This is a genomic window from Streptomyces sp. NPDC044033 (genome assembly GCF_056434425.1).
In genome coordinates this window covers 19,938-76,428 of the sequence record NZ_JBWKFF010000007.1, presented here as the reverse complement: position 1 = coordinate 76,428, position 56,491 = coordinate 19,938, and the positions used below count along the sequence as shown (strand labels likewise).

Genomic DNA, 56,491 nt, shown 5'->3' with positions numbered 1-56,491 from the left:
CGAACGGGCGGGGCCCCGGCCGACAGCCGGGGCCCCGCCCTGCGTGTGTCCGTACGGCTCAGTGCCTGCCCGGCGCGCCCGCCGTGGCCGGCGGCAGCTCCTGCCGCACGCCCGGGTCGCCCGCGTCCGCCGTGTAGTCCGACGGGGAGGTCTCGTCCACGCCGTCCGGGGCCTTCACGGCCTTGAGGACGAAGGTCAGCACGACCGTGACGAGGGCATTGAGCACGAACGCGGTGAGCCCGATGTAGCCCATCTCGCCGATGCCCGGGATCTCGTCGTTGCTGCCCCCGAAGTGCTTCTGGGTGGGGCTCGCCACGCCGTACGCGGCCACCGTGCCGTAGACCATGCCGACCGCCCACCCGGCGAGCAGCGCCCACCGGTGGAACCAGCGTGTGAACAGGCCGCCCACCAGCGACGGGAAGGTCTGGAGGATCCAGATCCCGCCCAGCAGCTGGAAGTTGATCGCCACCGTCTTGTCCATGGTGAGGACGAACGCGAGCGCGCCGACCTTCACCAGCAGCGAGACCAGCTTGGAGACCTTCGCCTCCTGGGCGGGCGTGGCCTCGGGCTTGATGAAGTCCTTGTAGATGTTCCTCGTGAAGAGGTTGGCCGCCGCGATCGACATGATGGCCGCGGGGACGAGCGCGCCGATGCCGATGGCGGCGAAGGCGACGCCCGCGAACCAGTCCGGGAACATGTCCTCGAACAGCTGCGGAATGGCGAGCTGGCCGTTCTTCACCTTGACGCCGGCGGCGATCGCCATGAAGCCGAGCAGCGCCAGCAGCCCCAGCATCAGCGAGTACAGCGGCAGGATGGTGGTGTTGCGGCGGATCACGTTGCGGCTGCGGCTGGAGAGCGTCGCGGTGATCGAGTGCGGATACATGAACAGCGCGAGCGCCGACCCCAGCGCCAGCGTCCCGTACGCCCACTGCGACTTGTCGCCGCTGGCCAGTTCGCCGCGCGGCTTCCCGGTGGCCGGATTGATCTGCTCGAACGCGTGGCCCGCCTTCGCGAAGATGTCGTCGAAGCCGCCGAGCTTGATCGGGATGTAGATGATCGCCACCAGGATGACGATGTAGATCAGGCCGTCCTTGACGAACGCGATGAGCGCGGGCGCGCGCAGCCCGGACGAGTAGGTGTAGGCGGCCAGTACGGCGAAGGCGATGAGCAGCGGCAGATCCTTGATGAACCAGCCGGTGTTCTCGCCGCCGCCGACGCCCATCACGTCCAGGACGGCCTGGATGCCGACGAGTTGCAGCGCGATGTAGGGCATCGTGGCGAGGATGCCGGTCAGCGCCACGGCCAGCGAGAGCCCCTTGGAGCCGAACCGGCCGCGCACGAAGTCCGAGGTGGTCACGTACCCGTGCTTGTGCGAGACCGACCAGAGCCGGGGCAGGAAGGTGAAGATCAGCGGGTAGACGAGGATCGTGTACGGGACCGCGAAGAACCCGGCCGCGCCCGCCGCGTAGACGGCCGCCGGCACGGCGACGAAGGTGTACGCGGTGTAGAGGTCGCCGCCGAGCAGGAACCAGGTGACCCAGGTGCCGAAGCTGCGGCCGCCGAGGCCCCATTCGTCGAGGCTCGCAGGATTGTCCGCGCGCCGCCAGCGGGCGGCGAGGAAGCCCATGACCGTGACGGCCACGAAGAAGAAGATGAAGACGGCGAGGGCGACGCCGTTCACGCCGTGGTTCATCGCGACGCACCCGCCTTACGGGCCCGCTCGTGGCGGCGCACGATGACGTACGCGATGGAGGTGAGCACGGTCGAGATCAGCACCCAGGCCATCTGGTACCAGTAGAAGAACGGGATGCCGATGAAGGCCGGGGCGGTCTTCGCGTACGAGCCGACCCACAGGATCGCGATGAAGGGGATGACGAGGCAGACGCCCGCCACGACGAGCGGGGCTGTGACGACCGGCCTCCGCTCGGCCTTGGGTGGTTCCGACATGGCACGTGCTCCGTCCCCTTGACCGATCTTCCGCGTAGTGCGCAGGAAATCTAGAGGAGCCCCCCTCCGGACGTCACCCCCCGTCCGCATATCGGTACGGACACGCTTCGCGGACCCGCAGGTCAGGGGGGTACGGGCGTCAACCCACCGGGCCGGTCGCCCCGGTCCGGCAGCCCTGGTCCGGGCAGCCGGTCCGGGCGTCCGGTCCGGGAGCGGGGGTCAGTCCGTCGGCCGCCGCAGCCTCGCCACGAACTTGTACCGGTCCCCCCGGTAGACCGAGCGCACCCACTCCACCGGCTCGTCCCGCGCGTCGAGCGAGTGGCGGGAGAGCAGCAGCATCGGCAGGCCGACGTCCGTGCCGAGCAGGCCGGCCTCGCGCGGGGTGGCCAGGGATGTCTCGATCGTCTCCTCGGCCTCGGCCAGGTGCACGTCGTAGACCTCGGCCAACGCGGTGTAGAGCGAGGTGTACTTCACCAGGCTGCGGCGCAGCGCGGGGAAGCGCTTCGCCGACAGGTGGGTGGTCTCGATCGCCATCGGCTCGCCGCTGGCCAGCCGCAGCCGCTCGATGCGCAGTACCCGCCCGCCCGCGGTGATGTCGAGCAGCCCGGCGAGCCGGTCGTCGGCGGTGACGTAGCCGATGTCCAGGAGCTGGGAGGTGGGTTCGAGCCCCTGGGCCCGCATGTCCTCGGTGTAGGAGGTGAGTTGGAGCGCCTGCGATACCTTGGGTTTGGCCACGAAGGTGCCCTTGCCCTGGATACGCTCCAAGCGGCCTTCGACGACGAGTTCCTGGAGGGCTTGGCGTACCGTCGTGCGGGAGGTGTCGAACTCGGCGGCCAGTGCGCGCTCTGGAGGAACCGGGGTTCCCGGGGGTAGGGTTTCGGTCATCTCCAGCAAGTGCCGTTTGAGGCGGTAGTACTTGGGGACGCGCGCGGTGCGCGTCACACCGGCCGTGCCGGCGGCGCCGCTCTCCGCGGTGCCTCCATCGGTCGTCAAGGTGCGCCTTCCCGACTCCGAACCTGCTGCCGTCACCGGCTCCTCCGTCCATTCGCGTCACATCGTGGCACGGGCAAGGCCCGAGCGGACCTGTGCCGAAGCCTCCGGCCTCAGGTGTCGGTCCGATAACGGACCTGACAGCGACTCTTATACACCCTTGACACCCCAAAAGGTCTAGGCCAAGCTGCGGGCACTGGTCTAAACCATTAAAGACCACAGTCGGTCTGAGGAGAGTGCTGTGAAGCGTGGGCTCATAGCGGCGACAGGTGTCGCGGCCATGTTGGTGAGTGTTGCGGCCTGTGGGTCCGGCGACGGCGACAAGAAGACGGGTGCCGACGGTTTCAAGGGCGAGACCTTGAACGTCTGGTTCATGGATGGCTCGAATCCGGCGAAGTGGACCAAGGACGTCCAGGCCGAGTTCGAGAAGAAGACGGGCGCCAAGCTCAAGGTCACCATCCAGAAGTGGAACGGCATCCAGCAGAAGCTGACCACGGCGCTCTCCGAGTCGAACCCGCCGGACGTGGTCGAGATCGGCAACACCCAGACCCCGATGTACGCGCAGACCGGCGGCCTGGAGGACCTGTCCGACCTCAAGAAGGAGATCGGCGCCGACTGGACCGAGTCCATCAACAAGTCCTCCATCTACGACGGCAAGCAGTACGCCGCGCCGTGGTGGGCCGCCAACCGCGTCGTCGTCTACAACAAGAAGATCTGGGCCGACGCCGGCATCAAGGACACGCCCAAGACGCGCACCGAGTTCCTCAAGGACCTCGACGCGGTCAAGAAGAAGGGCGACGCCGACCCGCTCTACCTGCCGGGCCAGAGCTGGTACGTCCTCGATGGCCTGATCATCGGTCAGGGCGGCGACCCGGTGAAGAAGGACGGCAACAAGCTCGTCAGCAACCTCGCCGACCCGAAGATCGCCAAGGCCATGGACATCTACAAGCAGTACCAGGCCTTCAGCACGGCGCCCAAGGACAAGGACGAGGCCAACCCGCAGCAGGGCCAGATCTTCGGCAAGGGCAAGACCGGCGCGTTCATCGGCATGGGCTGGGAGGCGAACGTCTCCATCGAGACCAACCCTGCCATCAAGAAGGACATCGGCTACTTCACCCTCCCCGGCGAGACCGCGGACAAGCCCGAGGGCGTCTTCCTCGGCGGCTCCAACCTCGCGGTCGCCACGGGCAGCAAGAAGCAGGAGCTCGCCAAGGAGTTCCTGAAGGTCGCGCTGTCCGACAAGAACGAGGGCGCGCTGGCCAAGGAGGCCGGCAACGTCCCGAACAAGCAGTCGCTGATGGAGCAGGTCAAGGGCAACCCGGCCGCCGAGGCGATGATCCCCGCCGTCACGGGCGGCGGCACCACCCCGCTGGTCCCCGAGTGGGCCGCGGTGGAGAACGAGCCGAACCCGATCAAGGCGTACATGACGGCAGTTCTGAGCGGCAAGTCCGCCGACGAGGCCGCCAAGCAGGTCGAGCCCGACATGAACAAGAGGCTCAGCCAGAAGCAGTGAACCGGGCGGGCCCGAGCCCGCTCGTCACCTCCGTACGGACCGGCACACCTCGGTCCGTACGGACTTCCGTCCGTACGGACCCCTCTTCGGCTTTCCGGCTTCTCCGGTTTTTCCGGCCTCCGGCCGACGGCTTCGGCCGGGTCCGTACGGGCCCCTGGTACGACCACGCACGGCGCGCTCGGCGCAGGAAGAAGAACCCCATGTCCATCGAGTCGAAAGAGGTCCCCCCGGACCTCGTCGCCCCTGGGGCCGGGAGCGCCGGGCCACCACCGGGCAAGCGTGCCCGCGGCGCCGGACGGCGCGCGGGGGGCGGCGCGACGCCGTACCTCCTGATTCTCCCCGCGGCGCTCGTCACGGTGGTGCTGCTCGGCTGGCCGCTGATCAACAACGGCCTCATCTCGTTTCAGAACCTCAATCCGCGCCAGCTGATCCAGCACGTCACCGAGTGGACCGGGTTCGACAACTACGCGGACCAGCTGAACAGTTCCGACTTCTGGAGCGTCACGCTCCGGACCGTCCTGTTCACCGTCGTCAACGTCGTCCTGATCATGGTGATCGGCGCCCTGGTCGGGCTGCTCCTCGCCCGCCTCGGCAAGAAGATGCGGCTGCTGCTGATGCTCGGCCTCGCGCTCGCCTGGGCGATGCCGGTCATCGCGGCGACCACCGTCTTCCAGTGGCTCTTCGACGAGCGCTTCGGCGTCGTCAACTACGTCCTGACCCAGTTCGGCTGGGACTCGATGGCCCACTACAACTGGATCGGCGGCCAGTACTCGACGTTCTTCGTCATCATCGTGCTGATCGTCTGGCAGTCGGTGCCCTTCGTCGCCTTCAACCTCTACGCGGCGACGACCACCATCTCCAAGGAGCTGTACGAGGCCGCCTCACTCGACGGGGCGGGCGCCTGGAAGAGCTTCACCTCGGTGACGTTCCCGATGCTCAAGCCCTTCTTCCTGGCCACGACCTTCCTGGAGATCATCTGGGTCTTCAAGGCGTTCGCGCAGGTCTACGCCATCAACCAGGGCGGCCCCGACCACCTCACCGAGACCCTGCCCGTCCACGCGTTCGTGGAAGGCATGGGCAGCCAGCACTTCGGGATGGGCGCCGCGATCTCCATCCTCACCATCCTCATCCTGCTGGCGCTGATGGCGTACTACTTCCGCATCGTCTTGAAGCAAGAGGAGGACGAGCTGTGAGGCGCTCACTTCTGGGCCGTATCTGGCCGGGAGCGACCGCGGTCGTTCTCTTCATCGGGTTCGTCTTCCCCGTCTACTGGATGTTCGCCACTGCCTTCAAGCAGAACAACGACGTCATCAGCGAGGTGCCGGTCTGGTTCCCGATCAACCCGACCTTCGAGCACTTCTCCAAGGCCATGAACGCCGACGGCTTCTGGACGCTGGTCGGCAACTCCTTCACGGTCACCGTGCTCGCGGTCCTCTTCTCGCTGGTGATCGGCGTATCCGCGTCCTTCGCGATCGCCCGGATGCGCTTCAAGGGACGCAAGAGCACCATCCTGATCATGATGATGGCGCAGATGGCCCCCTGGGAGGTCATGGTCATCGCCATCTACCTGGTCGTGCGCGACGCGGACATGCTCAACAGCCTGCTGCCGCTCACCGCCTTCTACACGATCATGGTGCTGCCCTTCACCATCCTGACGCTGCGCGGCTTCATCGCCGCCGTGCCCAAGGAGCTGGAGGAGTCCGCGATGGTCGACGGCTGCACCCGCCGGCAGGCGTTCGTGAAGGTCGTCTTCCCGCTGCTGGCCCCCGGGCTGATGTCCACCTCGCTGTTCGGCTTCATCACCGCCTGGAACGAGTTCCCGCTCGTCCTCATCCTCAGCAAGGACCCGGACGCGCAGACCCTCCCGGTCTGGCTCACCGGATTCCGCACCACCTTCGGCGACGACTGGGGCGCCACCATGGCCGCCTCCTCGCTGTTCGCCGTCCCCATCCTCCTCGTCTTCCTGATCCTTCAGCGCAAGGCAGTCGGCGGCCTCACCTCCGGCGCAGTGAAGGGATAACGCCCGCCCATGACGACCCTGGCACGCGACACCGACACCCTCACCCGGGATGCGCTCACCGTCCTGCAACCCGGCTTCACCGGCACCGAAGCGCCGGAGTGGCTGCTGCGCAGAATCGGCGAGGGGCTCGCCTCCGTCGCCCTGTTCGGCCGCAACGTCGCCACCCCCGAGCAGCTCGCCGCGCTCACCGCGCAGCTCCGCGCCGAGCGCCCGGACATCCTCGTGGCCATCGACGAGGAGGGCGGGGACGTCACCCGGCTTGAGGTCCGCACCGGCTCCTCGTTCCCCGGCAACCTCGCGCTCGGCGCCGTCGACGACCCGGGGCTCACCCGGGCCGTGGCCCGCGAGCTGGGGCGGCGGCTGGCCGAATGCGGGGTCAACCTCAACTGGGCGCCCTCCGCGGACGTCAACTCCAACCCGGGCAACCCGGTCATCGGCGTACGGTCCTTCGGCGCCGACCCCCACCTCGTCGCCCGGCACACCGCGGCCTACGTCGACGGCATGCAGTCCGCCGGCGTCGCCGCCTGCACCAAGCACTTCCCCGGCCACGGCGACACCGCCGTCGACTCGCACCTCGACATGCCGCGGATCGGCGCCGACCTCGGCACCCTCTACGCCCGCGAGCTGACGCCCTTCCGGGCCGCCATCGCGGCCGGCACCAAGTCCGTGATGAGCGCCCACATCCTGCTGCCCGCGCTCGACCCGAGCCTGCCCGCCACCCTCAGCCCGACCACGCTGCACGGCCTGCTGCGCGCCCCCGAGAGCGAGGGCGGCCTCGGCTTCGACGGGCTGATCGTCACCGACGGCATGGAGATGCACGCCATCGCCGGCACCTACGGGATCGAGCACGGCAGCGTGCTCGCCGTCGCCGCGGGCGCCGACGCCATCTGCGTCGGCGGCAACACGGCCGACGCGGACACCGTGCTGCGGCTGCGCGACGCGCTCGTGGCGGCCGTACGCGCGGGCGAGCTGTCCGAGGAGCGGCTCGCCGACGCCGCGGCCCGGGTGCGCGCCCTGGCGCGCTGGACCTCGGAGGCGGGCGCGGCGGAGCAGGAGGGGACCGCGCCCGCCCCCGAGGTGGGCCTCATCGCCGCCCGCCGCGCACTGCGGGTGACCGGCTCGTACGAACCGCTGACCGAGCCCGCCTACGTCGCCGCCTTCACCCCCGTCGCGAACATCGCCGTCGGCGACGAGACGCCCTGGGGGCTCGCCGCCGAGCTCGCGCTGCTCCTCCCCGGCACCGTGACCGGGACGTACGACGGCGAACTCGCCGCCGCGCAGGGGACGCCCGCATTGATCGCAAATGTGCTCGACGCCGCCGCGGAACGTAGGATCGTCGCAGTGGTACGCGACGTCCACCGGCACCCCTGGATGGCCGACGCACTGGAAGCCCTGCTCGCCGCCCGGCCCGAGACGGCCGTCGTCGAGATGGGTGTGCCCCAGGCGCCGCCGGCCGGAGCGCCGCACATCGCGACCCACGGGGCCGCCCGCGTCTGCGGACGGGCCGCCGCGGAGGTCATCACCGGCAAGGGCGCCGGGCGCTGAGCCCCGTGGTTCGTACGCAACACAGCCATTTGGAGGCACCCAGCATGTCCGCCACGACTCCCGGCCGGCACAGCGAGCAGCCGGGCCGGATCATGTCCGGCGAAATCGCCGAACAGCCCGCCGTGCTGCGCCGCATCCTCGACGAGGGCGCGCCGAAGATCCGGGAGATCGCCGAGGCCGTCGCCGCGAAGAAGCCGCGGTTCGTGCTCCTCACCGCGCGCGGCACGTCCGACAACGCGGCGCTGTACGCCAAGTACCTGCTGGAGGTGCGGCTCGGCATGGCGTGCGGCCTCACCTCGATGTCCACCACGACGGCGTACGGCGCCCAGCCGGACCTCACCGACGTGCTGGTCATCACGGTCAGTCAGTCCGGCGGTTCGCCGGACCTGGTGGCCTCCACCAAGGCGGCCCGCGAGGCCGGGGCGATCACCCTGGCGGTGACCAACAACGCCGACTCGGCGCTCGCCGCGGTCTCCGAGTTCCACATCGACGTGCTGGCCGGCGCGGAGAAGGCGCTCCCCGCCACCAAGACGTACACCGCCGAGCTGCTGGCCCTCTACCTCTTCGTCGAGGGGCTGCGCGGCGGCGACGGCTCCGACGCCAAGGCGCTGCCCGAGCTGGCCCAGCAGATCCTGGCGCGCGGCGAGGAGGTCAAGCAGCTCGCCGGCCGCTACCGCTTCGCGGAGCGGATGGTGCTGACCTCGCGCGGCTACGGCTACCCGACCGCCAAGGAGGCCGCGCTGAAGCTGATGGAGACCAGCTACATCCCGGCGCTCTCCTACTCCGGCGCGGACCTGCTGCACGGCCCGCTCGCGATGATCGACGCCATCTCGCCGGTCATCGCCATCGTCACCGAGGGCAAGGGCGGCGAGGCGCTCCAGCCCGTCCTGGAACGGCTCCGCGGCCGTGGCGCGGACCTCGTCGTCATCGGCAGCGAGGCCGAGGTCGCCAAGGCGTCCGCGGGCTTCGCCCTGCCGACGGAGGGCGTGCCCGAGGAGCTCCAGCCGCTCCTGGAGATCCTTCCGCTGCAGCTCCTGGCCTACGAGGTCACCATCGCCCGCGGCCAGGACCCGGACGCCCCGCGCGCCCTGGCGAAGGTCACCGAGACCCGCTGAGCCCGTACGCACGACAGGACCCCTCGCCCGTCCCGGGCGAGGGGTCCTGTGCTGTCGTGGAAGGTCTTCGGGCCGCTGCGGTCCGCGCCGGCCGCCGGAAACACTTCGGGCCGCGGCGCCAGGACGGGACCCTCAACCCGACCGGCACCGCAGCCCGGAGCAGACATCGGCCGACCGGTGGCGCGAGGTGTGCGGGCCCCGCGGCCGGTGAGGCCGACTGAGGTCCGGACGCGGTCAGGGCAGAGAGCGCCACGGTCCTCGATCCGCCCTCCTGTGCGGGGAGAGCGGAGGCTTTACCCGTCCATTGTGGACTAGACCATTCGCCGCTGTCTATGCGCGCGGCGAAGTATTGAGGCCCCGGAAGCAGAAGAATTCGCGGCCCCGGCAGCCGCCCCGACGGGCCGCCCGCACCACCCGAAACGGGCTTTCGGGGGAACGCGGGTACGCTCACAGCCGTGCCTTCCATGAACGACCTGGTCCGCCAGCACACCGCCCTCGGCGACTCCGACCTGGAGTGGCTGCATCTGCTGGTCTCCGAGTGGCAGCTGCTCTCCGACCTCTCCTTCGCCGATCTCGTCCTGTGGGTGCCCACCCTCGACGGCACGCGGTACGTCTCCGTGGCCCAGATGCGGCCCAACACCGGGCCCACCTCGTACCAGGACGACATGGTCGGCCACCTGGTGCCGCGCGGCCGCCGGCCCATGCTGGACGCCGCGCTCGACGAGGGCCGGATCGTCCGCGAGGGCGACCCGGAGTGGCGTGAGGAGGTGCCCGTACGCGTCGAGTCCATCCCGGTCCGGCGCGAGGGCCGGGTACTCGGGGTCATCGCCCGCAACACCAACCTGCTGACCGTACGGACCCCGAGCCGGCTGGAGCTGACCTACCTCCAGAGCGCCTCCGACCTCGCCCAGATGATCGCCGCCGGGGCGTTCCCCTTCCCCGGCCAGCAGGTCGACATGGACGCCTCGCCGCGCGCCGGCGACGGCCTGATCCGGCTCGACGGCGACGGCATCGTGCAGTACGCCAGCCCCAACGCGCTCTCCGCCTACCACCGCCTGGGCCTCGCCGCCGACCTGGTGGGACACCATCTGGGCGAGGCGACCGCCGAGTTGGCACCCGTCCGCGGCCCCGTCGACGAGGGGCTCGCCAAGCTCGCCAGCGGCTGGGCGCCGCGCGAGTTCGAGGTCGAGGGCGACGACGGCGTCATTCAACTGCGCGCCATCCCGCTCAAACCGAAGGGCAACCACATCGGTTCGCTCGTACTGCTGCGCGACGTCACCGAACTGCGCCGTCGCGAACGCGAATTGATCACCAAGGACGCGACCATCCGGGAGATCCACCACCGGGTGAAGAACAACCTCCAGACCGTCGCCGCGCTGCTGCGCCTCCAGGCCCGCCGGATCGGCTCGGGGGAGGGGCGGGAGGCGCTGGAGGAGGCGGTCCGCCGGGTCGGTTCGATCGCGATCGTGCACGAGACGCTCTCGCAGAACCTGGACGAGCGGGTCGAGTTCGACGAGATCGCCGACCGCGTCCTGGCCATGGTCGCCGAGATCGCCCCGGGCAAGGTGACGGGCCGGCGCACGGGGCGGTTCGGCGTCCTGGACGCCGAGGTCGCGACCCCGCTGTCCATGGTGCTCACCGAGGTCCTCCAGAACGCGCTGGAGCACGGCTTCGGGCCGGGGGAGCAGGGCACGGTCGAGGTGCTGGCGGTGCGTACCGCGGTGCGCGAGGAGTCGCGACTGAGGGTCACCGTGCAGGACGACGGGTGCGGGCTGCCGCCGGGCTTCGACGCGCAGCGCGGCGGGAACCTCGGCCTCCAGATCGTACGGACCCTGGTGGAGGGCGAGTTGAACGGAACGTTCGACATGGTGCCCGCGCCCGAGCGCGGCACGCGCGTCATCCTCGACATCCCGGTGCGCGGCGAAAAGCACTGAGCCTCGGACCACAGCACTGAGCCCCGGACCGTGGATACGGTCCGGGGCTCCACAACTCACGTTGCTGTGCGCATCGGGGGTACTGCGCGCTGCGGCTCGGGGGCCGAGGGGCGTCGTCAGGCGGTAGCGTTACGCGCCCGGTTGCGGGCGGCGCGGCGCTTCATTGCGCGGCGCTCGTCCTCGCTGAGGCCACCCCAGACGCCGGAGTCCTGGCCGGACTCAAGCGCCCACTGCAGGCACTGCTCCATGACGGGGCAGCGGCGGCAGACGGCCTTGGCTTCCTCGATCTGCAGCAGCGCAGGACCGGTGTTGCCGATGGGGAAGAACAGCTCCGGGTCTTCCTCACGACAAACGGCGTTGTGACGCCAGTCCATGGCTGCTACCTCTCCTCGTATTGCGGGTTACATCGCTTGTGAATGTGAACGCTTTCACGAATCCCCCCGCGAATGAAGGGCCGACGCCACGTCGAAGAACGGGTGTGGTCCTAGAAAAGAGGAGGGGGTTCGGGCTCTCAAGGGGGCCGGTGATGAGCGGCCGTCCCGATCGCCATGAAGAGAGTCGCAAACCTCGGCGGCGGATACAACCCCTTCCGGAAAGTTTTTTTGGATTCCTCGGTGTCGGCTAGGTCACAGCCGTACTTCCAGGGGGTGGAACCCAGCCTAAACGTTCGAGTGGAAGGACTTTAGCCCCTACCACTCACACAATCACACGCAGTGCCCGGCGTACGCCTGTGAACGTCACGCTCGTACGCAGTCCCAGATGGTCGCCGTCCATCTGGAAGGGCAGCGGAACCTGGGAATGCAAGGTGAAGGCCGTCAAGTCGTGCGCGCCCACCACATGCTTCCCGTGCGGGCCGCGGTCCGGTGTTGACGTCACCAGCTGCGTCATATGACGGGCGGCCGTCGGGGTCGAGAGCCTGGTGAATGCGAGCAGGTCAAGGGCGGTGTCGAAGGACGCCTCGGGGGTCGCGTAAACCGGCCTGTTGCCGAAATAGGTCCATGGCGAGGTGTTGCAGATTATCGACACGACGAGATCCTCGACCGGATCCTCGCCCGGCCGTTCGAGGGTGATCGTGCCGCGCCGGCGGTTCGCCTCGGCCAGAAATTGCCGCAACACCTGTCGTGCGTACAGAGCGTGGGTCGAACGCTTGCCGCGTTCCCGCTGCTGTTCCACCCGGCCGATCACTCCGGCGTCGAATCCCAGCCCCGCGCAGAAAGTGAACCAGCGTTCCGGAACACCCTCGTCCTCCGTGCCCGGGGTCCCCGACGCGAGCCCGAGGCCCACCGTGCGCTCGGTGCCCTCGCGCAGCGCGCTCAGCAGCGCGCCGGTCGCCTCGACGACGTCGTTGGGCAGCCCCAGCGCCCGGGCGAAGACATTGGTGGAACCGCCGGGGACCACGGCGAGCCGCGGCAGGCCCGCCAGATCGGGGCCGCCGCTCAGCAGGCCGTTGACGACCTCGTTCACCGTGCCGTCGCCGCCGAGCGCCACGACCAGGCCGGTATTGCCGTCCTCGGCGGCCCGGCGCGCGAGGTCGCGGGCGTGCCCCCGGTACTCGGTGGTCGCGACCTCCAGCTTCAGGTCGCTGGCGAGCGCGTGCACCAGGACATCGCGGGTGCGGGCACTGGTGGTGGTTGCCGACGGATTGACCACGAGAAGCGCGCGCATGGGCGCCAGACTACCTACCTGTGGGTATGTGTCCCGCTCCTGGCCCATCTCCCACCCTGTCTCCCGGCTCGTCCCCCGCCGTCCCCCGAGCCCCGACCCCGGGCCCGTACGGACTCGGCCCCGCGCACTCCCTGGAAGGCCGCTCACGGGCCCGGCGGGCTACCCTGCTGGGGTGAGTCCCAAGCAGAGCCCCAACGCCGCCTCAGCGGCCGCAGACCCCGCGCCGGCCGGCCCGCGACCGGCCCGGCTGACCGCGGCGGCGGCCCTCGCCGCGCTCGAAGGCGTGGCCCTCGTCGGCCTCGGTGTGTACATGCTGGTCATGGGGCTGGTGGGCGACCCCGACAGCCGGATGCAGGCGGAGACGGGCGGGCTGACCGTGCTCGCACTGGCCGCCCTGCCGCTGATCGCGGCCCGCGGGCTGCTGCTGCGGCGGCGCTGGAGCCGCGGGCCCGCGATGATCACGCAACTGCTGTCGCTGCCCGTCGCCTGGACGCTCATCAGCAACGGGGGCGCGCTGATCGCGGTCGGCGCGGCGCTCGCCGCCGTCGCCGTGGTCGTACTGGCCCTGCTGGTCAACCCGACGGCCACCGAAGCGCTGGGCATCGGCCCCCGCGACGCGTAGCCGGGCCCGCCGCCTCTCCCGAGGCGCCGGGGCCGGGCGGCCGGTCCGGACGGCCGGTCACTCCTCCACGAGCAGCTTGTCGCGGAGCTGTGCGAGCGTCCGGGCCAGCAGCCGGGAGACGTGCATCTGCGAGATGCCGACCTCCTGCGCGATCTGCGACTGCGTCATATTGCCGAAGAAGCGGAGCAGCAGGATCTTCTTCTCGCGCGGCGGGAGATCCTCCAGCAGCGGCTTGAGGGACTCGCGGTACTCGACGCCCTCCAGCGCCTCGTCCTCCGCCCCGAGGGTGTCCGCGACGGCCGGGGACTCGTCGTCGGTGTCGGGCACGTCCAGGGAGAGGGTGCTGTAGGCATTGGCCGACTCCAGCCCCTCCAGCACCTCCTCCTCGGAGATGCTCAGCCGCTCGGCGAGCTCGTGCACCGTGGGCGCGCGGCCGTGCTGCTGGGACAGCTCGGCGGTCGCCGTGGTCAGGGCCAACCGCAGCTCCTGGAGCCGGCGCGGCACCCGCACCGCCCAGCCCTTGTCCCGGAAGTGCCGCTTGATCTCGCCGACGACCGTGGGCGTCGCATACGTGGAGAACTCCACACCGCGGTCCGGGTCGAACCGGTCCACGGACTTGATCAGACCGATCGTGGCGACCTGGGTCAGGTCGTCCAGCGGCTCTCCCCGGTTGCGGAACCGCCGCGCGAGGTGCTCCACCAACGGCAGATGCAGCCGCACGAGGTGGTTGCGCAGCTCGGCCCGCTCGGGCGAGCCCACCGGAAGCTCCCGCAGTTCGAAGAAGAGCGCTCGCGCACCACTGCGATCACGGGGGTCGTGGTGCTGGTGCCACGTCTGATGCCGGTGCTGATCCATGTGGTCCGCCCGCTCTGGTCGGTCGCCGGGCTGCTCCGGCTCCACGTCCGCCGGGTGCGGCCGGGCAGGCTGTTGCGGGATGCCCGGGGTGCGCACTCCCCGCGATGATGCAGTACTCACGGAGCCCCCTCTTTTGTCACGGCTGTCCGGGACCTGCGCCGCGCTTCTTGTGCAGGCTGATGCTGACCGTACGGTCGTCCGCGACCGTCGAGTCGACCTCGCCGGCCAGCGCGGAGAGCACCGTCCAGGCGAAGGTGTCGCGCTCAGGGGCGCGGCCGTCCGTGGTGGGCGCCGATACGGTCACCCGAAGAGCGTCCCCGACCAGGCGGAAGACGCAGCTGAGAACACTGCCGGGAACGGCTTGTTGCAGCAGGATCGCGCACGCCTCGTCCACGGCGATGCGCAGATCCTCGATCTCGTCGAGAGTGAAATCCAAACGGGCTGCGAGGCCGGCTGTCGCCGTCCGCAGTACCGACAGGTAGGCACCCGCAGCGGGCAGCCGGACTTCCACGAAGTCCTGAGTCCCGGGCTCGCCTGCGATCTGGGACACCCTCACCTCCAAGGTGGCACAAGCTTGTTGAGCTGTTACGAGCGCCGGTCCCGCAGTCCTCGTGACGAAGGCTGGGGATCCGGCGCGGCACACGGTTCGCCCGCGACGCTATCGCGATCTGGGTCGCGGTGCCGCAGCCCCACGACTGTCACTCATGGTAAGCCCATGAGTACGGACAGTGGCTAGGGGTCTGCGGCCTCAAATCGAAAGAGAAGTCGTCCTGTTGGCGTTTCCGTCACTCTCCGCTATCGCTGCGAGAGTGTGGAGCGGCTCCCCGGACAACCGTTGTGCGGTCCACCCGTCCATCGGCTCGGCGCCGATGGCCCGGTAGAAGTCGATCGACGGTTCGTTCCAATCCAGCACTGACCACTCGAAACGCTGATACCCACGCTCGACGCATATACGCGCGAGAGCCGCGAGAAGCGCCTTTCCGTGACCTCCACCGCGCGATTCAGGCCGCACATAGAGATCCTCAAGGTGGATACCGTGCGTGCCCGTCCACGTCGAATAGTTACGGAACCACAGCGCGAAGCCGACCGGTTGGACCGGACCTCCGTCCGCTCCGGCGCCGTTTTCGTCGCTCTCCGCAACCAGAGCGAAGACCGCGGGGTGCTCCCCGAAGAGCGCTTCGCACAGCTGCTCCTCACTCGCCCGCGCGTCCTCCAGCGCCCGTTCGTACGCGGCGAGTTCGCGAATCATCGCGTGGATGACGGGTACGTCGGCGGCGGTGGCGGCTCGGATCATGACTGCATGCTAACCGGACGGTCCGACAACGCGGTCGGCGCAGCCCGGGGAGGGGCCCCGGGCCGCGCCGGCGCGCGCCCCGGGCCTCAGACGATCCGCTGGTCGGTGAAGCACCAGCGCCAGTTCTGGCCCGGCTCGAAGCTGCGCATCACCGGGTGCCCGGTCTCCGCGAAGTGCCCCGTGGCATGCCGGAACGGGGAGGAGTCGCAGCAGCCGACGTGCCCGCACACCAGACAGAGCCGCAACTGCACGGGATGGCTGCCGGCCGCCAGGCACTCCGTGCAGGTGGCGCTCAGCGGAGCCGGCTCGGGGCGCGGCAGCTCGGGAACATGGGGGCACTCGCTCATGATGACCAGGTTAGATCGGGTAGGCGGGCGGCGGAGCCGTCCCGGACGACAGGGAGCCGGAGCGGCACATGATGAGGATGGGGGCGTAACCGATGGACGTCATGCCACTGCTGATGCTCGTCGCGGTCAGCGCGGCCGTCGCGGGCGTGGCCCGCCGGGGGCCCGTGCCCGCGCCGCTGCTGCTGGTCGCCGTCGGGCTCGCCGCCTCGTACGTACCCGGGGTGCCGGACTACACCCTCGACCCGGACATCGTGCTCCCGCTGCTGCTGCCGCCGCTCCTGCACACCGCGGCGCTCGACAGCTCGTACCTGGACCTGCGGGCCAATGTGCGGCCGGTCGCGCTGCTCTCGGTCGGCTATGTGCTCTTCGCGGCCCTCGCCGTCGGCTACGTCGCCTACCTCGTGGTGCCGGACCTGCCGCTCACCGCCGCGCTGGTACTGGGCGCGGTGATCGCCCCGCCGGACGCGGTCGCCGCCACGGCCATCGCGCGCCGGCTGCGGCTGCCCTCGCGCATCACGACGGTCCTCCAGGGCGAGTCCCTGGTGAACGACGCGACCGCGATCACCGCCTACAAGGTGGCGCTGGCCGCGGCCGTCGGGGAGGGGGCGACGTGGGGCGAGGGCATCAAGGAGTTCGGGCTCGCGGCGGTCGGCGGCATCGGCGTCGGTCTCGTCCTGATGGTGCCGCTGCACTGGCTGCGCAAGCGGCTGCGGGAGCCCCTGCTCCAGAACACGCTCTCGCTGCTGATCCCCTTCGCCGCGTACGCGGCCGCCGAGCGCTTCGGGGCGTCCGGGGTGCTCGCCGTCGTGACCGTCGCCCTCTACCTGGGCCACCGCTCCTGGCAGGTCGACTTCGCGACCCGGCTCCAGGAGGCGGCGGTCTGGAAGATGGTCGCCTTCGTCCTGGAGTCGTCCGTCTTCGCGCTGATCGGCCTCCAGCTGCGGGTCGTGCTGAAGGGGCTCGGCGAGTACGGGGTCGCGGAGGCCGCCTGGTACGCGGCAGCCGTCTTCGTCGCCGTCGTGGCGGCCCGCTTCGTCTGGGTCTTCCCCGCCACATTCCTGCCGCGCGTCCTCTTCGCCCGCGTACGCGAACGCGAACCCGACACCAACTGGACGGCGCCCGTCATCGTCGGCTGGGCCGGCATGCGCGGGGTGGTCTCCCTGGCCATCGCCTTCTCCATCCCGCTGACCACGCACGACGACACCGACTTCCCGGCCCGCAACCTGGTGCTGTTCCTGACGTTCACCACGGTGATCGCCACACTCGTCGTACAGGGCCTCACGCTGCCCGCCCTGATCCGCCGGCTGAAGCTGCCGGGCCGGGACACCCAGGCCGAGACCCTCGCCGAGGCGCAGGCCCAGAACGAAGCTTCCACCGCCGCCGAGCGGAGGCTGGCCGAACTCCTCGCCGACGACCGCAACGCGCTGCCGCAGCCGCTGGCGGACCGCCTCCGCACGGTCATGGACCGCCGCCGCAACGCCGTGTGGGAGCGGCTCGGGACGGTGAACGAGACCACGGGGGAATCGGCCGACGAGACGTACCGGCGGCTGGCCCGGGAGATGATCGGCGCGGAACGCCACGTGTTCGTGGAGCTGCGGGACGCGCGCCGCATCGATGACGAGATGCTGCGCACGCTGCTGCGGCGGTTGGACTTGGAGGAGGCCGCGGCTTATCGCGAGGAGGGGGCGGCGGAGTGACGGGGGCTCCGCCGTGGGGGGCCGTTTACGGGGCCCAGCCCCCCGGGGGTCGTGCGCGGGGCTCTGCCCGGGCCCCGGCCCTCAGGCCCCGCCCAGCTACCGCTGGGAGGCGCCCCCTGGCGGCTCAAGCGCCGGGCGGGCCGATCGGGCTGGGAGGCCGGTTGGTCTCACGTGGTCGGCGGGACGGTGTCGCCGTGGCCCGTGATGACGGCGGCCAGCGTGGTGCCGCGCGGGAACGCGTTCTCCTCGGCGAGTGTCGTCAGGCCGTAGAGCGCCTTGGCGACGTATACGCGGTCCAGGGGCAGGCCGTGCCGTGCGGCGAAGTCGTCGGCGAAGGCGTCGAGCGCGGCGGAGCGCTTGGCGTAGCCGCCGCAGTGGAAGCGCTCGTCGAGCCGCCAGTCACCGCGGCGCGCGCCGAAGGCGGCGCGCTGGAGACCTTCGACCTGGTCGGCGAGGAAGCCGCCGCGGAGCACCGGGAAGCCGATGGCCGCCCCCGCGCCCTCCAGTCCGGCCGCCAGCCCGGCGAGCGTGCCGCCCGTACCGCAGGCGACCCCGACGACGTCGGCGGCGCCGCGCAGCTCCTGCCCCAGGGAGCGGCACCCGGCCGCGGCGGCGGCGTTGCTGCCGCCCTCGGGTATGACGTAGCACTCCTCGTCGGCGCCGGCCGCGCTCAGCAGTTCCGCCAGCACCTCGGGTTCCGCCTTGCGGCGGTACGTACCGCGGCTGACGAACAGCAGCCGCATGCCGTCGGCGGCGCACCGGGCCAGGGAGGGGTTCAGCGGCCGGCCGGCCAGCTCGTCGCCGCGTACGACGCCGACGGTGGCGAAGCCCAGCAGGCGGCCGGCGGCGGCGGTGGCGCGCAGGTGGTTGGAGTAGGCGCCGCCGAAGGTCAGCAGGGTGCGGTGGCCGCCTTCCGAGGCGGCGCGCAGGTTGGGCGCCAGCTTGCGCCACTTGTTGCCCGGCAGGTCGGGGTGGATCAGATCGTCCCGCTTCAGCAGCAGCCGCAGCCCCCTGCGGGCGAACCGCTCGTCACGCACCTCGTGCAGCGGAGACGGCAGCCGCGGCCGAAGGGCGGTCTCGATGTCCAGGAGCGGGCTCACCTGCCCATTCTGACCGCTGCAACGATGCGGCCGCCCCACGGCCCTCAGCCGCGCCCGCACTGTGGGCACCGGCACGGCGGCCATGCGGCGGTGAGCAAGGGGGCGGCCGGGTCGCGCTCCGGAACACTTGCTCAGGGCTCCAGGTGCGACCGCCGTCGCGGGACACCCTCATGCTCATCAAGCGGTGTCCCTGGTTTGTTGGCGCTGCTGGTTCGCGGTTCATCGCACGATCGCTCTCTGTCGCTGACGGGTGTCGCGATCGTGGCGCTCGCGCCTCTGCCGGCGCGGCGGCGTGAAGGGCGTCAATCAGATGTCCCCCGAAAGGCGTCAAACCGGTGTCATTGATGGAGAGTCAGAGCTAGCGTGAAGGCCATGACCACCGCTGTGCATGTGCCGAATGACGCCCTGCGCGCCGTACGGATCGGTCTGCGGCTGAGCCAGGACGATCTGGCGAGGGAGCTCCGCCGGGCGGGAGCCGAGCTGGGGGAGCCGAACGACGCCAGCAAGAGGCTTGTACAGCGCTGGGAGGCCGGGATCAGCCGGACGCCGAGGCCGGTGTACGCCCGTGCTCTGGAGCGGGTCACCGGGGTACCGGTCGAAGCGCTCGGGTTCGCCCTTCAGGTACCGATGGCCAGGGTCCGGGGCGACGGCAGGGGAGGACACGACATGGCGCCGGGCGCCGAGGGCATCGCCGCCGCTTCGGCGGAGCCCCAGCCGGCCTCGCGGGCGACCGGGCTCACCTGTGGAGGCGTGTGGCTGTCCCGGTACGAGTTCTACTCGTCCGGTCGTGACGCCGAGCTCGAAGGCAAGCATTATGTGGTGCTCGTCCAGCACGGCAAGCGGCTGACGGGGCGGTCCTTGCGCGGCGCCTCGTCGAACCCGGATTCCCCGCTCTCGCTGGACCTCACGGTGGAGCAGAGCGTGGTCACGGGCACGTGGACCGAGCAGACGGCCGGTGACGGCTACTACCAGAGCGCCGCGTACCACGGGGCGATGCAGATGCTCGTGGAGCCGACCGGCCGGCGCATGGCCGGCAAATGGGTCGGCTTCGGCAAGGACTTCGACATCAACACAGGACCTTGGGAATTGCGCCTCATGGACGCTTCCACCTCCAAGGCGGTCATGGAGCGGTACAGCGTCCCGCCGGAGTGACCGCCACCGGCCGCCGGCGCGGTGCGCACCGGCGGTCGTGTGCGGCGGCCCGTCGTGGCCCGCCGCACAGTGGCCTGGCAGTTCACGTCCTCCTTGCGGCCTCGGGGGTCATTTGAGAAGGTCCCGGACGTGGTCGCGCAGGGAGTCCATCGTGAAGCCCTTGGGGTCTATCTTTCCCGGCTGCCACTCCAGGTGGCCGATGACGGAGCGCTCGCTCCAGCCGTGGTGGCGGCAGATCGCGGCGGCGGCCTTGGCGATCGCCGTCAGTTGGGCCTCGGGCCACGGGTCCTTGCCGTCGCCGAGGTTCTCGCACTCGAAGCCGTAGAAGTGGACGTTTCCGTCGGTGTTGGACTCGTTCACGCGCGGCAGCCGCTTTTCGGCGACCACCGCGCGCAGCACGTCGTCGTCGCCGCGCCCGGCGTGGTTGGCGCGTCCGTGGCCGACGAGGTGGACCGTGCCGTCCTTGGCGATGACGCCGTGGCACAGCGGCCCCGGCAGGTCCGGGTGGCCGTCGCGGCAGAGCTCGACGGTGTGCTGGGTGCCCTTGGTCGCGGTGTGGTGGATGACCACGCCGTTGACCGGGCCCCAGCCGCCGTGGCCGGCGCGGTTGCGGGTGCGCCAGCCGCCGACCTCGACGACGGTGATGCCCTCGTCCTTCAGGGCGTCGATGAATTCGCTCGCGGACATGGGTGGGGCCACGGCCGCCTCCTTTCAGGTGGGGCGGACGCCGGTCGCGTACGTCCGTATGACCTGCTTTTACCGGAAAGTTCGCAGGTGATCCAGGCGTTCGGATATCGTGCGAGCCGATCCGGCCGCGGTTGGATCAGCACATCGACGCCGCAGGGACAGGAAGCTCGGGCCAGTGGATTACCAGGCCGTACTCGAAGAGGTCGCCGCTTTCGTGCGGCCGCTGGTCGGACGCGGCCAGGTCGCCCGGTACATTCCGGCGCTCGCCTGCGTGGACGCGACGGCCTTCGGGATAGCGGTCGCCGACGTCGACGGGGGTGTGTACGGCGTGGGGGACTGGGAGGCCCCGTTCTCCGTGCAGTCCATCTCGAAGGCGTTCAGCCTCGCGCTGGTCCTCGCCGAGGGCGGCGACATGATCTGGGAACGGGTCGGCACGGAACCGTCCGGAAATCCCTTCAACTCACTGGTGCAACTCGAATATGAGAACGGCATCCCCCGCAACCCCTTCATCAACGCCGGCGCCCTCGTCGTCACCGACCGCCTCCAGACCCTGACCGGCGACGCCGGGGCCGCCACGCTGGAGCTGATGCGCGCCGAGAGCGGCAACCGCGGCGTCGGCTTCGACCTGGAGGTCGCCGCCTCCGAGGGCGAGAACGGCGACCGCAACGCCGCCCTCGCCCACTTCATGGCCAGCTACGGCAACCTCGAAAACGACGTCCCCACCGTCCTGGACCACTACTTCCGGCAGTGCTCCATCGAGATGAACTGCCGCGACCTCGCGCTCGCCGGCGGCTTCCTCGCCCGGCACGGGCTGCGCGCCGACGGCACCCGGCTGCTGCCCCGCCGCGAGGCCAAGCAGGTCAACGCGGTCATGCTCACCTGCGGTACGTACGACGCGGCCGGCGACTTCGCCTACCGCGTCGGCCTGCCCGGCAAGAGCGGCGTCGGCGGCGGCATCGTCGCCGTCATCCCCGGCCGCTGCACGCTCTGCGTCTGGAGCCCGGCCCTGGACTCGCGCGGCAACTCGGTGGCCGGTGTCGCGGCTCTCGACCACTTCACCACGCTCACGGGCTGGTCGGTGTTCTGATCGGTCCGTATGTGGTGGCGCTCCTCCGGCCGCGAGCGCATCGTGGGACATACGAGGAGGTGCGACCGCCATGGACCATGAGCTGCGCGCGGAGTACGAGGACGGGACCTCGGCCGGACAGCCGGACGCCGAGGTCAGGGTCTGGCATGTGGTGCGCGAGTACGACACCACCGCCATGTGCGGGCGCGAACTGTCCCCGGTGGCCGCCACCCGCTCGGCCGACGCCTGGGGCACCGGCGAGGTGAAGATGTGCCACTCGTGCGGGGCGCTCTTCCTGCGCGAAGTCCCATGAGCGATCACTATCGCGAACGCCCCTCCACCGTCGTGGACGGTGCCGTGCTGTGGACGCGTACGGCCGCGAAGGAGCCCGGCCGGGTCCTGCCGGACGGGTGCGTGGACCGCCGCGCCGACCCCCAGGCCATCGCCCCCGCCACACGCCGGCCATCCAGCCGCCCGCCGCGTCACGGGCAGTAAATGACCTGCCCCGCGTAGGAGAGGTTGCCGCCGAAGCCGAAGAGGAGGACCGGGGCGCCCGGTGGGATCTCGCCGCGTTCGATCATCTTGGAGAGGGCGAGGGGGATGCTGGCCGCCGAGGTGTTGCCGGATTCGGTGACGTCGGTGGCGATGACGGCGTTGACGGCGCCCAGTTTGCGCGCCACCGGCTCGATGATGCGCAGATTCGCCTGGTGGAGGACGACGGCGGCCAGGTCCGCGGGTTCGATGCCGGCCCGCTCGCAGACCGTACGGGCGATGGGCGGCAGCTGCGTGGTGGCCCAGCGGTAGACGGCCTGGCCCTCCTGCGCGAAGCGCGACGGGGTGCCCTCGATGCGGACCGCGTGGCCCATCTCCGGGACCGAGCCCCAGACCACCGGGCCGATGCCGGGTTCCGCCGCCGTGGTGACCACGGCGGCGCCCGCGCCGTCGCCGACCAGTACGCAGGTGCTGCGGTCGCTCCAGTCGACGACGTCGGTGAACTTCTCGACCCCGACGACGATCGCGTTGGTGGCCGCTCCGGCGCGCAGCGCGTGGTCGGCGGTGGCGAGCGCGTGCGTGAAGCCCGCGCAGACGACGTTGATGTCCATGGTGGCGGGCGCGGCGAGGCCGAGCCGGGCGGCCACGCGGGCGGCCGTGTTGGGGCTGCGGTCCACGGCTGTGCAGGTGGCGACGAGTACGAGGTCGATGTCGGACGCGGCGAGGCCGCTGTTCGCCAGCGCCTTGGCGGCGGCGTTGGCGGCCATCGCGTCGACCGTCTCGTCCGGCTCGGCGATCCGGCGGGTGCGGATGCCGACCCGGGTGCGGATCCACTCGTCATCCGTGTCGACCATGGCCGCGAGGTCGTCGTTGGTCAGCACCCTGGCCGGCTGATAGTGGCCGAGGGCGAGTACGCGCGACCCGGTCATCGACGGATCCTCCTGCTGGAACTGGAGCTGGATGGTTCCAGCCTGGGGCGGTCAAGCGTGGGGTGGTTCACGACGCGCCGGGACGCGTGGGCCTTCGTGGGCAGCGGCCTCGCGGGCGCCCTCCAGGCGCTCGTGGGCACCCAGCGCCCGTAGGCACCCGGAAGCGCCCGTAGGCACACGTCTCGAAAGTACAAGTCCCGACTGTTCAAGTCTCGACTGTACGAGCCCGGTGCGCGGGCATGTGATCCACCAACGTTCGGCCGCCAGAACTGGCGCAACCCGCCGGTCCGGCTGGTCAGTCCTCCTTGAGGGCCTTGGTCTCGCTCTTGATGATGCGCAGGGACTTGCCCAGCGCGCGTGCGGTGTCCGGCAGTTTCTTCGAACCGAAGACCACGGCGATCACCAGCACCAGGATGAGCAGGTGCCAGGGCTCAAGGGCATTACGCAGCACGTCGGCCCCACCTCTCTTCACTCGTCCCCACAGGGTCACTGAGCACCCCACATTACTTGCTAGATTGCGCAACTGAACAACCAATGCCCGTGGCAGTCCGTCTCATTTCCCGGAAGCCGTGTGAAAGAGGCACGTGAGCAAGGTGGTGCGTACATGACCGGGAATCGCGGGACGCGTGGGGCTCGCGGAGCTCGTGGCAATAGGGGCAAGCGCAAGAAGAGCCGTCTGCGTCTCTTCATGGTGATCGGGGTCTCGCTGGTCGTACTGGCGACCGCGGGGGCCGGCTGGGTCTACTTCAAGCTGAACGGGAATATCAACACCTTCGGCGCCGACGGAATCGCCCAAGAACGCCCGAAGAGCAGCGCAGCCGGACAGAACGTGCTGATTATCGGCTCCGACGCGCGTACCGGCGGAAATGACAAGCTGGGCGGCGGCGACAAGGACGACGTGGGGCGCTCGGACACCGCGTTCCTGCTGCATATCTACGGCGACGGCAAGCACGCGGTCGGGGTCTCCATACCCCGCGACAGCCTCGTGGACATACCGCCGTGCAAGCTGCCCGACGGCAGCTGGACCCATGAGCAGACCAACACGATGTTCAACGCCGCCTTCTCGGTGGGCCAGAGCGCCAAGGGCAACCCGGCATGCTCGCAGAACACCATCGAGAAGATGACCGGCATGCGCGTCGACCACACCGTCGTCGTCGACTTCGAGGGCTTCTCCGCCATGACCTCCGCCGTCGGCGGCGTCAAGGTGTGCGTGCCGAAGGACGTCTACCAGGGCGACCTCAACCCCAACCGGGGCTCGCGCGGCAAGCAGATCTTCCCCAAGGGCGAGCAGACCGTCGCCGGCCAGAAGGCGCTGGACTACGTGCGCATCCGGCACGGCATCGGCGACGGCTCCGACATCGGCCGCATCCAGCGGCAGCAGGCGTTCGTCTCCAGCCTGATCAAGAAGATCAAGGGGCAGGGGCTCAACCCGACGACGCTGCTGCCGCTCGCGGACGCGGCCACCAAGTCGCTGATCGTCGACCCCGGCCTCGGCTCGGCCGACAAGCTGCTCTCCTTCGCGATGTCCCTCAAGAACATCGACCTGCACAACATCAACTTCATCACCGTGCCGTGGCGCTACCAGGGCGCCCGGGTCGCGCTCGTCCAGCCCAACGCCGACAACCTGTGGGCGACCCTGCGCGCGGACCGCACCCTCGACGGCGAGTACGCGGGCGGCAAGCAGGACGACCCCAAGAAGTCCAAGCCCGGCGGCGGCTCGCCGGGCAAGGAGTCGGTCTCCGGCGAGGGAGTGGCGGTCGCCGTCTACAACGGCACCACCGTCCCCGGCCTCGGGGCCCGCGCGGCCGGTGAGCTCAAGTCCCACGACTTCACCGTCCTGCGCACCGATACCGCCAAGTCGCAGTCCCACACCGGCACCGTCGTCCAGTACGGCCCCGGCGCCGAGGCCCACGCGAAGACCGTGGCCGGGCTCTTCCCCGGCGCGCAGTTGCAACAGGTCACCGCCGACGGCGTCGCCGTGGTGGTCGGCCAGGCGTACGCGGCGTCCCCGGAAGCCCCCAAGGGCGGCGGGGACGCCTCACCCGACGCGCCCGCCAAGGTCAAGGAGAAGGCCCGCTCGGCGGACACCGACCCCTGCGCCGACCTCTCGTACGGGTGATCGAGCCATGGGAACCGTCCACCCGCGTAATCCGTTTCCAAGTAAACGGCGAGTAATTTCTGTATCGCACCGACATGTGCCATACGGGCACGAGTCATACCGGCACGTTCCGCACCGGCACGTGCCGCACCGCACGGAGGAGAGCCCCCATGCCCGCCACCCGTAGGGCGCTGCCCAGGCCACTGCTGGCCCTGCTCGCCGCCCTGTTCGCGCTGGCCGGCGCGGGAATGTTCGCCCCGCCGGCCCACGCCGACTCCGCCACCGGCGTGCCCAAGGTCGCCGAGGAGCTGCGCAAGAGCCCGGTCTACGTCGACCCGCGCGTCAAGGACCAGCTCCCGGAGGCCGACGCCGAGGCGCTCGCGAAGAAGATCAAGGACGCGGGCAAACCGGTCTTCGTCGCGGTCCTGCCCGAGACCGCCGAATTCCCGAAGAGCCAGAAGCTGCTGACCAACCTGCGCAGCCTCACCGGCATCACCGGCGTCTACGCCATCCACCTCGGCGACAGGGGCTTCGCCGCGGGCGCCGACTCCCGCGTGATGTCCAACAACTCCGTGAACAACCTCTCCGGCGCCGTGCGCAGCTCCTACGGTGCTGACACCAAGGGCCTCCTCAACCGCTTCGTCGACCAGGCCGACGACCAGGCCAAGGGCCACGCCCCGGACTCCTGGAGCGGCGGCTCCGACTCCGACTCCGGGTCGAGCACGGCCGGGCTGGTCACCGGCGGCGCCATCGTCGTCGCGGGCGGCGCCGGCGCGTACGCCCTCTACCGCCGCAGCAAGAAGAAGCGCGATGAGCGCGAGCGCGCCGAGCTGGAGACGCTGCGCGTGGTGGTCGACGAGGACATCACCGCCTTCGGCGAGGAACTGGACCGGCTCGACTTCACGCCCGGCGGCCCCGGCGCCGACGACGCGATGCGCGAGGACTACACCCACGCCCTCGACGCGTACGACACCGCCAAGACGCGGATGGCGGCGGCCACCAAGCCGCAGGACGTGCAGGGCGTCACCGAGGCCCTGGAGGACGGCCGGTTCGCGCTGGCCACGCTCGCCGCGCGGCGCGCCAAGAAGCCGCTGCCCGAGCGCCGGGTGCCCTGCTTCTTCGACCCGCGCCACGGCCCGTCCACGCAGGACGTCGAGTGGGCCCCCGCGGGCGGCGCGCCGCGGACCGTACCGGCCTGCGCGGCGGACGCGGCCCGGCTGGCCGACGGCGAGGAGCCCATGTCCCGCACCGTCCAGACCGCGGACGGCCCGCAGCCGTACTGGAACGCCGGACCGGCGTACGGGCCGTGGGCCGGCGGCTACTTCGGCGGCGGCCTGCTCCCCGGCATGCTCATGGGCACCATGCTCGGCTCGATGATGTCCGGCCCGGCCTACGCCGACTCCGGCTCGTTCGGCGGCGGCGACAACGGCGGTGGCTTCGAGGGCGGCGACAACTCCGGCAGCGACTTCAACCCGGGCGACTTCGGCGGCGGCTTCGGCGGCGGTGACGGAGGCGGGTTCGGCGGCGACAGCGGCGGCTTCGGCGGCGGCGACTGGTGAGTACGGGCGCGGCTTGAGCCCGGCCGCGACCGGTGAGCACGGCCGGCGCGCGGCCGGGCCGGGGCCTCAGCCCCGCGCCGCCGCGCGCCGGTCGTACCGCGCCGCGGCGAGCGCCAGCACCGTCCCGTACACGCTGAGCACCACCGCCATCAGCCCGTAGTACAGGGGCGGCAGCGCCGTCATGCCGAGTACGGGCGCCAGCGGCGACAGCGGCAGCGCGAGCGCCAGGACGGCGAGCGCGGCGGTCGCCACCCGTACCGGCACGGAAGCGCGCCGCCCGTTGCGCAGCAGCAGGATGACCAGCGCCTGCGTCAGCAGGTTCTCGGTGAACCACCCGGCGTGGAACGCCTCCTGCCCCGGCCCCTCGGCCAGCGCGGGCACGGTCAGCGCCAGCACCCCGAAGGTCGCCAGGTCGGCGCAGGCGTTCAGCGCGCCGAAGCGCGACACGAAGCGGGTCAGGGCGCGCGGGCGCAGCACCGTGGGCCGGCGGTGCGCGCCGGGCCCGGGCCGGTCGAAGGCGAGCGCGAGCTGCGCGGCGTCGAAGCAGAGGTTCTGCACGAGCACCTGGGCCGGGAGCATCGGCAGGAACGGCAGCATCAGCCCGGCCGCGAGCATCGCTATGACGTTGCCGAAGTTCGAGGACAGCGTGATGCGCAGATAGGCGGCGATGTTGACGGTCGAGCGGCGGCCGGTGACGATCGCCCGGTCGAGCGCGGTCAGGTCCTTCGAGGCGAGCACGACATCGGCCGCCTCCCGCGTCACGTCCACCGCGTCGCGCGGGCAGATCCCGACGTCCGCGGCGTGCAGCGCGGCCAGGTCGTTGACGCCGTCGCCGAGGAAGCCGGTGGTGTGACCGGCGGACCGCAGCGCCGCCACGACGCGCGCCTTGTGCTCGGGCGAGCAGCGGGCGAAGACGGTGGTGGCGGCGGCCAGCTCGGCGAGCGCCGCGTCGCCCGCGGCGTCGATACGGGCCGCCGTGACGACCTCGCCGGGCTCCAGGCCGAGGTCGCGGCAGGCGCGGGCCGCGGTCCCCGGGTGGTCGCCGGTGAGGACCTTGACGTCGACGCCGCGCCGGGCGAGGACGGCGAGGGCGTCGGCGGCGGTCGGCGCGGGGGTGTCGCGCAGGCAGACGAAGCCGATGAAGGTCAGGCCGCGCTCGTCGGCGGTCGTGTACGGGCGGCCGCGCGCGGGCCGCTCGGCGAGCGCCACGGCCAGCACCCGCAGCCCGTCGGCCGCGCTCTCCTCGGCGAGCCGCAGCAGCCGCGCCCGCCCGCCGGCGTCGAGGGCCCGGGCCCCCGCGGGGCCGGGGCGCTCCACCCCGCCGGGCCCGACGACCCGGAGCCCGGGACCCGAGTCGCCCGTACCGCCGGCCGTACGGAGTCCGTCGCCGTGCCCCGCGTCGTGCGGGCGCACCGCGCCGCCGCCGTACGGACGTACCGCCTCGTCGTCATCGGCCGTACGGAGCCCGTCGTGGGGGTTCGCGCCATACGGGCGTCCCGCCCCGCCCTCGTCCGCCGCCCGGAGTCCGTCACCGCGCACAGCGCCGTACGGGCGCACCCCGCCGCCGCCGTAGGCCGCCCGGTGCCCGTCGGCCCGGTCGCCCTCATCCGGATGCGCCGCTCCGTCGGGGCCGTCGGGTCCGGGTGCCAGCAGGCCGACGGCGCGGTTGTCCGTGTCCGTGCCGTCGGCGCAGCCGACCGCGCGGGGGGCATCCGGGGCGGGGGTCTCCTCCCGGTCCGGCGCGGCCCCCGGGGCGACATGCGAGCAGCGCTCCAGGACGTCCTCGACGGCCCCTTTGACGACCAGCGTCACCTGGCCCGTACGGCCCGGGGCGCGTACGACCGCCGTCGACAGGCGGCGTGCCGCGTCGAAGGGGAGGGCGTCGATGCCGGTGGTCTCGTCGGCGGTCGAGCCGTGTTCCTCGTCGGCGTCGAGAATCGCCTCGTCGAGGGCGTCGGGCGCGGGCAGCTCGGCGAGCTGCAAGGTCCACAGGGCGTTGACGGCGGCCCAGTGCAGTACGTCCGGGTCGGGCGCGCCGTCCGTGCCCACGGCGCGGTCCACGGCGGGGCGGTCCTGGGTGAGGGTGCCCGTCTTGTCGATGCACAGGACGTCGGCTGCGCCCAGGTCGTGCAGCGCGGGCAGCCGCCGGACGATGACCTCACCGCCGCGCGCGAGCCGGGCGGCGCCGCGGGCCAGCGCCGTGGTGACGATGACGGGCAGCATCTCGGGCGTGAGCCCCACCGCGACCGCGACGGCGAACGGCAGCGTCTCCATGCCCCGCCCCCGCACCAGCGCGTTGACCAGCAGCACCAGCGGCGCGGTGAGCAGCATGAACCGGATGAGGGTCCAGGAGATCCCGTTCACCGAGCGGTCGAAGGCGGTCGCGGGCCGCTGCCGCCGGCGGGTGTACGTACCGGAGAAGACCGTGTCCGAGCCGGTGGCGACGACGAGCGCCGTGCCGCTGCCGGAGGCGACGCTGCTGCCCTGGAAGCACAGGTGGGGCTGGTCGAAGGGGACGGCGTCCGCGGCCCGCGACACGTCCGGCGGTGCGCCCGTACCCGCGGCGTCCGGCGCGTGCTTGGCGACGGGCACGGACTCGCCCGTGAGCGCGGCCTGGTGGACGGTGAGCCCGGTCGCCCGCAGCAGCCGTACATCGGCCGGGATCAGATCGCCGGGCCCGAGCCGGATCACATCGCCGGGCACCAGCTCGTCGACCGGCAGTTCGCGGGTGCGGGGCTGCGCCGACTCGTCCTCGCGCCGCTGCACGGTCGCGGTGGTGGCGACCAGGCTGCGCAGCGCGGACGCCGACCGGTCGGCGCGGTGCTCGCCGGTCGAGCGCAGCGCGCAGCTGACCGTGACCAGCACCGCGATCACCAGGGACGTGCCCCAGGAGGCCGCGGTCGCCGAGATCAGGCCGAGGCACAGCAGGACGGCGGTGAACGGGTCGCGCAGGCTGCGCGCGAAGCGGCGGGGCCAGGGGGTGGGGCGCTGGCCCGGCACCGTGTTGCCGCCGTGCCGCGCGAGCCGCTCCTCGGCCTGCGACTCCAGCAGTCCGCGCGGCCCGCTCTCCAGGGCGCGCAGCGCCTGCAGCGTGCTGTCCGCGCCCCTGGTCCGGATGGCCGCGGTCCGTGCGGTCGAGCTCGTGGAACCGGTGCCGGTGCCGGCCTCAGGCACCCAGGCCACGCACGCGCCCGGACCTCGATCCGGCGTCGGCGTCGCGGGCGGCGAGCTGCCCGACCATCAGCCGCACGATGGTCACCACGTTCGGGTCGTCGACCAGATAGACCACCCGGCGGCCCTCGCGGCGCGAGCGCACCAGCCCCGCCAGCTTCAGCTTCGCCAGGTGCTGGCTCACCGCGGGCAGCGCGCCGCCCACCCGCTCGGCGAGCCCGCTGACGTCGCTCTCGCCCTGCGCCAGCGCCCACACGATGTGCAGGCGTGCCGAGGAGGCGAGCAGACCGAAGGCCGCGGCCGCCTCCGACAGGACATGGGCGGGCGGATCCTGCGCGCCCTCCGTGCCCTCGGTTCTCCGGAAGCCTGCCGCCACTGTCGCTCTCCTGCCCCTGTCGGTCGGGGCGTCGATGCCGCCCCGAAGGGGTCATTCTAGGCGTCGGAACGGTTGGCCGTCGTGGTCCGGCGGCGGGTGGCGACGCTCGGTGCGGCGGGCGGGGAACTTTCGTCTTACCCATAAGTAACGTTTTGGTCCGCCGGTCCACTTGCCGTTGTTCCCGCGACAAGCCATGCATGGCGCCGACGACTTCGGGTAGGCGCGCCTTCGCTGACATACGGATGCCAGGGAGGGCGACGTGATTATCGCGGGCGAGACGGTCAGGACAGTGGCGATGGTGGGCGAGCTGCCGTACATCGAGGAGCCTGCCGCGGTGGTGCCACGCGACGCGCGCGATCTGTCGCGGCTTTTCTTCGACCGCCTCGCGGTGCTGGAAGAGGGCACGGCCGAATACCAGTACGCGCGCAACACCCTCATCGAGATCAACCTGTCTCTGGTGAAGTTCGCCGCCGCCCGCTACCGCAACCGCGCCGACCAGATGGAAGACATCGTCCAGGTCGGCACGATCGGTCTGATAAAGGCCATCGACCGGTTCGACCTGAGCCGGGAGGTGGAGTTCACCACCTTCGCCGTGCCCTACATCCTGGGCGAGATCAAGCGCCACTTCCGCGACACGAGCTGGGCCGTCCACGTCCCGCGCCGGCTCCAGGAGCTGCGGGTGGACCTCGCCAAGGCCGCCGCCGAGCTGGCGCAGCGCCTGGACCACACCCCGACCGCCGCGGAGCTCGCCACGCACATGGGGCTCAGCGAGGAAGAGGTCATAGAGGGCATCGTCGCGAGCAACGGCTACACCGCCGGCTCCATCGACATGCCCGCCGACGACGCCTCCGAACAGGCGGGCAACGCCCTCGCCGACCGGCTGGGCGAGCTCGACCCCGGGCTGGAGGGCGTCGAGAACGTCACCGCGCTCAAGCCGCTCCTGGAGGGACTCGGCGACCGCGACCGGCAGATCCTGCGGATGCGGTTCGGCGGCGAGATGACCCAGTCGGAGATCGGCGAGGAGCTGGGCATCTCCCAGATGCACGTCTCCCGGCTGCTCTCCCGCATCCTCACCCGGCTCCGCGTCGGCCTGCTCGCCCAGCCGGCTTCGTAGGCCCGTATCGGCACGTGAGCCGACGCCGCCCTCCTCGCGCATGGGGCCGAGGGGGGCGGCGGCGCGTCCGGTCCGCGGCGTAACACCGGGCGGCGGCGCGTCCGGGCCGCGGCGTGGCACCGGCTCTCAGTGCCGGCAGCCGCTACGGGCCTCGGCAGCGGGCTTCAGCTCGCCCACCCGCGCCTCGCCCACCCACGCGTCGAGGCCGCCCTTGAGGATCGCGGTCGCCTCCAGCTACCGAGGTTCGGAAAGCGGCCGGTCGGGAGGCTCGGCGGCGCGCAGCGCGTCCAGCACCACGCGCACCGCCGCGCGCGGCGGCGATCCGTGGCGGACGGCCGCCGTGATCGTGCGCGTCACAGGCGCCGCGAGCTCCCTGGAGGCGACGCGGTAGCGGCTGTGGTCGACGGCCAGCCCGGGCAGCAGCGCGATGGAGAGCCCGGCCTCGACGTGCTGGAGCGCCATCATGTAGTTGCTGAAACGGCCCACCACCCGCGGCTCGAACCTCGCCTGACGGCACAGCCGCAGCGCGAGATTGGCCATGTACGACTGGGGCATGTCGAACGCCCACGGCTCGTCCGCGAAGGCCGCGATGTCCACGGCGCCGCCCCGCGCCGCGGGGTGCCCGGGCGGGAGCACCAGCCGGATCGGGTCCGTGGCCAGCGGCACGAGGTCGAGGTCCGGGCCCAGCGGCAGCTCGTCGAAGTCCGTCGTCGTGATGACGATGTCCGCGTCGCCGCCCCGCAGCGCGGGGATGCTCGCGTGCGGATCCAGCTCCAGCAGCTCCACGTCGAGGTGCGGGTACGCGCGTGCCAGCCGGGTCACCGCCGGTACGGCCATGGTGTGGATCGCGCTCTGGAACGACGCGAGGCGCACCAGCCCCGCCGGTTCCTCGCCGAACCCGCGCAGCTCCGCCTCGACGCTGTCCATGTGGTCGAGGATCGCCCGCGCCCGCCGCGCCAGGATCAGCCCCGCCGGAGTCAGCCGCACCCGGCGCCCCGTCCGTTCCAGCAGCTGTGTGCGCGTCTCGGCCTCCAACACGGCGAGCTGCTGGGACACGCTCGACGGGCTCATATTGGCGGCCTGAGCGACCGCCCGGACCGTGCCCAACGTGTCCAGCCGGCTCAGCAGCCGCAGCCTCCAGGGGTTCATCACCCCTCCATTGTCGAGTGACTTGTGCGGCTCCGCCGAACAGCACGGCCGGAATCGTGAGATGGACGCACCGCTTCCGCCCGCCCTACGGTCGGCGGCATGGCTGCTTCGACCTCCACCACGCGCCCCGCCTCGACGCCCGCCTCGACCGCGGCGGCGCCCTCCGCCGCGTCCTTCTGGGCCGATGCCGAGCGGCATGTGGTCCGCTACGGTGGCGAGTTCACCCGCGAGATCATCGACCACGCCGCCGGGAGCTTCCTGTTCACCGAGGACGGCCGGAAGCTCCTCGACTTCACCTCCGGGCAGATGAGCGCGGTCCTCGGCCACTCGCACCCGGAGATCGTCAAGACCGTCCAGCGGCAGGTGGCGACCCTCGACCACCTCTTCAGCGGCATGCTCAGCCGCCCGGTGGTCGATCTCGCGCGGCGGCTGGCCGGCACGCTGCCCGCCCCGCTGGAGAAGGCGCTGCTGCTGACGACCGGCGCCGAGTCGAACGAGGCCGCGATCCGGATGGCCAAACTGGTCACCGGCAAGCACGAGATCGTCTCGTTCGCGCGCTCCTGGCACGGCATGACGCAGGCCGCCGCCTCCGCCACGTACAGCGCGGGCCGCAAGGGCTACGGCCCGGGCGCGCCCGGCAACTTCGCGATACCCGTGCCGAACACCTACCGGCCCGACTTCACCACGGCCGACGGCTCCCTGGACTGGCGCCGCCAGCTGGACTTCGCCTTCGACCTGATCGACGCGCAGTCGACCGGCAGCCTGGCCGCGTGCCTGGTCGAGCCGATACTCAGCTCGGGCGGAGTCATCGAGCCGCCGCTCGGCTACTTCGCGGCCCTGCACGAGAAGTGCCGGGAGCGCGGCATGCTGCTGATCCTCGACGAGGCCCAGACCGGCCTCTGCCGCACCGGCACCTGGTACGCCTTCGAGCGCGACGGCATCGTCCCCGACATCCTCACGCTGTCCAAGACGCTCGGCGCCGGGCTTCCCCTCGCGGCCGTGATCACCAGCGCCGAGATCGAGCGGGAGGCGTACGAGCGCGGGTTCCTGTTCTTCACCACGCACGTCGCCGACCCGCTGGTGGCCGCCGTCGGCAACACCGTCCTCGACGTGATGCTCGACGAGAAGCTCGACGAACGCGCCCGGTCGCTCGGCGCCTTCCTCCACCAGGGCCTGGCGGACATCGCAGGCCGCCACGAGGTCGTCGGCGACGTCCGCGGCCGGGGCCTGCTGGCCGGGGTGGAACTCGTCGTCGACCGGGAGACCAAGCAGAGCTCGCACGAGCTGGGCGCCCGGGTCACCCGGCGCTGCCTCGAACTCGGCCTGCACACGAACATCGTCCAGATCGCCGGCATGGGCGGAGTCCTGCGGATCGCGCCGCCGCTCACCGCCACGGAGGACGAGCTCTCGCTCGGCCTGGACATCCTGGACCAGGCGATCGGCTCCGCCGCCCGCGCCCGATCAGGGGGATGACACGGGCTCTGACCTGAGCGAGGACCACTTCTCCTACGGGCCCGCTTCCCCCTCGGGCCCGCTTCCCCCTCGGGCCCGCTTCCCCTACGGGCCTAGGACGGCCTTCCCGCGACGGTCCCGGGCCCGGTGAGCCGCGGTGTGCCGGCGATCCGGGCCGGTGCCGGGACAGCGGTGGCCACGGGGGGGAGCGGCCGTGGCGCCCATAGGCGTCACTGGCTCAACGGCTGAGCGATCCGCTCCTCCGACTCCCGGAAGCCGTCTTCCCGCGACCCGTCCGCCGACTGCGGTATCCCCGTCCCCACCGGCCGCAGCCAGGTGGCCCGCACCGTCTTGCCCGCCGCGTGCGGATCCACTTCGAGGCAGGTCGCCAGCCGCTGCACCATGTGCCAGCCGAGCCCGCCGCCCCCGCTCAGGTCCGGGGTGCGCGGTACGGGCGGGGCGGGGCTGGAGTCGTCGATCTCCACCACCAGCCGGCCCTGGCAGGCCCGCAGGCACAGCCGCCACCAGCCGGAAGTGTGCCGGATGGCGTTGGTGACGAGCTCCGAGACGACCAGCATCACCGCGTCCCGGTCCGCCCATGGGCAGTCGCTGGCCAGGAACTCCGCCGCGGCAAGGCGGGCCCCAGCGGCGTCGGACTGCTGGGACTCCATGACCACCATGCGCGGCCGCCTCTTCTCTTCCACCGAATTCTCGTTCAAGGGATTCTCACCCGAGAAACGCTTACCCAGCGATCAGCGGCTCATGAGCACTCCGGTGGACGAGCGTATGTCGAGCGCGCACTCGACGGAAGCTCGGATTCGCTGGACGGTGGAGAGAAGCTGCGGAGGAGGCGGTCACGATGGATCGTACGGACCCTGGAAACCCGTATTTGAGCGGCCTGTACGCGCCCGTGCGGGAGGAGGTCACCGCTCGCGGGCTGCCGGTCACCGGACGGATACCCGACGCCCTCAACGGCCGGTACCTCCGCAACGGACCCAACCCGATGGTCGTGGACGACCCGGCCACCCACCACTGGTTCACCGGCACGGGCATGGTGCACGGCGTGCGGCTGCGCGGCGGCCGGGCCGAGTGGTACCGCAACCGCTGGGTCCGCAGCGACTCGGTGGCCCTGCGGCTGGGCGAGAAGATGCCGCACGGCCCCCGCCACCTCGACATGGACGTGTCGCCCAACACCCACATCACCCGCTTCGCCGGCCGCTATCTCGCCACGGTCGAGGGCGGCCCGCTGCCGTACGAGCTCGACGCCGAGCTGAACACCATCGGCCCGCACGACTTCGGCGGCACCCTCCGGGGCGGCTTCGCCGCGCACACCGTCATCGATCCGAACAACGGCGAACTGCACGCGGTGGCGTACTGCTGGGCGTACCCGTACGTGACGTACCTCGTCGTCGGCGCCGACGGGCGGGTGCGGCGCTCCGTGGACATCCCCATCGAGGGCCGGCCGATGATGCACGACTTCTCGCTCACCGACTCCCACGTGCTCCTCTACGACCTGCCCGTCGTCTTCAGCACCCAGGCGGCCGCCGACGGCACGGGCTTCCCCTACGTGTGGGACCCCGAGCGGCAGCCCCGGCTGGGTGTGCTGCCGCGCGACGGGGACGCGGCGGACGTCCGCTGGCTGGAGATCGACCCCTGCTTCGTCTTCCACCCCATGAACGCCTACGAGGAGAACGGCCGCATCACCGTCCGCCTCGCCCGCTACGACCGGCTCTTCGGCAAGGGCAGCGCGGGACCCGACGAGTCCCCGCCGCTGCTGGAGCGGTGGACCGTCGACCTCGCCGCGGGGTCCGTCTCGCGCGAGCGGCTCGACGACCGGCCGATGGAGTTCCCGCGCGTCGACCCGCGCCGGCACACCCTGCCGCACCGGTACGGCTACGGCGTCCTGGCCCCGGGGGAGGGCTACGCGGACAGCACCGCCCGTCTGCACCTCGCCGATCAGGGGGCGCCGGCCGGCGGCGGCCGGGTGGGGGCGGGGCTGGTCAAGTACGACCTGGAGCGCGGCACCAGCGAGGTCCGCCGGAACGCACCGGGGGAGGACAGCGGCGAGGCGGTGTTCGTCCCCGCGGGCCCGCACTCCGCCGAGGACGACGGCTGGCTCCTGTCGTACGTCTTCGATCCGGCGCGCGGCGCGAGCGACCTCGTCATACTCGCCGCGCAGGACATCGCGGGCGACCCGGTGGCCCGGGTGCACCTGCCGGTCCGGGTCCCGATCGGCTTCCACGGCAACTGGCTGCCGGACGCGCGGTGATGACGGGCTGAGCGGTCCGCGGGGCGAGCGGGCGGGGCGGCCTGTCCGGTGACCGGACCGGTCCGTGGGAGCGCCGTCCGGCCCGTAACGGACGGCCGGTTCGCCCGGCGCGGATATGGGCCCGAACTCGGGCCCGCAGGCATGCTTTCCCCAACGGCCCCGCGCTGACAACATACAGGTGGCCTGTGGTGTCCCCGGCAGTGGCCGGGGGCGGCGGTGCGGGCGTGTGCGGACGGACCGGGAGCGGGCCGTGGGCGGGGAGGAACGCATGACCGAGGTGTTCTTGCGGCGCCTGACGCGCTGGCAGGCCGATCAGCAGCGGGAAGCCGTCGCGGACTTGTACGCCGCGGCGTACCGCGGGGCCTCCGGGCAGGAGTTCCACGACCGTCGGGTGTTCCTCGACCGGTTCGCGGACCATGTGCAGCGGCCCGGCTTCGACATGATCATCGCCGGCGGCGCGGGCCTGGCCGGCTGCGTCTACGGCTTCCCGCCCGACCGCGACGGAGAGTTCTGGCAGGGCTTCCGGGGCGGCGTCTCGCACGAGGTCGAGGAACTCACCGCCCTCGGACGGATCTTCATCATCGCCGAACTCATGGTCCTCCCCGCGTTCCGCCGCAACCACGTCGCGACCCGCCTCCAGGACCAGCTGCTCGCCCGCGGCACCGCCCGCATGGTGGCCGTACTGGTCGAACCGTCGAACATACCGGCCCGTACGGCCTACCGGTCCTGGGGGTGGACGAAGCTCGGGGACGTTTCGCCGGTGGGCGGCAGGCCCGAACTGGAGGCGTGGAGCCGGGAGTTGAGACCCTGACCCTCGCTTCCGGCTCCCTGGACCCCGCCGCCCCCGGCCACCGGCCGGGTCCCGCGCGCAGGCGCCCGCAGCCCGGCCGCCGTGACGAGCGCGCCGATCACGGCCGCGACGAGCGGTACGACCAGCGCCGCCCGCAACCCCTCCAGCGCGGCGCCGGGAGCGTGGCCGGAACCCGTGGCGGCGACGGCGACCGTGGACACCACCGAGAGCCCGAGAGCCGCGCCGAACTGGGTGGAGGTGTACAACAGCCCGCCGGCGAGCCCCTGTTCCGACGTGGCGACACCGTCCGTGGCGGCGATGGTGAGCGGGCCGTAGCTGAGCGCGAAGGCGAGGCCGATCAGGAGGAAGGCCGGGGCCATCAGCCCGTACGACCAGTCCGGGCCGAGCGGGAGGAACAGCGCGTACGCCACGACGGCGAGCACCAGCCCGGCGAGGATCACCCGCACATTCCCGAACCGCCGCACCAGCAGCGGCGTGAGCGTCGGGGACAGCGCGGCGTCGATGCCGAGGGGCAGCAGGGCCAGGCTCGTACGCATCGGCGACCAGCCGCGCTGCTCCTGGAGGTAGAGGACGGCGAGGAGCTGGAATCCGAAGAACGACCCGACGAACATCATCGCCCCCAGGTTCGCCCGGATCAGCGCGCCCGACCGGAGCACCCCGAACCGCACCAGGGGCGTAGCCGACCGCCGCTCGATGACCACGAACACACCCAGCAGCGCGAGGCCCGCGGTGAACGAGCCGATCGTGAAGCCCAGCCCCTCGGCCCCGTGCTCCAGCCGCACCACGGCGAAGACGATCAGAAGCATCGCCCCCGTCACGCTGACCGCGCCGGGCAGGTCGAAGCCGCGTAGGGAACCCGGACCCCTGGAGCCCCGCCCGGTGGGGGGCTCGTGGGGGATGAGGCGCAGGGCGGCGAGGAGTATCGCGGCGGCGAGGGCGACGGGGGCGAAGAACACCCACCGCCAGCCGAGCGAGGTGAGCAGCCCGCCCAGGACCAGCCCGAGCGAGAAGCCGCCCGCCGACGTCCCCGCGTAGACGAGCAGCGCCTTGGCGCGCCGCGGGCCCTGGGCGAACATCGTGGTGATGATGGACAGCCCGGCCGGCACGGTGAAGGCCGCCGCCACGCCCGTCACGAAGCGGGCCACGATGAGCATCCAGCCCTCGCTCGCGAGCCCGCCCAGCCCGGAGAAGGCGAGGAACACGGCGAGCCAGAGCACGAACATCCGCCGCCGCCCCAGCAGATCCGCCGCGCGCCCGCCGAGCAGGATGAACCCGGCGTAACCCAGTACGTACCCGCTCATCACCCACTGGAGGGAGCCGGTGGACAGCCCCAGGTCGGCGCGGATGGACGGCAGGGCGACGTTCATCATCGCCAGGTCGGCGCCCTCAAGGAAGATCGCGCCGCAGAGCACGAGCAGCACGGCGCGGGCGCGTCCGCGGATGAGGGCGTCGCCGCCGGGTCCCGGTCCCGTCGAGCCGGACGGTCCGCAGGGCGGGGTGGGCATGGGCCGGCTCCTTGGGGTGGTGAGGGGGAGGCCAGGGGCAGGACGGCCGGTGCCTCCGAGCGAGGCGGTTCCCTCTTGTAACCAGCCCCATCCTGCGGAACCATGGACCACTGTGGAAGAAGGCACTTCAAAGTCACCGACTGACCCCGCGGGTACCGAGGACGTCCTCGACGAGTGCGGCGACGAGCTCTGCGAGTGGGACGCCCGGCAGTGGGACACCCGGGAGGACTGCGAGGTCCGCCAGATCCTCGACCGCATCGCGGGCAAATGGTCCCTGCTCGTCATCGCCCTCCTCGACCGCCGCTCGCTGCGCTTCACGGAGCTGCGCCGCGAGGTCGACGGCATCAGCCAGCGCATGCTGACGGTGACGGTGCGCCAGCTGGAGCGCGACGGGCTCGTACGCCGTACCGTCCACCCCGTCGTGCCGCCGCGGGTGGACTACGCCCTCACGCCCCTCGGCACGACCCTGCACGCCACCATCCAGTCCCTCGTCACCTGGACCGAGCGGCACCAGGACGAGATCGCGTCGGCCCGTGCCGACTACGACCTGCGCACCGCCGCGGAACAGGCGGTCGCCGCCCAGGGGCGGTGACGGGCGGCGGCCCCCGCCGCACTGTTCACGCGTGTCCGGCCGTGTCCGGGCCCGTACGCTCCGCGGCGTCCGGGCCCCTTCGGGCGCGTACGGTCCGAGGGTCCCGCGCCCTCCGGCTGCGTCTGTGCACCGTTTGCGGGAGCCCGCCCACTCCTCCGGCGGGGAGTGGGCGCGCGTTGGGGACACCGGCCCGTGGCGGAGGGGCGGGACGACTCCGGAACGCGTGAGTGCCGGAGGGCCGGTCCGGCTCGGTCTGGACCGGCCCGCGCACCGAGTGAGCCTTTCGGGTGGTGCGGTTGTGCCGACGCCGCTGCCGCCGGGCGCGCTACAAGGCCGCGTGGTGCGGACGCCGAATGACCCCGGTCCGCTTGACGGTCGCCAGGATCGGGGACGTCTCGATACCGGTGATCCGCTCCAGCGCGCCGACCGTGCCGGTGAGGAAGGCGTAGAGCGCGTCGAGGTCGGCCGCGGCCACCGCGACCAGCAGATTGGCCTGCCCCGTGGTGGCCGCCGCGAACCGGACCTGCGGGTGGTCGCTCAGCGCCCGCGCGGTCGCCTCCAGACCGCCGGGCGCCACCGTGATCCACAGCAGCGCCTCGGCGTGGACGCCCAGCAGCGCGAGATCCACCTCGGTGGCCGGCCGCACGGCCCCGTCCCGTACGAGCGCGTCCAGCCGGCGCCGCGCGGTGAGCGCGGAGACGCCCGCACGGTGGCCCAACTCCCCGTACGTGGCCCGGCCGTCCGCGGCCAGCGCCTCGACCAGGGCGCCGTCGACCGCGGTCACGGGCGGAGGAGCGGCGGAGCGCGGCGGCTTCCCGGCAGCGGCGGGGGCGAGGGAGGCGAGCTGCTCCGGGGTGAGGAGACCGGCGGTCCAGCGCAGCGACGCCGGATAGACGCGCATCAGACTGTGCGCGGTCCAGGAGTCCACGGCGGCGGTGGCGGGCAGATCGCGCAGCAGCAAGGCGTTACGGGCGTCCGGGCCGTCCAGGAACGCGATGGTGCAGATCTCGTCGCCGCCGCCCATGATGTCCACCCACACCGTGTCGTGCCGACGCGCCAGCGTGGCGGCGACCGCGCGAATCCGGTGGGGGCGGCAGCGGATGCGCAGGGCCATCGGGATGAGACCGGTGAAGTGGGTGGGGCTGCGCACGGCCGTGGCCCGCAGGGTGCCGTCGTGGAACAGCGGCGCGGCGCGGCGGACGACCGTGCGCTCGGAGACGCCCAGACACGCGCCGACGGTGCGCCAGGAGGCGCGGGGCGAGGCGAGGAGGACGGCGGTGATCCGGCGGTCCGTGTCATCGAGCGAGTGGCGCACATTCGGCATGCTAGGCCGCATCCGTGTCCGGGTTTCTTCTCCTGGGCGGAGAATCGTGGCCATGATCCGTGCGAGACCGTAGAACGATCAGAGGATCGGTGCGGGAATCGCATGGGCAGCGCACAGGAGAGGTGACAACGATGGCGGACAGCGCGGTGACGGGCAGTGCGGTGACGGACGCGGAGCGACGGCCGGTCGTGACCACGGACCGGGGCCGGGTGCGCGGGGTGACGGAAGGCCCGGTGGCGGCCTTCCGGGGCGTCCCGTACGCGGCGTCGCCGGTGGGGAAGCTGCGCTTCGCACCGCCGCGGCCGCACGAGGGCTGGTCCGAGGTGCGGGACGCGGCGCGCCCGGGCCCGGCCGTACCGCAGAACGCCTCCCGGCTTGAGGCCGTCATGGGCCGGCGCACCCCGGACTGGGACGAGTCCGGCTGCCTCAACCTGAACGTGTGGACCCCGGCGGAGTCGCTGAGCGACCCGGCGGCCCGCCGCCCGGTCCTCGTCTGGTTCCACGGCGGCGGCTTCACCTCCGGCTCCGGCGGCTGGGACTGGTACGACGGCGGCCGGCTGGCGGCACAGGGCGGCATCGTGGTCGTCACGGCCAACTACCGGCTGGGCCCGCTGGGCTACATCCACCTGCCGGAGCCCGACTCCGACAACCTCGGCCAGCGCGACCAGGCGGCGGTGCTGCGCTGGGTGCGCGCCAACGCCGAGGCGTTCGGCGGCGACCCGGAGGCGATCACGGTCGGCGGCCAGTCGGCGGGCGCGTACTCGTCCCTGGCCCTGGCGCTCGTACCGGACACCCGCCCGCTGATCCGCGGCGTGATCGCGCAGAGCGGCCCGTGGGGCATGGACCCGCAGGACCCGGACGAGGCGACCGCGCACACGGCGGCGCTCGTGCGCCTCCTCGGCGTGGACAGCGCCCCGAACCCCGGCGACGCACTCCGCGAACTCCCGGTGGAACGCCTGCTCGCCGCGTACGCCCGGCTCTCCACGGACCTCGCCGTACCGGGCCGCATCGGCCCGCCCCTGTACCCGGTGCTCGGCGGCGCCGGCATGCCGTCGACCCCGCTGCCGCAGGCGGTCGCGGACGGTGGGCTGGGGGAGACCGGTCTGCTGATCGGCACGGTGAAGGACGAGATGACGGCGTTCGTCGGGGCCGGCGAGCACACGCGGGCGCTCACGGACCGCATGATGCGCGACGGCGCCCTGAAGATCGCCGCGGACCGCGCCGAGCAGGGCGCTCCGGCGTACGTGTACCAATTCGACCGCGGCGCGCCCGACCGTCCCGACCTGGGAGCGACCCACTGCGCTGAACTCCCCCTGCTGTTCGGGACTTTCGAAGCCTTCACCGACAGCCCGATGCTCGGGCAGCCGGCTCCGGCCGACCACACCCTGTCCACAGCCTTCGCCTCCGCCTTCGCGGCCTTCGTCGCCACGGGCTCCCCGAACGGCGAGGGCTTGGAGCCTTGGGGGGCGTACGGGACGGGGGGCGAGGTGAAGAGGTTCGGTTAGGGACGGATGGAGAACGGGCCGCGTAGGGGCACCCTCTCGGGGCCGGCGCGAAGGGCGCTCGGAGCGCCTGGCCGGCGAGGCGTTCTGAGTGCCCCGTGCGCGGCGCGGCCCGTGCTCAGCCGAGTTCGAGGCTCGTGACGCCGTACGTACGTACCACCCCGACCGACGGCGCGGGCCCGGCATACATGCGCACGGTATGCGAGACGGGCTCCAGCCCGCGTGCCGTGGCGAGATCGTGGGCGGCGCGGCGCGGCTCGGGGATGTCGAGGGAAACCGTTTCGCCCGGTCCGAGCCCGGCGGTGAGCCCGTCGAAGAGCGCCTCGGCGGCCTCGCGGGTGTCGGCGAAGAGCGGGCCGATGCGGTGGCCGTCGCGGGCGGGCCGCAGCACCCCGTACCCGGTGATGTGCCCGTCGCGCAGGTGCACGTGCGCGATGTGGCCGTCGGCCGTCAGCCAGCGGGCGAGGAAGCCGCGCCGGTCGGCGGGGAAGCACTGCCGGTCGTACGCGGCGATGGCGTCGAGGTGCTCCGCGGTGACAGGGGTGGTCACGGTGCCGGATGCGGCCGGTGCGCCGTCGCGGGCAGGGCCGCCGCCCGGGCGCCCTGCGTAGCGAATGGTGTCGTAGACGGCGGCGAACCCGGCCCGCTTGTACGTGGACTGCTGGGCGGGCACGGCGTCGAGGCCGACGGTCCGCGTACCGGCGTGCGGGAAGGCGCCGCGCCAGGTGGACAGGCCCAGGCCCTGCCCGCGGTGGTCGGGCCGGACCATGTAGTAGCCCAGGAACGCGTACGCGTCCGAGTAGTTGGCGACCGATATCGCCGCTATGGGAGGGGCGCCGGGCTCCAGGCGGCCGATGAAGAAGCCGGCGGGGTCGATCGGGTGGAAGGCGGCCGTGTCGCCGAGGCCGGGGTTCCACCCCTCCTCGGCGGCCCACTCCTCCACCTGGTGCCATTCCTCCAGGGAAGCGGTGCTGACGGTGAGTTCGCCGAGGGGGTGCATGTCTTCAGTGGTTCCCTTCTCGATACTGACGGTTCGCCGGGCAGGCGGTGGGTGCGGACCGCACCGGGCCTGGTCCGATCAGATCAGGTCCATGGCGGCCACCTCGTCGGGGCTGCCGTAGCTGACGGGGCCCTGGAAGCGCCGGCGGGCGTTGGCGAACCACCACACCGTGGCGATCAGCAGCACCACCCCGAGCGCGATCGGCGCGTAGTTGAAGGAGGACGCGGTGATCGGGTACGCCTGGGGCAGCATGAACAGCACATTGCTGATCACGATCCAGGTCACGGCGACGCCCGCGACGAGCTTGCCGTAACGGCCCAGATTCCAGGGGCCGGGCTGGAAGTTGTTCAGCCGCAGCCGAAGGAAAATCGGCACACCGTAGGCGAGGAAGAGCCCCACGACATTGACGCTCACAATGGCCGTGAACGCGGTGTGTGACCACCAGCCGGGTATGACCAGCACCAACGGGCAGACAGCGGCGAGCCATACGGCCTTGACGGGCGTACGGGTACGCGGGGACACGGAATGCCACCAGCGGGAGCCCGGCATCGCGCCGTCCCGGGAGAAGGCGAAGATCTGCCGGGTATTGCTGGTCATGTTGGCCAGCCCGCAGAAGAGCATGGCGCCGATCACGATCAGCAGCAGCAGCTTGGCGGTGCCCATGCCGAGCGCGTCGATGAGAATCTGCACCGGCGGCGCCGTGGAGCTCGCCTCGTGCGCGTAATCGCGGATCGCGTAGATCAGGGCGAGCATGAGGATGAGCCCGGCGATCGCGGAGTAGGCGATCGCGCGCATGATGCCCCGGGGCGCGTTGACGGTGGCCTGCACCGTTTCCTCGGACATGTGGAAACTGCCGTCGAATCCCGTGAAGGTCCAGCTCGTGACGAGCAGGCCCAGCATTCCGCCGTACAACCCGCTGGTGAATCCCGTGTTGTTGGCGAAATGGGTCACGAACGAGGCGGGCTGGTGCTGGGTGGGGATCACGACCAGGGTGGCGACGATGATCACCATGCCGACCAGCAGCCACCACACCGAGATCCGGTTCAGCACGGCGACCAGCTGCACGGTGTAGGTGTTGGCCAGCGCCTGGATCAGCAGGATCACCGCGGTGATGGCGACCGTGTGCTGGGCCGTGGCCTGGTAGGAGGGCCACTGCATCGAGATGAACGCCTGGATGAAGGTGGCGGCGGCGAAGTTGGTGGCGGCCGTTCCGCCGACCTGTCCGACGAAGTTGAGCCAGCCCGTGTACCAGGACCAGGCGCCGCGGTGCCGCTTGGCGAGCTTGCCGGCGGAGAAGTACAGGGCGCCGCTGGTCGGGTAGGCCGAGGCGATCTCACCCATCGAGGCGCCGACGAACAGCACCATGACGGAAACGCCGATCCAGCCGAAGACGAGAACCGAGGGGCCGCCGGCGTTCATTCCGAAACCGAAGGAGGAGAAGATCCCGGAAATGATGTTGATGATGGTGAAGGATATCGCGAAGTTATCGAAGGCCCGGAACCTCCGGGTGAGTTTTCTTGGATATCCCATGGCGTGCAGGGTGGCATCGTCGTCGAGGGTGTCGGGTGGCAACTCGTGACGTGATTTCGAGCGGGACAGGGACGTGCGCTCGGACACAACCGTGACCTTTCTGATAGGGGGAGCGGAGGGCGGGGAAAGTCTGAAAAATACCGCAGGGAAGGCAGGCGGCTTCTCCTTGCGGATAACCGGTGGCCAAGGCTGTGCGTCAGTTTATAAATTACGCAATGAATCAGGCCGTCCCCGGTACGGGAAGACCGCATGAGCGTCTTGCCTTGGTCAGTTGCTCCTCGGGTTCGCCGAATGCGCTCCAGGGCATTCGGGATGCGTACGGGCCCATGGCCGTGAAGACTTCGCGCGCCTCGAATTCGCACTTCGCCATGTAGAGCGCGTGCGCGAGATACGCCAGATCCAGCACCGGAGTGAACTGGTACTGGGCCACCTGGGGAAACCAGCTGTGGTAAATCCCCATCGCGGTCGCCCGCCACTGCGCCTGCTCCCAGGTGCGGTCGGCCAGCAGCGCGTTGGAGTCGTAGTCCTCGACCAGCGCCACCAGGGGCAGCAGCCGCAGCGCGGAGGTGGCCGGGGCGCGCTGGCTCAGGAAGGAGGCGACGTCCCAGCGCGCGCTCGCGGACCCGCCGTGGCGGGTGAAGAAGTACGACAGAAAGCGATGGTGCGCCTCGCGGTTCCACGGGTCGAGCCGCAGAATGTGCGCGAAGAGGTACCAGGGTCCGGGCGGCGCGGTCAGCAACCCCTGCGGAGCGGGGTCGCGCGACTGCTGGAGCCGGGCGAGCGCCAGCTGTATCACCCACGGCGTCGGGTCCTCGGGCAGCAGCTCGGCCGCCCGCTCGCAGGCCGCTTGCGCTATCCGTACGAGCGCTCCCTCGCGCCGGTCGTGCGCGTCGGCCATCCGCAGGGCGCGGAGCATCGCCACCCGCGCCCACAGCAGCGCCGCTTCCGCCCCCGGTTCCTCCGCTAACCACCGCTCGGCCAGATCCGAGTCCGCCGCCTCGGAAGCCAGTACCAGTGAGCGGTGCGCCCGCAGCTCGAATTTTCCGCGCGCGTCCTTCAGTGCCTCGTGCGCACTCAGATACCGCCCTGTCCGCACATCCATACAGGCCCGTGCCAACTGACGATCATCGGCCGCCGGACGCCACACGTACTGTCCTTCGAACGCGTCAACAGCCACGATCCCCTCCCGATCCCGAAGACGGCGGCACCAGTCACGCGTACGTCCCGTCCGTACCGAATTCCATCGGATCTATTCGCAAGATCCACCAGCAGCGGGCCATACCCTACTCACCGCTAAGGCGTATCGAAACTAGTCGCCTGGAATATCTGGTTCCATACCGTTTAGGGTTTCTTCCGGCTATCCGTGCCCCAAGGCGATGTCTATGCACTTGGCATATGCCATACCGAGGGGCGGTCGACAGGTGAGGATGACGGGTGGCGGACGAGGCCGGCGGCTGAGGCGTCCGGGTACCGCACCGCTCCGGCTTGCGGTTGCCGCTGCGTCAACTTCTACGGTCGTCCGTAAGGCCGGAGCGACCGGCCCGGTGATGGGAGGCAGGGCATGGCCTGGTCGATCGCGGACGTGGCCCGGATGTCCGGGGTGACGTCCCGGACGCTGCGGCACTACGACGAGATCGGCCTGCTGCCACCGGCGTGGATCGGGAGCAACGGGCACCGCTACTACGAGGAAGCCGATCTGCTGCGGCTGCAACAGATCCTGCTGATGCGGGAGTTGGACGTGGGGCTGCGCGAGATCCGCGCCGCCCTGGACAGCCGGCTCGACCGGGTGGCCGTGCTCCGCGAGCACCACCGACGACTGCTGGCGGAACGGGCCCGGCTGGAGACGCTCAGCCGCACGGTCGCGCGCACCATCGCCGAACTGGAGGAAGGCAAGGACGACAACGGCATGACAACGATCAACAGGCCCGAGAACCTGTTCGAGGGCTTCGAGCCCACCGACTACGACGACGAGGTGCGCGAGCGCTGGCCGGCCGCGTGGGAGGAGTCACGGCAGGCCATCGGCTCGATGACCGACGCCGACAAGGAGCGGTGGCAGCGCGAGGTGACGGCGCAGCTGATCCGCCTGGCGGATCTCATGGTGTCCGGCACCCCGGTCGGCCACCCCGCCGTACAGGCCGAGATGGACGACCACTACCAGGGCGTCTGCCGCTACTGGACCCCGAACGCGGAGGCGTACAAGGGCCTCGGCCGCACCTACGTCGACGACCCCCGGATGCGCGCGAACTACGACAAGATCGCCGCCGGCCTGGCCGACTACCAGTGCGCCGCGATGACGGTGTACGCGGAGGCCCGGCTGAGCTGAGGGGGCTGTGCCGGCTGCCGGCTGCCGGGGGGCTGGGGCCGGGGTGCTCGTCGGCGGTCCCTCTGAGTCCGCCGCCGGCCGACCTCGGACACCGCATCCCACGGACGGGCGACGGCCGCCGACTGGGGCCGTCGCCCGTTGCCGGTGGACGCGGTGATGAGGGCGAAGCCCCGGCGACGGGGCTTCAGTTCGCGGTTGTGGGGTGGTGGCGTCGGCATGGGGGCGGGAACGCTCCTGGTGGCCGACGCCATCGGCGTGCCGTCGACTCCGGGGCGCGTACGCCGGCCACCCATCAGCCGGTGCGAGTGCAACCCGTCCGGAGAGTGGTCTTGGATTCAGAACACGACGGGCCTGCCCATCGCCGGGCGCCTCGCCGAACTACTCGCCAAGGAACGACCATGACGACGCATACCGAAGAGCGCGCCGCGCGGCTGCGTGCGGCGCTGGCGGACACGCTGGAGGCCGGCGGCCAACTGACCGACCCCACCTGGCGGAAGGTGTTCGAGGCCGTACCGCGCCATCCGTTCGTGCCGGAGTTCTGGACCCTGGCCGGCGGCGAGCAGCGGTGCCTGACGTCCGCCGACCCCCAGTGGCTTGACCTCGTGTACGCGGATGAGGCGCTGGCGACGCAGCTGACGGACGGTGTGGCCACGTCGTCGTCGACGGCACCGGGCCTGATGCTCGCCATGCTCCAGGCCCTGGACGTGGCCGACGGCCACCGGGTGCTGGAGGTGGCCACCGGCACCGGCTACAACGCGGCGCTCCTGTCGGAGCGGCTGGGCAGCCGCCAGGTGGTCACGGCGGAGGTCGACCCCGTGCTGGCCCGGGTGGCAAGAGCGCGGCTGCGAGGGCGCGGATACACGCCGCTCGTCGTCGCCGGGGACGGCCGCGACGGGTACCCGGCCCAGGCCCCGTACGACCGGCTGATCGCCACCTGCGGCTTCAGCGCCATCCCGCCTGCCTGGCTGGAGCAGGTACGGCCCGCGGGCCTGATCGTGTGCCCGCTGGGCTGGGGCACGGTGCGTCTGATCGTCAGTGACCACGGCCGCGCGGAGGGCCGGTTCCTGCCCACCGGCTCGTACTTCATGGCCGTACGAGACGCCGGCACCACCGGCACACCGGCGCACCCCGGCAGGCCGAGCGCGACGAACGGCCGAGTCACCGGACTGGACCTCGCCACTGTCGCCGAGGACGACGCGTTCCGCTTCCTGCTGTCCCTGGTCGCGCCCGACACCGCCTCCGCATCGGAGCGCGGCGACGATGGCCGCGTCACGGCCGTGGAGCTGTGGAGCGCTGATGGGTCATGGGCGCGCGCGGAGGGCGGGTCCGTATGGCAGGCCGGGCCCCGCCTGCTGTGGGACGCGGTGGAGGCCGCACACCAGCTGTACACCGAGCACGACCGCCCCGGCCGGGAACGCTTCGGCATGACCGTGACAGTCGAAGGGCAGCGCATCTGGTTGGACTCTCCCAGCCGGCCCGTGCCTCATGTCCCTGTCGCGGTTCAGGAAACGCGGTACGCCGTTCGGGGAGCCCGTCGCGCCCCAGGGGGGTGACGGGCTCCTGTCGCCCTTCGGCGGCAGTGCGCCTGGCCGTGTCCGAGCCCGCGGCTCCAGTGGTGCGCTGCCCGCCACTGCCGACGGAGGCGGCGGCCGGTCGGACAGCGGGTGGCGCGTTTGAACGCGGCCGCCGCCTCTTGGAGTTGGGGCCGGAGGGGCGGGGGCACGAGAAGAGAGGGCGTGAAAGAGGCCGCACCCGCGCCCTCAGGCACGCCGTTCCCGGCGGCCCGCGGAGCGGGTGCGGCCCTGTGGCTGTCGCGGCCTGCGAATCCGCAGGTCAGACGGGGCAGCCAGAGATCAGCCCTTCTTGGTCTCCCAGAAGATCTTGTCGATCTGGGCGATGTAGTCCAGCGCCTCCTGGCCGGTCTTCGGGTCCGTCGAGCCCTTCGCCGTGCTGAGGGACTTGAGGGTGTCGTTGACCAGCTGGTGGAGCTCCGGGTACTTCTCGAAGTGCGGCGGCTTGAAGTAGTCGCTCCACAGCACGGAGACGTGGTGCTTGGCGAGTTCGGCGCGCTGTTCCTTGATGACCGTGGCGCGGGCCCGGAAGTGGGGGTCCTCGTTGGCCTGGTACTTCTCCTGGACGGCCTTGACCGACTCGGCCTCGATGCGTGCCTGAGCCGGGTCGTAGACGCCGCAGGGGAGGTCGCAGTGGGCGCTGACCTTCACCTTTGGGGCGAACAGGCGGGAAAGCATGTGCTGTCCTTCCTCGTGATCGTCTTCTCAGGTGCGAGATTACTCGCTGTGGGAAGGCTTTTCTCGGGTGTCCCGGGCTGCTTAGGACAAAAGTCCAGTGTCAGTCTGGGACCGGCGGAGGACCGGACCGGGAGGTGCCGTGATGCAGGAGCGGGTGGACGATCGCGGGCAGGAGCGGGATCGCGAGCGTCGGGGGCCGCTGCGGATCGGGCTGGCGGAGGTGTACAACCCATCGATGGCGCCGACGCTGAACCCGGGCGACCATCTGGTGGTGCAGTACGGCGCGCCGGTCCGGCCCGGCGATGTGGTGCTGCTGCGTCATCCGTTCCGGCAGGACCTGCTGATCGTCAAGCGCGCCGTGCAGCGGCGCGAGGGCGGCTGGTGGGTGCTGGGGGACAACCCCTACGTCGAGAACGACAGCCGCGAGTTCGGCGCCGTGCCGGATGAGTTCGTGGTCGCCCGCGCCGTGGTACGGCTGCGCCGGCCGCCGCGGGCGGGTCAGCGCTCGGCGGCGGCGCTGCTGTCGTGGGCCGCCTCGGCGGTACGGCCCGTGTTGCGCTCCTCGTTCGCCCGGTAGCCGGCCGCTTCGACGCGGGCACCGGCGAGCGGGTCCGTACCGGGAGGCGTGGGGGCGACTGAGCTTTTACGGGCATCCGTGCCCGTATCCGTACCGGCGGTCGCGCCCGCCTCCGCACGGGCCCGTTCCCGCTCCGCCTCCTCGCGCTTGCGCGCGCGGTACGCCGCCACGTTCGCCCGTGTCGCGCACCGGTCCGAGCAGTAGCGGCGCGAGCGGTTCGTCGACGTGTCGAGGTACGCGTTGCGGCACGGCGCGGCCTGGCAGATGCCCAGGCGGTCGACGCCGTACTCGGTGAGGTGCACGGCCAGGCCCATGCACGCCGTCGCCGTGTAGCTCGCACTCGCGTTCACCGCGTGGTCGGCGATGTGCATGTGCCACTTGGGGCGGCCGTTGTCGTCGCGGAACTCGTGGCCGGAGACCTGCGGGCTGACCGGGAACTCGATCAGCAGCGCGTTGAGCAGGTCCACCGCCCGTACCTCGTCGTCCTCGTTCGCCGCCTCGAAGACGGCGCGCAGCCGGGCCCGTACCGACCGCAGCCGGGTGACGTCGGCGTCGGCGGCGCGGCGGGCGGCCTGGGCGCCGTTGCCGAAGAGCTCGCGGACCGCGTCCACGGAGGTGAGCGTGTCGACCCCGCGGGCGGGTTCCTCGCTGTTGACCAGCCGCACGGCGTAGTCCGAGTAATAGGCCAGTTCCACTTGTGGTCCTTACGGGTGCGGATTAGGGTCGGTAATGGTCGGTTATCAATCGAGGGTATTACGAATCGGAGGGGTCGCGATGACACACGCGACACAGCCCATAGCCACCGCCGACTGGGCGGCATGGCAGGCAAGTTGGGACCGCCAGCAGGAGTGGTACATGCCGGACCGCGAGGAGCGGTTCCGCGTCATGCTCGACATGGTCGAGGCGCTCGTCGGCCCCAAGCCCCGCGTGCTGGACCTCGCCTGCGGCACCGGCAGCATCTCGGACCGGCTGCTGAAGCGGCTGCCCGAAGCCGTCAGCACCGGCGTCGACCTCGACCCCGCGCTGCTGACCATCGCACGCGGCTCCTTCGACGGCGACCCGCGCGTCGAGTTCGTCACCGCGGACCTCAAGGACCCCGACTGGCCGGCCCGGCTCCCGTACGACAGCTACGATGCCGTGCTCACCGCCACCGCCCTCCACTGGCTGCACAGCGACCCGCTGCGGACCCTGTACGGGCAGCTCGCGCACCTGGTCCGCGATGGCGGCGTCTTCATGAACGCCGACCACATGCCCGACGAGGCCACGCCCCGCATCAACGCGGCCGACCGCGCCCAGCGCCACGCCCGGCAGGAGCGGGCCAAGGCCGAGGGCGCGCTCGGCTGGCGCGAGTGGTGGGACGTCGTGGCCGCCGACCCGCTGCTCGCCGGGCCGACCGCCGAGCGCTTCGAGATCTACGGCGAGCACGCGGACGGCGACACGCCCTCGGCCGACTGGCACGCCCGTACGCTCCGCGAGGCCGGGTTCGCCGAGGCCCGGACCGTGTGGCGCTCGCCCTCGGACGCTCTGGTGCTCGGCCTCAAGTGACCCCGGGCCCGTAAACACCGCCTGCGCAGTACGACAGCGCCGGGCGGGTGCCCTGGAGGCAGCCGCCCGGCGCTGTATGTGCGGAACCCCTACAGCACCTTCGACAGGAACGACTTCGTCCGCTCGTGCCGCGGATTCGTCAGCACCTCCCGCGGGTTCCCCGACTCCACCACCGCCCCGTCGTCCATGAACACGACCGAGTCGCCGACCTCCCGCGCGAACCCCATCTCGTGCGTCACCACGATCATCGTCATGCCGTCCTCGGCCAGCGAGCGCATCACGTCCAGCACATCGCCGACCAGCTCCGGGTCGAGCGCCGACGTCGGCTCGTCGAAGAGCATCAGCTTCGGCTCCATGGCCAGCGCCCGCGCGATCGCCACCCGCTGCTGCTGGCCGCCGGAGAGCTGCGCCGGGTAGTTCGCCGCCTTGTCGGCCAGCCCGACGCGGTCGAGCAGCCGCTCCGCCCGCTCCCGCGCCACCGCCTTGGTCTCCCGCTTCACCTGCACCGGGGCCTCCATGACGTTCTCGATCGCCGTCATGTGGGGGAACAGGTTGAAGCGCTGGAAGACCATGCCGATGTCGCTCCGCTTCGCGGCGACCTCGCGGTCCTTGAGCTCGTACAGCTTGTTGCCCTGCTGCCGGTAGCCGACCAGCTCGCCGTCGACCGACAGCCGGCCGGCGTTGACCTTCTCCAGGTGGTTGATGCACCGAAGGAAGGTGGACTTGCCGGAGCCGGACGGGCCGATCAGGCAGAACACCTCGCGGGGGGCGACCTCCAGGTCGATGCCCTTGAGTACGTGCGTCGGGCCGAAGGACTTGTGGACGCCCTCGGCCTTCACCATGGCTGTCATACGTTCCCCCTCGGGGCACCCAGCGAGAGCAGGTTCGTCCTGACCTTCTGCCACGGGGTCCGCGGCAGTTGGCGCAGGGAGCCGCGGGCGAACCGCCGCTCCAGGTAGTACTGGCCGATGCTGAGCACGCTGGTCATCACCAGGTACCAGGCGGCCGCCAGGAAGAGCATCTCCACCGTCGCGCCGGATGTCCGGCCGACGTTCGACGCCGCTTGCAACAGGTCGTAGTACTGCACGGCGATCACCAGCGACGTGGTCTTGAGCATGTTGATGAACTCATTGCCCGTCGGCGGCACGATCACCCGCATCGCCTGCGGCAGTACGATCCGGCGCAGCGTCTTGGCGTGGCTCATGCCCAGCGCCTGCGACGCCTCGGTCTGGCCCTCGTCGACCGACTGGATGCCGGCCCGGCAGATCTCGGCCATATAGGCCGCCTCGTTCAGACCGAGCCCCAGCAGGGCGGCCAGGAACGGGGTCATGAAGGACGACCAGTAGTCCTTGTAGATCGGCCCGAGGTTGATGTACTCGAAGACCAGGCCCAGGTTGAACCAGACCAGCAGCTGCACATAGACCGGCGTACCGCGGAAGAACCAGATATAGCCCCAGGCGATGGACGACGTCACCGGGTTCTTCGACAGCCGCATGACGGCCAGGATGACGCCGAGGACCACGCCGACGACCATCGCGCAGATCGTGATCCAGATGGTGTTGCGGACGCCCTTGAGGATGTCGGCGTCGAAGAAGTAGTCCGGGACGGCGCCCCAGTTCAGCTTCCCCTGGGCGAAGGCGTTGACGAGCAGGACCAGGAGGACGACCGCGATGACGGCCGAGATCCAGCGCCCGTAGTGCCGTACCGGTACGGCCTTGATGGCCTCCGGCACGGCGGGGGAGGGAGGGGGCGCGTCGGCCGGCTCCTCCGCCTTGTTGAGCTTGTCAGTCACGGGTGTTGCCTTTCAGCAGGACCTTTCGGCGGGACCTTTCAGGAGGGCTTCTCCACGGGAACCGGGTCGGCGCGCCGCGGCCTTTCGGCCGAACCGGATCGGTGCCGCGGGCCGGGCCTGTGCCACGGGCGCCGGGGCGGCGCCGCCGGCCGCCCTGTGTCGCGGCCCGCGGCGGCACAGACCTCGGTCAGGAACCGGCACCGCCGTTGACCTTGGCCTCCTTGAGCGCGCCGGCCTCGACGCCCCACTTGTCCAGGATCTTCTTGTACTCGCCGTTCTTGATGATCGCGTCGAGCCCGGCCTTGATCGCGTCCCGCAGCTGCGTCTGGTCCTTGCTGAGCGCCATGCCGTACGGGGCCGCCTGGATCTGGTCGCCGACCATCTCGAAGTCCTTGCCGCCGCCCGAGGTCTTCACGGCGTACGCGGCCACCGGGAAGTCGCTGGAGCCCGCGTCCGCGCCGCCGCCGCGCAGCCGGGTCTGGGCCTGCACGTCATCGTCGAACGCCTCGATCGAGATCTGCTTCGACCCGCACTTCTTCGACTGTTCCTTGGCCTTGTCGTGCGAGACGGTGCCGCGCTGCACCACGATCTTCTTGCCGCACAGGTCGTCCCAGCCCTTGATGCCCTGGGTCTTGCCCTTGGGGGTGTAGATCGAGACGCCGGCCGAGAAGTAGTCGACGAAGTCGACGCCCTCGCCGACCTTCTTGCTGGTGTCGGGGTCGACGCCGGTCTGCCGGTCCTTGTTGTCCGTCATCGCCGACATCGCGACGTCGTAGCGCTTGGAGCGCAGCCCGGCCAGCAGGGTGTCGAAGGTTGAGTTGTTGAACTTGAACTCGACGCCCAACTGCTTGCCGACGGCCGCCGCGATGTCCGGGTCGAGGCCGACGGTCCGGCCTTCCTTCTTGAACTCGACCGGCGGGTACGCGATGTCGGAGCCGACCTTGATGACGCCGGTGTCCTGGATCTGCTTGGGCAGCTTGTCGTGGAGCGGGGCCTTGGACGCCGACGCCCGGTCGCCGCCGGACTTCTTCGTCTGGTCGCCACAGCCCGTGAGCAGCAGGGCGCCGGCGACCGCGACCGCGCCGACAGCGGCCAAACGGCTCCTGGCGGCGGTCGAACGCGGGGTGGTGCTTGCGGTCATTGCTGGTTCCTCCTGCGAGTGAGGGAGTAGCCGAACTGGTCGGAGCACACACCATCGGGCCTCGCGACCTCGTGTGATTTGGGCATCTTGCCATCTGGACTGCTCCGATCGGGGGGCCTGCGATGTCAAAATCGGATAACGGGCTGTTCCCGTGCGGTGGCCTGACCGTGCGCGCGGACGCCCTGCGGAGCGGTACGTGGAGGCGAGATCTATCTCACGGACAGCTTGTCTCAATATGCGGGATGCTCGCCGCGGATGGATCGTTCTGTCCGCCTTGCGCGCCAGTTGCCCCCGCCGCCGGCGACCCTGGGTGACCTCCGGCGCGCTCCCGGCCTCTGCCCGGCCCTGCCTCAGCCTCCGGCCCGGCCCTGATCCGGCCCCGACCCACTCCCGACCCACCCCTGGCCCGGTCCCGCTCCGGCCCGTCGGGAATTACGCGGCCCCGGCAGGTGTCGTCCACGTGACGAAAGCAACTCGTAACCGCCCGGGGTCTTGCGCTAGAAAGGTGGGCTACACCCCTCACCCGGGGCTCGGGGCGCGCGTGCGGCGCGCCCGGCGTCCGTATTCGCCCCCGCGCGGCGGCTCAACCGCCGGCCGGGCCACGGACGCGGTGCCCGCCCGCTCCGCAACCTGGGGCGGTAACCCTCGACGAACAGATGACAAAGGGGTCAGAAGTGGCAGCGGAGATCGTGAATCCTCGCAGCGACAGCGGCGATAGCGGCGAAGGCGGCCGTGATGCCGGTATCGGTAGGGAAAGCGGTACGGACAGCGGTACGTACGGCACTCGTGACGAACCGTTCGACGCGGCCTTCGCGCTGCACCGGGGCGGCAAGATGGCCATCCAGGCGACCGTGCCGGTGCGCGACCGGGAGGACCTGTCGCTCGCCTACACGCCCGGCGTGGCCAAGGTGTGCAGCGCCATCGCCGAACAGCCCGAACTCGTCCACGACTACACCTGGAAGTCCCAGGTCGTGGCCGTCGTGACGGACGGCAGCGCGGTGCTCGGGCTCGGGGACATCGGCCCCGAGGCGTCCCTCCCGGTGATGGAGGGCAAGGCCATCCTCTTCAAGCAGTTCGGCGGCGTCGACGCGATCCCGATCGCGCTCGCCACCCAGGACGTGGACGAGATCGTCGAGACCGTGGTGCGGCTCGCGCCGTCCTTCGGCGGCGTGAACCTGGAGGACATCTCCGCGCCCCGCTGCTTCGAGATCGAGCGCAGGCTCCAGGAGCGGCTCGACGTCCCGGTCTTCCACGACGACCAGCACGGCACGGCCGTCGTCACACTGGCCGCGCTGCGCAACGCCGCGCGGCTGACCGGCCGTACGGTCGGCGAGCTGCGCGCGGTCATCTCCGGGGCGGGCGCGGCCGGGGTGGCCATCGCCAAGATCCTGACCGAGGCGGGCATCGGCGATGTCGCGGTCTGCGACCGCAAGGGCATCGTCTCGACGGACCGTACGGACCTCACCGACGTCAAGCGCGATGTCGCCGGCTTCACCAACAAGGCCGGGCTCCAGGGCTCCTTGGCCCACGCGCTCGACGGCGCGGACGTCTTCATCGGCGTCAGCGGCGGCACGGTGCCGGAGGACGCGGTGGCGAAGATGGCGCCCGGCGCGTTCATCTTCGCGATGGCCAACCCGAACCCGGAGATCCACCCGGACGTCGCGCACAGGTGCGGGGCCGCCGTCGTCGCGACCGGCCGCAGCGACTACCCGAACCAGATCAACAACGTCCTCGCCTTCCCCGGCATCTTCGCGGGCGCCCTCCAGGTGCGCGCCTCCCGGATCACCGAGGGCATGAAGCTCGCGGCGGCCGAGGCGCTGGCGGCCGTCGTCGCCGACGACCTGAGCGCGGAGTGCGTGATTCCGTCACCCTTCGACGAGCGCGTCGCTCCGGCGGTCACGGCGGCCGTGGCCGCGGCGGCCCGAGCGGAGGGCGTCGCCCGCCGCTGACGGCCGTACTGGCGTGCCGCCCGTGCGGGCGCAGTGTCTGTACGGGCGTACGGGCGTACGGGCTGTACGGGCCTGCGGGCTGTACGGGCCTACGGGCTGTACGGGCGTATGGGCCGGGGTGCGAGTGCGTACCCCGGCCCGTGTCGTTCATGGGCGTACGGCCGTACGGGCCCGCGGGCCTGTGGCCGTACGGGTCCACGGAGCTGCGGCCCACGGCCCACGTGCCTGTGGGCACACGGACACACATGCCTGTGGACGTGACGCGGGTTACAGGGACGATCGGCCCGCCGCGCAACGCGCTCTGCGGGAGCGAGCGGCCCGCCGCCCAGGCGATTGGTTCCGGCTCGCGGCACGACAGCCCGTCTCGGGGGGGGACAGAGGGATCATTTTGGGGCCCTTTTTCTTTCCCCCCCCCCCCCCTCCAACCCCCACCTTCCCCCCCGATCTTGCACAAACCCGCCTCTCTTTCCTCTCTTTCGCGATGCCGCGCTGA

General features: G+C 71.3%; 50 protein-coding genes and 2 pseudogenes. 25 read left to right on the top strand and 27 right to left on the bottom strand.

Features of this window, described 5'->3' with window-relative positions:
* Positions 1 to 58: 58 nt before the first annotated feature.
* The 3 genes from mctP to AC07AB_RS14855 form a co-directional block, all read right to left on the bottom strand.
* On the bottom strand, positions 59 to 1,693 hold the full coding sequence (gene mctP / locus AC07AB_RS14865) for a monocarboxylate uptake permease MctP (RefSeq protein ID WP_478565660.1): 1,635 nt from the start codon (positions 1,691 to 1,693) through the stop codon (positions 59 to 61).
* Complete coding sequence (locus tag AC07AB_RS14860) at positions 1,690 to 1,947, bottom strand: DUF3311 domain-containing protein (RefSeq protein ID WP_478565657.1); 258 nt, start codon at positions 1,945 to 1,947, stop codon at positions 1,690 to 1,692. Before AC07AB_RS14860 ends, mctP begins: the two co-directional genes overlap by 4 nt.
* Before the next feature lie 219 nt (positions 1,948 to 2,166).
* Positions 2,167 to 2,940, bottom strand: a complete 774-nt coding sequence (locus AC07AB_RS14855) for a GntR family transcriptional regulator (RefSeq protein WP_478565654.1) — start codon at positions 2,938 to 2,940, stop codon at positions 2,167 to 2,169.
* 238 nt (positions 2,941 to 3,178) lie between these two features.
* On the opposite strand from AC07AB_RS14855, the gene AC07AB_RS14850 reads away from it, so the two are divergent.
* From AC07AB_RS14850 to AC07AB_RS14825, 6 genes are all read left to right on the top strand, one after another.
* Positions 3,179 to 4,450, top strand: a complete 1,272-nt coding sequence (locus AC07AB_RS14850; protein ID WP_478565651.1) for an extracellular solute-binding protein — start codon at positions 3,179 to 3,181, stop codon at positions 4,448 to 4,450.
* Positions 4,451 to 4,650: 200 nt separating this feature from the next.
* Positions 4,651 to 5,643 (top strand): carbohydrate ABC transporter permease, encoded by a 993-nt coding sequence (locus tag AC07AB_RS14845; protein ID WP_478565648.1) that lies wholly within the window; start codon positions 4,651 to 4,653, stop codon positions 5,641 to 5,643.
* Positions 5,640 to 6,470, top strand: a complete 831-nt coding sequence (locus AC07AB_RS14840; RefSeq protein WP_478565645.1) for a carbohydrate ABC transporter permease — start codon at positions 5,640 to 5,642, stop codon at positions 6,468 to 6,470. Before AC07AB_RS14845 ends, AC07AB_RS14840 begins: the two co-directional genes overlap by 4 nt.
* Before the next feature lie 9 nt (positions 6,471 to 6,479).
* A complete protein-coding gene (locus AC07AB_RS14835; RefSeq protein WP_478565642.1) occupies positions 6,480 to 8,015 on the top strand; it encodes a glycoside hydrolase family 3 protein in 1,536 nt (511 codons plus the stop codon).
* 44 nt (positions 8,016 to 8,059) lie between these two features.
* Positions 8,060 to 9,130: an SIS domain-containing protein gene (locus AC07AB_RS14830; protein ID WP_478565639.1), complete on the top strand. Its 1,071-nt coding sequence runs from the start codon at positions 8,060 to 8,062 to the stop codon at positions 9,128 to 9,130.
* Positions 9,131 to 9,594: 464 nt separating this feature from the next.
* Positions 9,595 to 11,064, top strand: coding sequence for a sensor histidine kinase (locus AC07AB_RS14825; protein WP_478566291.1), 1,470 nt, complete (start codon positions 9,595 to 9,597; stop codon positions 11,062 to 11,064).
* A gap of 116 nt (positions 11,065 to 11,180) precedes the next feature.
* Here AC07AB_RS14825 and AC07AB_RS14820 read toward each other — a convergent pair whose 3' ends face one another.
* Positions 11,181 to 11,438, bottom strand: a complete 258-nt coding sequence (locus AC07AB_RS14820; protein WP_004937597.1) for a WhiB family transcriptional regulator — start codon at positions 11,436 to 11,438, stop codon at positions 11,181 to 11,183.
* Positions 11,439 to 11,760: 322 nt separating this feature from the next.
* Entirely contained in the window at positions 11,761 to 12,729 is a 969-nt protein-coding gene (locus AC07AB_RS14815) for a diacylglycerol/lipid kinase family protein (protein ID WP_478565636.1), read from the bottom strand.
* A 172-nt stretch (positions 12,730 to 12,901) separates the two neighbouring features.
* On the opposite strand from AC07AB_RS14815, the gene AC07AB_RS14810 reads away from it, so the two are divergent.
* Positions 12,902 to 13,351: a hypothetical protein gene (locus AC07AB_RS14810; protein ID WP_478565633.1), complete on the top strand. Its 450-nt coding sequence runs from the start codon at positions 12,902 to 12,904 to the stop codon at positions 13,349 to 13,351.
* Positions 13,352 to 13,408: 57 nt separating this feature from the next.
* Here AC07AB_RS14810 and AC07AB_RS14805 read toward each other — a convergent pair whose 3' ends face one another.
* From AC07AB_RS14805 to AC07AB_RS14790, 4 genes are all read right to left on the bottom strand, one after another.
* Positions 13,409 to 14,326, bottom strand: coding sequence for an RNA polymerase sigma factor SigF (locus AC07AB_RS14805; RefSeq protein ID WP_478565630.1), 918 nt, complete (start codon positions 14,324 to 14,326; stop codon positions 13,409 to 13,411).
* Positions 14,327 to 14,342: 16 nt separating this feature from the next.
* Positions 14,343 to 14,756, bottom strand: a complete 414-nt coding sequence (locus AC07AB_RS14800) for an ATP-binding protein (protein ID WP_116213824.1) — start codon at positions 14,754 to 14,756, stop codon at positions 14,343 to 14,345.
* Between the two features lie 198 nt (positions 14,757 to 14,954).
* Positions 14,955 to 15,500, bottom strand: a complete 546-nt coding sequence (locus AC07AB_RS14795; RefSeq protein WP_478565627.1) for an N-acetyltransferase family protein — start codon at positions 15,498 to 15,500, stop codon at positions 14,955 to 14,957.
* 86 nt (positions 15,501 to 15,586) lie between these two features.
* Positions 15,587 to 15,847 (bottom strand): UBP-type zinc finger domain-containing protein, encoded by a 261-nt coding sequence (locus AC07AB_RS14790; protein WP_478565624.1) that lies wholly within the window; start codon positions 15,845 to 15,847, stop codon positions 15,587 to 15,589.
* 92 nt (positions 15,848 to 15,939) lie between these two features.
* Between AC07AB_RS14790 and AC07AB_RS14785 the strand changes: the two genes are divergently transcribed.
* Positions 15,940 to 17,544: a Na+/H+ antiporter gene (locus AC07AB_RS14785; RefSeq protein ID WP_478565621.1), complete on the top strand. Its 1,605-nt coding sequence runs from the start codon at positions 15,940 to 15,942 to the stop codon at positions 17,542 to 17,544.
* Between the two features lie 167 nt (positions 17,545 to 17,711).
* Here AC07AB_RS14785 and AC07AB_RS14780 read toward each other — a convergent pair whose 3' ends face one another.
* Positions 17,712 to 18,644, bottom strand: a complete 933-nt coding sequence (locus AC07AB_RS14780) for a 1-aminocyclopropane-1-carboxylate deaminase/D-cysteine desulfhydrase (RefSeq protein WP_478565618.1) — start codon at positions 18,642 to 18,644, stop codon at positions 17,712 to 17,714.
* A gap of 372 nt (positions 18,645 to 19,016) precedes the next feature.
* Between AC07AB_RS14780 and AC07AB_RS14775 the strand changes: the two genes are divergently transcribed.
* The gene (locus AC07AB_RS14775) at positions 19,017 to 19,796 is read left to right on the top strand and encodes a helix-turn-helix transcriptional regulator (protein WP_478565615.1); all 780 of its coding nucleotides are present in this window, start codon (positions 19,017 to 19,019) and stop codon (positions 19,794 to 19,796) included.
* Between the two features lie 108 nt (positions 19,797 to 19,904).
* Here the strand turns inward: AC07AB_RS14775 and AC07AB_RS14770 are convergent, their stop codons facing one another.
* Entirely contained in the window at positions 19,905 to 20,495 is a 591-nt protein-coding gene (locus AC07AB_RS14770) for an N-acetylmuramoyl-L-alanine amidase (protein WP_478565612.1), read from the bottom strand.
* Between the two features lie 163 nt (positions 20,496 to 20,658).
* Between AC07AB_RS14770 and AC07AB_RS14765 the strand changes: the two genes are divergently transcribed.
* From AC07AB_RS14765 to AC07AB_RS14755, 3 genes are all read left to right on the top strand, one after another.
* The gene (locus AC07AB_RS14765) at positions 20,659 to 21,570 is read left to right on the top strand and encodes a glutaminase (protein ID WP_478565609.1); all 912 of its coding nucleotides are present in this window, start codon (positions 20,659 to 20,661) and stop codon (positions 21,568 to 21,570) included.
* A gap of 70 nt (positions 21,571 to 21,640) precedes the next feature.
* On the top strand, positions 21,641 to 21,862 hold the full coding sequence (locus AC07AB_RS14760) for a hypothetical protein (RefSeq protein ID WP_478565606.1): 222 nt from the start codon (positions 21,641 to 21,643) through the stop codon (positions 21,860 to 21,862).
* Positions 21,859 to 22,044, top strand: a complete 186-nt coding sequence (locus tag AC07AB_RS14755; RefSeq protein ID WP_478565603.1) for a hypothetical protein — start codon at positions 21,859 to 21,861, stop codon at positions 22,042 to 22,044. The genes AC07AB_RS14760 and AC07AB_RS14755 overlap by 4 nt, the downstream gene beginning before the upstream one ends.
* Here the strand turns inward: AC07AB_RS14755 and AC07AB_RS14750 are convergent.
* Both AC07AB_RS14750 and tatA read right to left on the bottom strand, forming a co-directional pair.
* Entirely contained in the window at positions 22,032 to 22,970 is a 939-nt protein-coding gene (locus tag AC07AB_RS14750) for a beta-ketoacyl-ACP synthase III (RefSeq protein ID WP_478565600.1), read from the bottom strand. The two genes, AC07AB_RS14755 and AC07AB_RS14750, sit on opposite strands and share 13 nt — an antisense overlap.
* A 298-nt stretch (positions 22,971 to 23,268) precedes the next feature.
* Positions 23,269 to 23,421: pseudogene (tatA, locus tag AC07AB_RS14745) on the bottom strand (Sec-independent protein translocase subunit TatA); the annotation flags it as partial.
* A gap of 153 nt (positions 23,422 to 23,574) precedes the next feature.
* Between tatA and AC07AB_RS14740 the strand changes: the two are divergent.
* Both AC07AB_RS14740 and AC07AB_RS14735 read left to right on the top strand, forming a co-directional pair.
* On the top strand, positions 23,575 to 25,089 hold the full coding sequence (locus AC07AB_RS14740) for an LCP family protein (protein ID WP_478565597.1): 1,515 nt from the start codon (positions 23,575 to 23,577) through the stop codon (positions 25,087 to 25,089).
* A gap of 149 nt (positions 25,090 to 25,238) precedes the next feature.
* Positions 25,239 to 26,627, top strand: coding sequence for a hypothetical protein (locus AC07AB_RS14735; protein WP_478565594.1), 1,389 nt, complete (start codon positions 25,239 to 25,241; stop codon positions 26,625 to 26,627).
* Positions 26,628 to 26,693: 66 nt separating this feature from the next.
* On the opposite strand, the gene AC07AB_RS14730 is transcribed toward AC07AB_RS14735, so the two are convergent.
* A complete protein-coding gene (locus tag AC07AB_RS14730) occupies positions 26,694 to 29,810 on the bottom strand; it encodes an HAD-IC family P-type ATPase (RefSeq protein WP_478565591.1) in 3,117 nt (1,038 codons plus the stop codon).
* Positions 29,794 to 30,174: an ArsR/SmtB family transcription factor gene (locus AC07AB_RS14725; RefSeq protein ID WP_478565588.1), complete on the bottom strand. Its 381-nt coding sequence runs from the start codon at positions 30,172 to 30,174 to the stop codon at positions 29,794 to 29,796. The genes AC07AB_RS14730 and AC07AB_RS14725 overlap by 17 nt, the downstream gene beginning before the upstream one ends.
* Before the next feature lie 295 nt (positions 30,175 to 30,469).
* Between AC07AB_RS14725 and AC07AB_RS14720 the strand changes: the two genes are divergently transcribed.
* Complete coding sequence (locus tag AC07AB_RS14720) at positions 30,470 to 31,288, top strand: RNA polymerase sigma factor SigF (RefSeq protein WP_478566288.1); 819 nt, start codon at positions 30,470 to 30,472, stop codon at positions 31,286 to 31,288.
* A gap of 234 nt (positions 31,289 to 31,522) precedes the next feature.
* On the opposite strand, the gene AC07AB_RS14715 is transcribed toward AC07AB_RS14720, so the two are convergent.
* Positions 31,523 to 32,437: a LysR family transcriptional regulator gene (locus AC07AB_RS14715; protein ID WP_478565585.1), complete on the bottom strand. Its 915-nt coding sequence runs from the start codon at positions 32,435 to 32,437 to the stop codon at positions 31,523 to 31,525.
* 99 nt (positions 32,438 to 32,536) lie between these two features.
* Between AC07AB_RS14715 and AC07AB_RS14710 the strand changes: the two genes are divergently transcribed.
* Positions 32,537 to 33,910: an aspartate aminotransferase family protein gene (locus AC07AB_RS14710; protein WP_478565582.1), complete on the top strand. Its 1,374-nt coding sequence runs from the start codon at positions 32,537 to 32,539 to the stop codon at positions 33,908 to 33,910.
* Positions 33,911 to 34,119: 209 nt separating this feature from the next.
* On the opposite strand, the gene AC07AB_RS14705 is transcribed toward AC07AB_RS14710, so the two are convergent.
* Positions 34,120 to 34,593, bottom strand: a complete 474-nt coding sequence (locus tag AC07AB_RS14705) for an ATP-binding protein (protein ID WP_478565579.1) — start codon at positions 34,591 to 34,593, stop codon at positions 34,120 to 34,122.
* Between the two features lie 155 nt (positions 34,594 to 34,748).
* Here AC07AB_RS14705 and AC07AB_RS14700 point away from each other — a divergent pair, with 155 nt between their 5' ends.
* Both AC07AB_RS14700 and AC07AB_RS14695 read left to right on the top strand, forming a co-directional pair.
* A complete protein-coding gene (locus tag AC07AB_RS14700; RefSeq protein WP_478565576.1) occupies positions 34,749 to 36,158 on the top strand; it encodes a carotenoid oxygenase family protein in 1,410 nt (469 codons plus the stop codon).
* A 268-nt stretch (positions 36,159 to 36,426) separates the two neighbouring features.
* Positions 36,427 to 36,969, top strand: a complete 543-nt coding sequence (locus AC07AB_RS14695) for a GNAT family N-acetyltransferase (RefSeq protein ID WP_478565574.1) — start codon at positions 36,427 to 36,429, stop codon at positions 36,967 to 36,969.
* Here the strand turns inward: AC07AB_RS14695 and AC07AB_RS14690 are convergent.
* Positions 36,876 to 38,474 carry an MFS transporter gene (locus AC07AB_RS14690; RefSeq protein ID WP_478565571.1) on the bottom strand — a complete coding sequence of 533 codons (1,599 nt, stop codon included), beginning with the start codon at positions 38,472 to 38,474 and terminating at the stop codon, positions 36,876 to 36,878. The two genes, AC07AB_RS14695 and AC07AB_RS14690, sit on opposite strands and share 94 nt — an antisense overlap.
* Positions 38,475 to 38,586: 112 nt before the next feature.
* Here AC07AB_RS14690 and AC07AB_RS14685 point away from each other — a divergent pair, with 112 nt between their 5' ends.
* Positions 38,587 to 39,066 (top strand): winged helix-turn-helix transcriptional regulator, encoded by a 480-nt coding sequence (locus AC07AB_RS14685; RefSeq protein WP_478565568.1) that lies wholly within the window; start codon positions 38,587 to 38,589, stop codon positions 39,064 to 39,066.
* A gap of 325 nt (positions 39,067 to 39,391) precedes the next feature.
* On the opposite strand, the gene AC07AB_RS14680 is transcribed toward AC07AB_RS14685, so the two are convergent.
* Positions 39,392 to 40,390: an Lrp/AsnC family transcriptional regulator gene (locus AC07AB_RS14680; RefSeq protein WP_478565565.1), complete on the bottom strand. Its 999-nt coding sequence runs from the start codon at positions 40,388 to 40,390 to the stop codon at positions 39,392 to 39,394.
* Between the two features lie 131 nt (positions 40,391 to 40,521).
* On the opposite strand from AC07AB_RS14680, the gene AC07AB_RS14675 reads away from it, so the two are divergent.
* Positions 40,522 to 41,895, top strand: coding sequence for a carboxylesterase/lipase family protein (locus tag AC07AB_RS14675; protein ID WP_478565562.1), 1,374 nt, complete (start codon positions 40,522 to 40,524; stop codon positions 41,893 to 41,895).
* Between the two features lie 115 nt (positions 41,896 to 42,010).
* Here AC07AB_RS14675 and AC07AB_RS14670 read toward each other — a convergent pair whose 3' ends face one another.
* From AC07AB_RS14670 to AC07AB_RS14660, 3 genes are all read right to left on the bottom strand, one after another.
* On the bottom strand, positions 42,011 to 42,892 hold the full coding sequence (locus AC07AB_RS14670; protein ID WP_478565559.1) for a GNAT family N-acetyltransferase: 882 nt from the start codon (positions 42,890 to 42,892) through the stop codon (positions 42,011 to 42,013).
* 78 nt (positions 42,893 to 42,970) lie between these two features.
* Entirely contained in the window at positions 42,971 to 44,422 is a 1,452-nt protein-coding gene (locus AC07AB_RS14665; RefSeq protein WP_478566285.1) for an amino acid permease, read from the bottom strand.
* 220 nt (positions 44,423 to 44,642) lie between these two features.
* Positions 44,643 to 45,599 (bottom strand): hypothetical protein, encoded by a 957-nt coding sequence (locus AC07AB_RS14660; RefSeq protein WP_478565556.1) that lies wholly within the window; start codon positions 45,597 to 45,599, stop codon positions 44,643 to 44,645.
* 384 nt (positions 45,600 to 45,983) lie between these two features.
* On the opposite strand from AC07AB_RS14660, the gene AC07AB_RS14655 reads away from it, so the two are divergent.
* Both AC07AB_RS14655 and AC07AB_RS14650 read left to right on the top strand, forming a co-directional pair.
* A complete protein-coding gene (locus AC07AB_RS14655; RefSeq protein WP_478565554.1) occupies positions 45,984 to 46,745 on the top strand; it encodes a MerR family transcriptional regulator in 762 nt (253 codons plus the stop codon).
* Positions 46,746 to 47,143: 398 nt separating this feature from the next.
* Positions 47,144 to 48,298 (top strand): methyltransferase domain-containing protein, encoded by a 1,155-nt coding sequence (locus AC07AB_RS14650; RefSeq protein WP_478565551.1) that lies wholly within the window; start codon positions 47,144 to 47,146, stop codon positions 48,296 to 48,298.
* Between the two features lie 300 nt (positions 48,299 to 48,598).
* Here AC07AB_RS14650 and sodN read toward each other — a convergent pair whose 3' ends face one another.
* Positions 48,599 to 48,994, bottom strand: coding sequence for a superoxide dismutase, Ni (sodN, locus tag AC07AB_RS14645; protein ID WP_478565548.1), 396 nt, complete (start codon positions 48,992 to 48,994; stop codon positions 48,599 to 48,601).
* Between the two features lie 142 nt (positions 48,995 to 49,136).
* On the opposite strand from sodN, the gene sodX reads away from it, so the two are divergent.
* Entirely contained in the window at positions 49,137 to 49,571 is a 435-nt protein-coding gene (gene sodX / locus AC07AB_RS14640; RefSeq protein ID WP_478565545.1) for a nickel-type superoxide dismutase maturation protease, read from the top strand.
* 71 nt (positions 49,572 to 49,642) lie between these two features.
* Here the strand turns inward: sodX and AC07AB_RS14635 are convergent.
* Positions 49,643 to 50,266, bottom strand: a pseudogene (locus tag AC07AB_RS14635) (CGNR zinc finger domain-containing protein); the annotation flags it as partial.
* Positions 50,267 to 50,345: 79 nt separating this feature from the next.
* Here AC07AB_RS14635 and AC07AB_RS14630 point away from each other — a divergent pair.
* On the top strand, positions 50,346 to 51,116 hold the full coding sequence (locus AC07AB_RS14630; RefSeq protein ID WP_478565542.1) for a class I SAM-dependent methyltransferase: 771 nt from the start codon (positions 50,346 to 50,348) through the stop codon (positions 51,114 to 51,116).
* A gap of 89 nt (positions 51,117 to 51,205) precedes the next feature.
* Here AC07AB_RS14630 and AC07AB_RS14625 read toward each other — a convergent pair whose 3' ends face one another.
* From AC07AB_RS14625 to AC07AB_RS14615, 3 genes are all read right to left on the bottom strand, one after another.
* Positions 51,206 to 51,958 (bottom strand): amino acid ABC transporter ATP-binding protein, encoded by a 753-nt coding sequence (locus tag AC07AB_RS14625; protein WP_478566282.1) that lies wholly within the window; start codon positions 51,956 to 51,958, stop codon positions 51,206 to 51,208.
* A 5-nt stretch (positions 51,959 to 51,963) separates the two neighbouring features.
* A complete protein-coding gene (locus AC07AB_RS14620) occupies positions 51,964 to 52,908 on the bottom strand; it encodes an amino acid ABC transporter permease (RefSeq protein WP_478565540.1) in 945 nt (314 codons plus the stop codon).
* 187 nt (positions 52,909 to 53,095) lie between these two features.
* The gene (locus AC07AB_RS14615; RefSeq protein ID WP_478565537.1) at positions 53,096 to 54,049 is read right to left on the bottom strand and encodes an ABC transporter substrate-binding protein; all 954 of its coding nucleotides are present in this window, start codon (positions 54,047 to 54,049) and stop codon (positions 53,096 to 53,098) included.
* A 674-nt stretch (positions 54,050 to 54,723) separates the two neighbouring features.
* Between AC07AB_RS14615 and AC07AB_RS14610 the strand changes: the two genes are divergently transcribed.
* Complete coding sequence (locus AC07AB_RS14610; protein ID WP_478565534.1) at positions 54,724 to 55,998, top strand: NAD(P)-dependent malic enzyme; 1,275 nt, start codon at positions 54,724 to 54,726, stop codon at positions 55,996 to 55,998.
* Positions 55,999 to 56,491 lie beyond the last annotated feature (493 nt).

Bases quoted from the DNA above. Each gene is read 5' to 3' on its own strand.
- sodX (WP_478565545.1), top strand. From the start codon at position 49,137: ATGCAGGAGCGGGTGGACGATCGCGGGCAGGAGCGGGATCGCGAGCGT.
- AC07AB_RS14695 (WP_478565574.1), top strand. From the start codon at position 36,427: ATGACCGAGGTGTTCTTGCGGCGCCTGACGCGCTGGCAGGCCGATCAG.
- AC07AB_RS14625 (WP_478566282.1), bottom strand. From the start codon at position 51,958: ATGGTGAAGGCCGAGGGCGTCCACAAGTCCTTCGGCCCGACGCACGTA.
- AC07AB_RS14665 (WP_478566285.1), bottom strand. From the start codon at position 44,422: ATGGGATATCCAAGAAAACTCACCCGGAGGTTCCGGGCCTTCGATAAC.
- AC07AB_RS14740 (WP_478565597.1), top strand. From the start codon at position 23,575: ATGACCGGGAATCGCGGGACGCGTGGGGCTCGCGGAGCTCGTGGCAAT.
- AC07AB_RS14795 (WP_478565627.1), bottom strand. From the start codon at position 15,500: ATGATCCGAGCCGCCACCGCCGCCGACGTACCCGTCATCCACGCGATG.
- AC07AB_RS14735 (WP_478565594.1), top strand. From the start codon at position 25,239: ATGCCCGCCACCCGTAGGGCGCTGCCCAGGCCACTGCTGGCCCTGCTC.
- AC07AB_RS14630 (WP_478565542.1), top strand. From the start codon at position 50,346: ATGACACACGCGACACAGCCCATAGCCACCGCCGACTGGGCGGCATGG.
- AC07AB_RS14830 (WP_478565639.1), top strand. From the start codon at position 8,060: ATGTCCGCCACGACTCCCGGCCGGCACAGCGAGCAGCCGGGCCGGATC.
- AC07AB_RS14860 (WP_478565657.1), bottom strand. From the start codon at position 1,947: ATGTCGGAACCACCCAAGGCCGAGCGGAGGCCGGTCGTCACAGCCCCG.
- AC07AB_RS14680 (WP_478565565.1), bottom strand. From the start codon at position 40,390: ATGCCGAATGTGCGCCACTCGCTCGATGACACGGACCGCCGGATCACC.
- AC07AB_RS14835 (WP_478565642.1), top strand. From the start codon at position 6,480: ATGACGACCCTGGCACGCGACACCGACACCCTCACCCGGGATGCGCTC.
- AC07AB_RS14785 (WP_478565621.1), top strand. From the start codon at position 15,940: ATGGACGTCATGCCACTGCTGATGCTCGTCGCGGTCAGCGCGGCCGTC.
- AC07AB_RS14755 (WP_478565603.1), top strand. From the start codon at position 21,859: ATGAGCGATCACTATCGCGAACGCCCCTCCACCGTCGTGGACGGTGCC.
- AC07AB_RS14720 (WP_478566288.1), top strand. From the start codon at position 30,470: ATGGTGGGCGAGCTGCCGTACATCGAGGAGCCTGCCGCGGTGGTGCCA.
- AC07AB_RS14775 (WP_478565615.1), top strand. From the start codon at position 19,017: ATGACCACCGCTGTGCATGTGCCGAATGACGCCCTGCGCGCCGTACGG.
- AC07AB_RS14650 (WP_478565551.1), top strand. From the start codon at position 47,144: ATGACGACGCATACCGAAGAGCGCGCCGCGCGGCTGCGTGCGGCGCTG.
- AC07AB_RS14760 (WP_478565606.1), top strand. From the start codon at position 21,641: ATGGACCATGAGCTGCGCGCGGAGTACGAGGACGGGACCTCGGCCGGA.
- mctP (WP_478565660.1), bottom strand. From the start codon at position 1,693: ATGAACCACGGCGTGAACGGCGTCGCCCTCGCCGTCTTCATCTTCTTC.
- AC07AB_RS14655 (WP_478565554.1), top strand. From the start codon at position 45,984: ATGGCCTGGTCGATCGCGGACGTGGCCCGGATGTCCGGGGTGACGTCC.
- AC07AB_RS14845 (WP_478565648.1), top strand. From the start codon at position 4,651: ATGTCCATCGAGTCGAAAGAGGTCCCCCCGGACCTCGTCGCCCCTGGG.
- AC07AB_RS14700 (WP_478565576.1), top strand. From the start codon at position 34,749: ATGGATCGTACGGACCCTGGAAACCCGTATTTGAGCGGCCTGTACGCG.
- AC07AB_RS14710 (WP_478565582.1), top strand. From the start codon at position 32,537: ATGGCTGCTTCGACCTCCACCACGCGCCCCGCCTCGACGCCCGCCTCG.
- AC07AB_RS14815 (WP_478565636.1), bottom strand. From the start codon at position 12,729: ATGCGCGCGCTTCTCGTGGTCAATCCGTCGGCAACCACCACCAGTGCC.
- AC07AB_RS14670 (WP_478565559.1), bottom strand. From the start codon at position 42,892: ATGCACCCCCTCGGCGAACTCACCGTCAGCACCGCTTCCCTGGAGGAA.
- AC07AB_RS14790 (WP_478565624.1), bottom strand. From the start codon at position 15,847: ATGAGCGAGTGCCCCCATGTTCCCGAGCTGCCGCGCCCCGAGCCGGCT.
- AC07AB_RS14715 (WP_478565585.1), bottom strand. From the start codon at position 32,437: ATGAACCCCTGGAGGCTGCGGCTGCTGAGCCGGCTGGACACGTTGGGC.
- AC07AB_RS14825 (WP_478566291.1), top strand. From the start codon at position 9,595: ATGAACGACCTGGTCCGCCAGCACACCGCCCTCGGCGACTCCGACCTG.
- AC07AB_RS14675 (WP_478565562.1), top strand. From the start codon at position 40,522: ATGGCGGACAGCGCGGTGACGGGCAGTGCGGTGACGGACGCGGAGCGA.
- AC07AB_RS14820 (WP_004937597.1), bottom strand. From the start codon at position 11,438: ATGGACTGGCGTCACAACGCCGTTTGTCGTGAGGAAGACCCGGAGCTG.
- AC07AB_RS14615 (WP_478565537.1), bottom strand. From the start codon at position 54,049: ATGACCGCAAGCACCACCCCGCGTTCGACCGCCGCCAGGAGCCGTTTG.
- AC07AB_RS14750 (WP_478565600.1), bottom strand. From the start codon at position 22,970: ATGACCGGGTCGCGCGTACTCGCCCTCGGCCACTATCAGCCGGCCAGG.
- AC07AB_RS14690 (WP_478565571.1), bottom strand. From the start codon at position 38,474: ATGCCCACCCCGCCCTGCGGACCGTCCGGCTCGACGGGACCGGGACCC.
- sodN (WP_478565548.1), bottom strand. From the start codon at position 48,994: ATGCTTTCCCGCCTGTTCGCCCCAAAGGTGAAGGTCAGCGCCCACTGC.